The sequence below is a fragment of the Vibrio sp. THAF190c genome, assembly GCF_009363355.1.
Lineage (GTDB): Bacteria > Pseudomonadota > Gammaproteobacteria > Enterobacterales > Vibrionaceae > Vibrio > Vibrio fortis_A.
The window spans coordinates 1,844,603-1,902,088 of record NZ_CP045338.1; the positions used below are offsets into that span (position 1 = coordinate 1,844,603).

58 protein-coding genes and 1 pseudogene (2 of these 59 only partly in view) are annotated in these 57,486 nt (G+C 43.4%); 30 read left to right on the forward strand and 29 right to left on the reverse strand.

The features are described from left to right. From FIV04_RS08180 to purT, 4 genes are all read left to right on the forward strand, one after another. On the forward strand, positions 1-132 hold the 3' end of the coding sequence (locus FIV04_RS08180) for a CidA/LrgA family protein (RefSeq protein ID WP_150872703.1). Its footprint begins 240 nt before the window's first position; 132 of the gene's 372 nt are visible here — the last part of the coding sequence; its start codon lies beyond the left edge, outside the window; the stop codon is at positions 130-132. A gap of 1 nt (position 133) precedes the next feature. Next, positions 134-811, forward strand: coding sequence for a CidB/LrgB family autolysis modulator (locus FIV04_RS08185; protein ID WP_150872704.1), 678 nt, complete (start codon positions 134-136; stop codon positions 809-811). Between the two features lie 315 nt (positions 812-1,126). Beyond that, the gene (cdd, locus tag FIV04_RS08190) at positions 1,127-2,014 is read left to right on the forward strand and encodes a cytidine deaminase (protein ID WP_150872705.1); all 888 of its coding nucleotides are present in this window, start codon (positions 1,127-1,129) and stop codon (positions 2,012-2,014) included. A 169-nt stretch (positions 2,015-2,183) separates the two neighbouring features. Next, entirely contained in the window at positions 2,184-3,359 is a 1,176-nt protein-coding gene (gene purT / locus FIV04_RS08195) for a formate-dependent phosphoribosylglycinamide formyltransferase (RefSeq protein WP_152468828.1), read from the forward strand. A gap of 83 nt (positions 3,360-3,442) precedes the next feature. Here the strand turns inward: purT and FIV04_RS08200 are convergent, their stop codons facing one another. Next, positions 3,443-4,096: a thiopurine S-methyltransferase gene (locus FIV04_RS08200; protein WP_152468829.1), complete on the reverse strand. Its 654-nt coding sequence runs from the start codon at positions 4,094-4,096 to the stop codon at positions 3,443-3,445. Positions 4,097-4,377: 281 nt separating this feature from the next. Between FIV04_RS08200 and FIV04_RS08205 the strand changes: the two genes are divergently transcribed. Together FIV04_RS08205 and FIV04_RS08210 are read left to right on the forward strand one after the other, a co-directional pair. Further along, positions 4,378-5,151 (forward strand): RelA/SpoT domain-containing protein, encoded by a 774-nt coding sequence (locus FIV04_RS08205; protein ID WP_032548842.1) that lies wholly within the window; start codon positions 4,378-4,380, stop codon positions 5,149-5,151. Positions 5,152-5,384: 233 nt separating this feature from the next. After that, positions 5,385-6,374 carry an ABC transporter substrate-binding protein gene (locus tag FIV04_RS08210; RefSeq protein WP_152468830.1) on the forward strand — a complete coding sequence of 330 codons (990 nt, stop codon included), beginning with the start codon at positions 5,385-5,387 and terminating at the stop codon, positions 6,372-6,374. Positions 6,375-6,476: 102 nt separating this feature from the next. Here FIV04_RS08210 and ihfA read toward each other — a convergent pair whose 3' ends face one another. Then, on the reverse strand, positions 6,477-6,773 hold the full coding sequence (gene ihfA, locus FIV04_RS08215; protein WP_004734853.1) for an integration host factor subunit alpha: 297 nt from the start codon (positions 6,771-6,773) through the stop codon (positions 6,477-6,479). 814 nt (positions 6,774-7,587) lie between these two features. On the opposite strand from ihfA, the gene FIV04_RS08220 reads away from it, so the two are divergent. Then, on the forward strand, positions 7,588-9,402 hold the full coding sequence (locus tag FIV04_RS08220; protein ID WP_152468831.1) for a hypothetical protein: 1,815 nt from the start codon (positions 7,588-7,590) through the stop codon (positions 9,400-9,402). A gap of 92 nt (positions 9,403-9,494) precedes the next feature. Here the strand turns inward: FIV04_RS08220 and FIV04_RS08225 are convergent, their stop codons facing one another. From FIV04_RS08225 to FIV04_RS08235, 3 genes are all read right to left on the reverse strand, one after another. Then, positions 9,495-9,914, reverse strand: a complete 420-nt coding sequence (locus FIV04_RS08225) for a hypothetical protein (RefSeq protein WP_152468832.1) — start codon at positions 9,912-9,914, stop codon at positions 9,495-9,497. Positions 9,915-10,133: 219 nt separating this feature from the next. After that, on the reverse strand, positions 10,134-11,546 hold the full coding sequence (locus FIV04_RS08230; RefSeq protein WP_152468833.1) for a HAMP domain-containing sensor histidine kinase: 1,413 nt from the start codon (positions 11,544-11,546) through the stop codon (positions 10,134-10,136). Next, complete coding sequence (locus tag FIV04_RS08235; RefSeq protein ID WP_152468834.1) at positions 11,530-12,204, reverse strand: response regulator transcription factor; 675 nt, start codon at positions 12,202-12,204, stop codon at positions 11,530-11,532. Before FIV04_RS08235 ends, FIV04_RS08230 begins: the two co-directional genes overlap by 17 nt. Positions 12,205-12,414: 210 nt before the next feature. Here FIV04_RS08235 and FIV04_RS08240 point away from each other — a divergent pair, with 210 nt between their 5' ends. After that, on the forward strand, positions 12,415-12,912 hold the full coding sequence (locus FIV04_RS08240) for a heme-binding protein (protein WP_152468835.1): 498 nt from the start codon (positions 12,415-12,417) through the stop codon (positions 12,910-12,912). 102 nt (positions 12,913-13,014) lie between these two features. Here FIV04_RS08240 and FIV04_RS08245 read toward each other — a convergent pair whose 3' ends face one another. The 4 genes from FIV04_RS08245 to FIV04_RS08260 all read right to left on the reverse strand — a co-directional run bounded on the left by FIV04_RS08245 (position 13,015) and on the right by FIV04_RS08260 (position 16,618). After that, positions 13,015-13,857 (reverse strand): metal ABC transporter permease, encoded by an 843-nt coding sequence (locus FIV04_RS08245; RefSeq protein WP_152468836.1) that lies wholly within the window; start codon positions 13,855-13,857, stop codon positions 13,015-13,017. A 1-nt stretch (position 13,858) separates the two neighbouring features. Next, complete coding sequence (locus tag FIV04_RS08250) at positions 13,859-14,779, reverse strand: metal ABC transporter permease (RefSeq protein WP_152469547.1); 921 nt, start codon at positions 14,777-14,779, stop codon at positions 13,859-13,861. Beyond that, a complete protein-coding gene (locus FIV04_RS08255) occupies positions 14,779-15,660 on the reverse strand; it encodes a manganese/iron ABC transporter ATP-binding protein (protein WP_150872718.1) in 882 nt (293 codons plus the stop codon). The genes FIV04_RS08250 and FIV04_RS08255 overlap by 1 nt, the downstream gene beginning before the upstream one ends. 64 nt (positions 15,661-15,724) lie before the next feature. Further along, positions 15,725-16,618: a metal ABC transporter substrate-binding protein gene (locus FIV04_RS08260; RefSeq protein ID WP_152468837.1), complete on the reverse strand. Its 894-nt coding sequence runs from the start codon at positions 16,616-16,618 to the stop codon at positions 15,725-15,727. A gap of 141 nt (positions 16,619-16,759) precedes the next feature. Between FIV04_RS08260 and FIV04_RS08265 the strand changes: the two genes are divergently transcribed. Together FIV04_RS08265 and FIV04_RS08270 are read left to right on the forward strand one after the other, a co-directional pair. Further along, entirely contained in the window at positions 16,760-17,206 is a 447-nt protein-coding gene (locus FIV04_RS08265) for a Fur family transcriptional regulator (RefSeq protein ID WP_152468838.1), read from the forward strand. A 106-nt stretch (positions 17,207-17,312) separates the two neighbouring features. Beyond that, positions 17,313-17,675 carry a hypothetical protein gene (locus tag FIV04_RS08270; protein ID WP_152468839.1) on the forward strand — a complete coding sequence of 121 codons (363 nt, stop codon included), beginning with the start codon at positions 17,313-17,315 and terminating at the stop codon, positions 17,673-17,675. A gap of 147 nt (positions 17,676-17,822) precedes the next feature. Here the strand turns inward: FIV04_RS08270 and FIV04_RS08275 are convergent, their stop codons facing one another. Continuing rightward, the gene (locus FIV04_RS08275) at positions 17,823-19,739 is read right to left on the reverse strand and encodes a methyl-accepting chemotaxis protein (protein ID WP_172974234.1); all 1,917 of its coding nucleotides are present in this window, start codon (positions 19,737-19,739) and stop codon (positions 17,823-17,825) included. Positions 19,740-20,061: 322 nt separating this feature from the next. On the opposite strand from FIV04_RS08275, the gene FIV04_RS08280 reads away from it, so the two are divergent. Next, on the forward strand, positions 20,062-20,499 hold the full coding sequence (locus tag FIV04_RS08280; RefSeq protein WP_152468841.1) for a hypothetical protein: 438 nt from the start codon (positions 20,062-20,064) through the stop codon (positions 20,497-20,499). Between the two features lies 1 nt (position 20,500). Beyond that, positions 20,501-20,677, forward strand: a complete 177-nt coding sequence (locus tag FIV04_RS08285; protein WP_152468842.1) for a DUF1289 domain-containing protein — start codon at positions 20,501-20,503, stop codon at positions 20,675-20,677. Positions 20,678-20,684: 7 nt separating this feature from the next. Here FIV04_RS08285 and rcnR read toward each other — a convergent pair whose 3' ends face one another. Continuing rightward, the gene (gene rcnR, locus FIV04_RS08290) at positions 20,685-20,960 is read right to left on the reverse strand and encodes a Ni(II)/Co(II)-binding transcriptional repressor RcnR (protein WP_152468843.1); all 276 of its coding nucleotides are present in this window, start codon (positions 20,958-20,960) and stop codon (positions 20,685-20,687) included. A 245-nt stretch (positions 20,961-21,205) separates the two neighbouring features. Here rcnR and FIV04_RS08295 point away from each other — a divergent pair, with 245 nt between their 5' ends. Beyond that, positions 21,206-21,709, forward strand: a complete 504-nt coding sequence (locus FIV04_RS08295; RefSeq protein ID WP_152468844.1) for a YcxB family protein — start codon at positions 21,206-21,208, stop codon at positions 21,707-21,709. Positions 21,710-22,077: 368 nt separating this feature from the next. Here FIV04_RS08295 and FIV04_RS08300 read toward each other — a convergent pair whose 3' ends face one another. Further along, positions 22,078-22,758, reverse strand: a complete 681-nt coding sequence (locus FIV04_RS08300; protein WP_152468845.1) for a pirin family protein — start codon at positions 22,756-22,758, stop codon at positions 22,078-22,080. A 117-nt stretch (positions 22,759-22,875) separates the two neighbouring features. Here FIV04_RS08300 and FIV04_RS08305 point away from each other — a divergent pair, with 117 nt between their 5' ends. Together FIV04_RS08305 and FIV04_RS08310 are read left to right on the forward strand one after the other, a co-directional pair. Then, positions 22,876-23,754: a LysR family transcriptional regulator gene (locus FIV04_RS08305; protein ID WP_152468846.1), complete on the forward strand. Its 879-nt coding sequence runs from the start codon at positions 22,876-22,878 to the stop codon at positions 23,752-23,754. Positions 23,755-23,770: 16 nt separating this feature from the next. Next, positions 23,771-24,496 carry a metallophosphoesterase gene (locus FIV04_RS08310; RefSeq protein ID WP_152468847.1) on the forward strand — a complete coding sequence of 242 codons (726 nt, stop codon included), beginning with the start codon at positions 23,771-23,773 and terminating at the stop codon, positions 24,494-24,496. On the opposite strand, the gene FIV04_RS08315 is transcribed toward FIV04_RS08310, so the two are convergent. Continuing rightward, complete coding sequence (locus FIV04_RS08315) at positions 24,487-25,392, reverse strand: LysR family transcriptional regulator (protein WP_152468848.1); 906 nt, start codon at positions 25,390-25,392, stop codon at positions 24,487-24,489. The genes FIV04_RS08310 and FIV04_RS08315 overlap by 10 nt on opposite strands. A 124-nt stretch (positions 25,393-25,516) precedes the next feature. On the opposite strand from FIV04_RS08315, the gene accD reads away from it, so the two are divergent. Continuing rightward, positions 25,517-26,386, forward strand: coding sequence for an acetyl-CoA carboxylase, carboxyltransferase subunit beta (gene accD, locus FIV04_RS08320; RefSeq protein WP_152468849.1), 870 nt, complete (start codon positions 25,517-25,519; stop codon positions 26,384-26,386). A gap of 155 nt (positions 26,387-26,541) precedes the next feature. Beyond that, on the forward strand, positions 26,542-27,216 hold the full coding sequence (locus FIV04_RS08325) for a hypothetical protein (protein ID WP_152468850.1): 675 nt from the start codon (positions 26,542-26,544) through the stop codon (positions 27,214-27,216). Positions 27,217-27,305: 89 nt separating this feature from the next. On the opposite strand, the gene FIV04_RS08330 is transcribed toward FIV04_RS08325, so the two are convergent. After that, a complete protein-coding gene (locus tag FIV04_RS08330; RefSeq protein ID WP_152468851.1) occupies positions 27,306-27,923 on the reverse strand; it encodes a LysE family translocator in 618 nt (205 codons plus the stop codon). A 114-nt stretch (positions 27,924-28,037) separates the two neighbouring features. Between FIV04_RS08330 and FIV04_RS08335 the strand changes: the two genes are divergently transcribed. Then, positions 28,038-29,024: a GlxA family transcriptional regulator gene (locus FIV04_RS08335; protein ID WP_152468852.1), complete on the forward strand. Its 987-nt coding sequence runs from the start codon at positions 28,038-28,040 to the stop codon at positions 29,022-29,024. An 80-nt stretch (positions 29,025-29,104) separates the two neighbouring features. Here FIV04_RS08335 and FIV04_RS08340 read toward each other — a convergent pair whose 3' ends face one another. Next, a complete protein-coding gene (locus FIV04_RS08340; protein WP_152468853.1) occupies positions 29,105-30,916 on the reverse strand; it encodes a PLP-dependent aspartate aminotransferase family protein in 1,812 nt (603 codons plus the stop codon). A gap of 142 nt (positions 30,917-31,058) precedes the next feature. On the opposite strand from FIV04_RS08340, the gene FIV04_RS08345 reads away from it, so the two are divergent. Beyond that, entirely contained in the window at positions 31,059-31,514 is a 456-nt protein-coding gene (locus FIV04_RS08345; RefSeq protein ID WP_152468854.1) for an Lrp/AsnC family transcriptional regulator, read from the forward strand. Between the two features lie 32 nt (positions 31,515-31,546). Here the strand turns inward: FIV04_RS08345 and FIV04_RS08350 are convergent, their stop codons facing one another. The 7 genes from FIV04_RS08350 to merR form a co-directional block, all read right to left on the reverse strand. Further along, the gene (locus FIV04_RS08350; protein WP_152468855.1) at positions 31,547-32,335 is read right to left on the reverse strand and encodes an ion transporter; all 789 of its coding nucleotides are present in this window, start codon (positions 32,333-32,335) and stop codon (positions 31,547-31,549) included. 51 nt (positions 32,336-32,386) lie between these two features. After that, the gene (locus FIV04_RS08355) at positions 32,387-35,392 is read right to left on the reverse strand and encodes a Tn3 family transposase (protein ID WP_152468856.1); all 3,006 of its coding nucleotides are present in this window, start codon (positions 35,390-35,392) and stop codon (positions 32,387-32,389) included. Between the two features lie 88 nt (positions 35,393-35,480). Next, entirely contained in the window at positions 35,481-36,977 is a 1,497-nt protein-coding gene (merA, locus tag FIV04_RS08360; RefSeq protein ID WP_152468857.1) for a mercury(II) reductase, read from the reverse strand. After that, positions 36,970-37,227, reverse strand: a complete 258-nt coding sequence (gene merF, locus FIV04_RS08365; RefSeq protein WP_099166195.1) for a mercury resistance system transport protein MerF — start codon at positions 37,225-37,227, stop codon at positions 36,970-36,972. The genes merA and merF overlap by 8 nt, the downstream gene beginning before the upstream one ends. 6 nt (positions 37,228-37,233) lie before the next feature. Next, positions 37,234-37,509 carry a mercury resistance system periplasmic binding protein MerP gene (gene merP / locus FIV04_RS08370; protein WP_099166196.1) on the reverse strand — a complete coding sequence of 92 codons (276 nt, stop codon included), beginning with the start codon at positions 37,507-37,509 and terminating at the stop codon, positions 37,234-37,236. Positions 37,510-37,533: 24 nt separating this feature from the next. Next, positions 37,534-37,881 carry a mercuric transporter MerT family protein gene (locus FIV04_RS08375; RefSeq protein ID WP_099166197.1) on the reverse strand — a complete coding sequence of 116 codons (348 nt, stop codon included), beginning with the start codon at positions 37,879-37,881 and terminating at the stop codon, positions 37,534-37,536. A 67-nt stretch (positions 37,882-37,948) separates the two neighbouring features. Beyond that, complete coding sequence (gene merR, locus FIV04_RS08380; protein ID WP_099166217.1) at positions 37,949-38,341, reverse strand: Hg(II)-responsive transcriptional regulator; 393 nt, start codon at positions 38,339-38,341, stop codon at positions 37,949-37,951. A gap of 142 nt (positions 38,342-38,483) precedes the next feature. Between merR and FIV04_RS08385 the strand changes: the two genes are divergently transcribed. Both FIV04_RS08385 and FIV04_RS08390 read left to right on the forward strand, forming a co-directional pair. Further along, positions 38,484-39,119: a recombinase family protein gene (locus tag FIV04_RS08385; protein WP_099166198.1), complete on the forward strand. Its 636-nt coding sequence runs from the start codon at positions 38,484-38,486 to the stop codon at positions 39,117-39,119. A 568-nt stretch (positions 39,120-39,687) separates the two neighbouring features. Further along, a complete protein-coding gene (locus tag FIV04_RS08390) occupies positions 39,688-41,460 on the forward strand; it encodes an ABC-F family ATP-binding cassette domain-containing protein (RefSeq protein ID WP_152468858.1) in 1,773 nt (590 codons plus the stop codon). 111 nt (positions 41,461-41,571) lie between these two features. Here FIV04_RS08390 and FIV04_RS08395 read toward each other — a convergent pair whose 3' ends face one another. From FIV04_RS08395 to FIV04_RS08405, 3 genes are all read right to left on the reverse strand, one after another. Next, positions 41,572-41,928 (reverse strand): hypothetical protein, encoded by a 357-nt coding sequence (locus tag FIV04_RS08395; RefSeq protein ID WP_152468859.1) that lies wholly within the window; start codon positions 41,926-41,928, stop codon positions 41,572-41,574. A gap of 34 nt (positions 41,929-41,962) precedes the next feature. After that, positions 41,963-42,835, reverse strand: coding sequence for a patatin-like phospholipase family protein (locus FIV04_RS08400; protein WP_152468860.1), 873 nt, complete (start codon positions 42,833-42,835; stop codon positions 41,963-41,965). Between the two features lie 273 nt (positions 42,836-43,108). Further along, a complete protein-coding gene (locus FIV04_RS08405; protein WP_152468861.1) occupies positions 43,109-43,663 on the reverse strand; it encodes a hypothetical protein in 555 nt (184 codons plus the stop codon). A 631-nt stretch (positions 43,664-44,294) separates the two neighbouring features. Here FIV04_RS08405 and FIV04_RS08410 point away from each other — a divergent pair. Together FIV04_RS08410 and FIV04_RS08415 are read left to right on the forward strand one after the other, a co-directional pair. Next, positions 44,295-45,803: a DUF3360 domain-containing protein gene (locus FIV04_RS08410; protein WP_152468862.1), complete on the forward strand. Its 1,509-nt coding sequence runs from the start codon at positions 44,295-44,297 to the stop codon at positions 45,801-45,803. A 341-nt stretch (positions 45,804-46,144) separates the two neighbouring features. Next, positions 46,145-47,497, forward strand: a complete 1,353-nt coding sequence (locus FIV04_RS08415; protein ID WP_253895330.1) for a linear amide C-N hydrolase — start codon at positions 46,145-46,147, stop codon at positions 47,495-47,497. Between the two features lie 134 nt (positions 47,498-47,631). On the opposite strand, the gene FIV04_RS08420 is transcribed toward FIV04_RS08415, so the two are convergent. Further along, positions 47,632-48,558: a hypothetical protein gene (locus FIV04_RS08420; RefSeq protein WP_152468863.1), complete on the reverse strand. Its 927-nt coding sequence runs from the start codon at positions 48,556-48,558 to the stop codon at positions 47,632-47,634. A 295-nt stretch (positions 48,559-48,853) separates the two neighbouring features. After that, on the reverse strand, positions 48,854-49,192 hold the full coding sequence (locus tag FIV04_RS08425; RefSeq protein WP_152468864.1) for a cytosolic protein: 339 nt from the start codon (positions 49,190-49,192) through the stop codon (positions 48,854-48,856). A 191-nt stretch (positions 49,193-49,383) separates the two neighbouring features. Between FIV04_RS08425 and FIV04_RS08430 the strand changes: the two genes are divergently transcribed. The 3 genes from FIV04_RS08430 (at position 49,384) to FIV04_RS27320 (ending at position 51,298) form a co-directional block, all read left to right on the forward strand. Further along, the gene (locus FIV04_RS08430; protein WP_152468865.1) at positions 49,384-50,622 is read left to right on the forward strand and encodes a ferric reductase-like transmembrane domain-containing protein; all 1,239 of its coding nucleotides are present in this window, start codon (positions 49,384-49,386) and stop codon (positions 50,620-50,622) included. Positions 50,623-50,857: 235 nt separating this feature from the next. Next, positions 50,858-51,115, forward strand: coding sequence for a hypothetical protein (locus FIV04_RS08435; protein ID WP_150872770.1), 258 nt, complete (start codon positions 50,858-50,860; stop codon positions 51,113-51,115). A gap of 60 nt (positions 51,116-51,175) precedes the next feature. Next, positions 51,176-51,298, forward strand: a complete 123-nt coding sequence (locus tag FIV04_RS27320; RefSeq protein ID WP_009846997.1) for a hypothetical protein — start codon at positions 51,176-51,178, stop codon at positions 51,296-51,298. A 124-nt stretch (positions 51,299-51,422) separates the two neighbouring features. Here FIV04_RS27320 and FIV04_RS08440 read toward each other — a convergent pair. Both FIV04_RS08440 and FIV04_RS08445 read right to left on the reverse strand, forming a co-directional pair. Beyond that, positions 51,423-51,675: pseudogene (locus FIV04_RS08440) on the reverse strand (cytosolic protein). Between the two features lie 340 nt (positions 51,676-52,015). After that, complete coding sequence (locus FIV04_RS08445; RefSeq protein WP_152468866.1) at positions 52,016-53,428, reverse strand: hypothetical protein; 1,413 nt, start codon at positions 53,426-53,428, stop codon at positions 52,016-52,018. A gap of 508 nt (positions 53,429-53,936) precedes the next feature. Here FIV04_RS08445 and FIV04_RS08450 point away from each other — a divergent pair. The 4 genes from FIV04_RS08450 to FIV04_RS08465 all read left to right on the forward strand — a co-directional run. Next, on the forward strand, positions 53,937-54,680 hold the full coding sequence (locus tag FIV04_RS08450) for a hypothetical protein (protein WP_152468867.1): 744 nt from the start codon (positions 53,937-53,939) through the stop codon (positions 54,678-54,680). A gap of 483 nt (positions 54,681-55,163) precedes the next feature. Then, positions 55,164-55,598 carry a hypothetical protein gene (locus tag FIV04_RS08455; RefSeq protein WP_253895332.1) on the forward strand — a complete coding sequence of 145 codons (435 nt, stop codon included), beginning with the start codon at positions 55,164-55,166 and terminating at the stop codon, positions 55,596-55,598. Between the two features lie 36 nt (positions 55,599-55,634). Then, complete coding sequence (locus tag FIV04_RS08460) at positions 55,635-56,864, forward strand: helix-turn-helix domain-containing protein (protein ID WP_152468868.1); 1,230 nt, start codon at positions 55,635-55,637, stop codon at positions 56,862-56,864. Then, on the forward strand, positions 56,861-57,486 hold the 5' portion of the coding sequence (locus FIV04_RS08465; RefSeq protein ID WP_152468869.1) for a beta family protein. 481 nt of this gene lie beyond the right edge of the window; 626 of the gene's 1,107 nt are visible here — the first part of the coding sequence; the start codon lies at positions 56,861-56,863; its stop codon lies off the right edge, out of view. The genes FIV04_RS08460 and FIV04_RS08465 overlap by 4 nt, the downstream gene beginning before the upstream one ends.

Consider the following 57,486-nt stretch of genomic DNA (forward strand, 5'->3'; position numbering starts at 1 on the left):
GGTCTCATGGAGCACTTCGACATGCTAGTTGCCAACGCCCTTCCTATCTTAGCTAGCGCGGTTGGTGGCACACTGATCGTCCTTATTTCTCTATCTTGGTTCTTAGACCGAGTGATTGCGAAGGGGAAATAGTATGTGGATTCTTCTGACTATTGTTGTGTTTCTCTTTGCTCGTTGGGTAAGTCAAAAAGTAAACTCGCCATTATGTAACCCTCTATTGATCAGTTTAGCGATCATTATTCCGGTGCTCACATACTGGCGAATCCCATTCGAGGAGTACTATGCAGACAACACCTGGATTACCTTTATGCTGCAACCAGCCGTTGTTGCGCTCGCCTATCCTCTGTATGAGCAGCTACCGCAGATAAGAGCCAATTGGCGCATCATTACCTTTGCTTGTGTCTTAGGGAGTGTAATGTCGATGCTGACCGCTGCATTGATCGCCGCTGCGTTTCATGCAGACCTAGGCTTAATTGCAAGCTTGCTTGGTAAATCGGTGACCACGCCAATCGCGATGGAAGTCTCTAGCCATCTCGGTGGTGAAGCTGCTATAGCGGCCATTTTGGTACTTTTGGTTGGGCTATTTGGTGCAATTTTCGCTTATCCCATCTACAACCTAATCGGCATTAAAAGTCCAATTGCACGCGGACTTACCATGGGAACGGTCTCTCACGCATTAGGAACAGCAACTAGCGCAGAGAAAGATCCACGAGATGCTGCATTTAGCTCATTGGCATTAGTGTTGTGCGGCGTTATTACCTCAATATTGGCACCTTCTGTGTTCTCGCTGGTATTGTGGATATACTCCTAATTGCAAAAATTTAACTCGAAGTAGCTGATAGTCTATCTATGTCATTGCTATTTCCCGAACAAAATCAGAGCGCTTTTCCAACAAATCTTTGGGAAATGCGCTCTTTTTTTCCACTAAACTATTTATTCATGCAATGTGATGCATCCGCCAATTTGTGACATCAATTACACTTTGCTGGCTGCAAACGATTTCATTTGTGACCTCACTCTAATTGTGCAACACAATGTAACAACCTACATACAATGGTGACATTGATCACAGAAAGATTCTGAGTATTGCATAAACTTAAAGCCTAAGGTCAATTAAGGATTCAACATGAACAGTCGTATTACCCTGGCGCTGGAAAGTGCTCCAGCTTCATTGAAAGCACTTTTAAGTGACATCGTATTAGCAGACAACTTTGACGCCACAATCTCTAAAGAGCAGTTTCAAAGCTTGCTGGATGCAAGCGGTCTTTCTGATAAAGAAGTTCGTCTAGCTTTACTGCCAATCGCAGCTGCTTTCTCTTACGCACCGCTTTCTGATTTCTACGTTGGCGCAGTAGTGCGCGGCCTATCTGGTCATATCTACTTCGGCGCGAACATGGAGATTGCCGGTGCACAGCTTGGTCAAACGGTACACGCAGAACAAGCAGCAATCAGCCATGCTTGGATGAAAGGCGAAAAAGGACTTTCTGACATCACCATCAACTACAGCCCTTGTGGTCACTGTCGTCAATTTATGAACGAACTGACGACGGCTAACGAGCTGAAAATTCAGCTACCAGAACGTGAAGAGCGCTCACTACAAGATTATCTTCCAGACTCTTTCGGCCCGTCTGATCTAGGTATCACCGAAGGCCTAATGACAGAGCTTGACCATAAGTACACAACTGAAGAAACGACACCTATTGTTGTTAAAGCTCTAGAGGCAATGAACCGCAGTCATGCGCCATACACCAAAAACTTAAGTGGTGTTTCGCTTCAACTAACGTCTGGTGAAATCTTCTCTGGTGCATACGCTGAAAACGCAGCATTTAATCCGAGTTTACCTCCACTTCAAGTAGCAATGATTCAAGTGATGCTGGCAGGTATTAGCTTCGATCAGATTGAGAGCGCTGCTCTAGTTGAAAACGCACAGGGCAACATTAGCCACTTAGCGGATACCCAATCAACACTGGAAGCAATTAACCCTGATATCCCAGTCACTTACTTAGCAATCTAACTGCATTAAGTTAACATGCGATTTACATAAGCAGCCATCTTTTAGTCGGCTGCTTTTTTTATGCTTAAAATTCACTAAAACCACCACGCAAACGTTTGCTTTTGAGGTTGGAATGAGTATGATCTCCCCGTTCTCAATTACTCGTTCAACATGTTCGGAAGGAATAACTATGTTTGGTACCGCCACTCGTGACAATGCTACTCGTGTACTTCTATTAGGCTCAGGAGAGCTGGGTAAAGAGGTTGCTATTGAGTGTCAACGTTTAGGTTTAGAAGTGATCGCTTGTGATCGCTACCCAGATGCCCCTGCAATGCAAGTTGCTAACCGCAGCCATGTATTAGATATGCTCGATGGCGATGCGCTGGAAGCTATCATAGAGCTCGAAAAACCCGATTACGTAGTACCTGAAATTGAAGCCATTGCGACCAGCAAACTGGTTGAGCTAGAAGAGAGAGGCTTAAACGTCGTTCCTACGGCGAACGCAACCAAGTTAACAATGAATCGTGAAGGGATTCGTCGCCTTGCTGCGGAGGAGCTTGAACTGATGACTTCACCTTATCGCTTTGCCGATACGTTTGAAGATTTCTCAGCCGCCGTCGAATTTGTTGGCATCCCTTGTGTCGTGAAACCAGTAATGAGTTCATCTGGCAAAGGCCAAAGCGTTATTAAGAGCAAAGACGACATTCAGAAGGCATGGGATTACGCTCAGGAAGGCGGCCGCACTGGTGCTGGACGAGTAATCGTAGAAGGCTTTATCGATTTTGATTACGAAATCACTCTGCTTACTGTGCGTGCGGTTGACGGTGTTCACTTCTGTGCGCCAATCGGCCATCGCCAAGAAGACGGTGACTACCGTGAGTCATGGCAGCCACAAATGATGTCAGACAACGCACTCAAGGCTGCCCAATACACAGCAGGTAAAGTGGTTGATGCTCTAGGCGGCTACGGCATCTTTGGTGTGGAGCTGTTCGTAAAAGGCGACCACGTGATCTTCAATGAAGTATCACCTCGCCCGCACGACACGGGTTTGGTTACACTGCTCTCTCAAGACTCTTCTGAGTTCGCTCTGCACGTTCGCGCATTCACTGGTATGCCAATCAAGAACATCACTCAATACGGCCCATGTGCTTCTGCTGTGGTACTTGGTCAGGGCACATCAACGAATATCCGTTTCGAAGGTCTAGAGAACGCACTAAATGCGCCTCAAACTCAGGTTCGCTTGTTTGGTAAACCAGACATCAATGGCCGACGCCGCTTAGGTGTAGCTCTAACACGCCGCGATAGTATTGAATCAGCTATTGAAGACGCAGTAGAAAGTGCTGCTAAGATTAAAGTGATCTACTAATTTAAATCACTGCAGTACAAGTTGTCAGAAAAAAGACGGGCTTCAGTGCCCGTCTTTTCGTTGTTATAAGTAGTTAGTATCTCTTAAAGCTGACATTCAATCAGATAAACTTCTTCTGAGAAACGTGATAGACCTTTCTTGGCGATCTTAGGATGATCATCACCAGCAATATCTTGATTGAGTTGTGTAATCTTGTATCCAGAGAACAGCTGCTCTACTTCATCTCTTGGTACACTGAACGGAGGCCCACTCATCTCTTCTTGATTGTAATCCAGAGTCACTAACAAGATCTTGCCACCAGGTTTTAACAGCTGCTTCAACCTCTCCACATACTGCACTCGCACCTCTTTAGGCAATGCCACTAAAGAAGCACGATCATAAATCGTATCAACCGCTTGAATCGGCGCCGTGAAGTAATCACCAGTGTAGATGCTCAGTTCATCAAATTGGTACAGCTCATGTTGACCATTAATCTGTGTCACCATTGGCGTATAAAAATGTTCCGAGAAAAATGCACGGACAGCGATTTGGCTTAGTTCAACACCCTGAACGTCTTGATGCTTAGATGCCAACCAAACGAGGTCTTCGCTCTTACCACACAGTGGAACAAAAACGCTCTTATCATGGCTAGGTTCTGTGTGCTTCCAAAACTCAATGAGCAGTGGATTCACATCTTCTAGGTGGAAACCAATTTGGTTTGCGGCCCATTTATTGTGCCAAAATTCAGGATTATTCATCTTTCGTTCATCTTGTTCATTTAATAATGCAAGGGTACAGGATAGACAGGTAAGAGCAACCTTGGCAGGGGTCAAAGTTCTTGAAAATGTGGAACTAACGCTTCTTTAATTTGTCTATATGTTCACATACTAAAATAAGAGAAAACGTTAAGGTTGGTTTCTGTTCAAACGGCCCCATATAGTATGTAGAGACACCATAGTTTGAACAACAATTTGCTCTTAGCGTTACTGGTTACCCCTTTTAGTTTCAACGTTTTGTAACCTCGTATATTGGAGTTTGAATGAGTGTATTTCTCCGTACCACGGCACTAATGCTTCTTGTATTGAGCCGCGCGCCTGCATTCGCAGCAACTGTATCAACTAACTCAGCAGAACCTACTCGCACACCAGCACAAAACCAAGTGTCATCGAAAGTATTCCGTCACAGCCTAAGCGGCCTGTACGGTATCAAAGCGTTTGACTCAAATCCAACTCAACCTTATACCGACTTCGACGTGCTTTACAGCAAATCACACCAAGCTCAAGCAGAGCTAGAAACCATCTGTAAAAGTACTGCCCTACTTACCAACTCTGAAGCACTGTTCGCAGGCGTAAAATCACAAGCTCGTGCAGAAGAAAAGATTGCATTGGAACTGAACGGCGACGTTACCCGAATCACCGACCTTGCTCGCGCAACCATCATCGCTAACGATGTAGAGAGCCTAGTAGAAGTGTACGAAGCAGTAAGCCGCGAAGCCGATGTCGTTAAAGTAAAAAATAAGTTTAAGTCTCCAGCTGACTCAGGTTACCGTGACCTTAACTTGCTAGTTCGCCTACCAAAAACGAATATCATCGCTGAAGTTCAGCTTCACCTTAAAGCGATTGCTGATGTGAAAAGTGGTCCAGAGCATGAACTGTATGAAATCATCCAAGGTATTGAGCGTAACGCTCTTGCGCAGAACCGCCCTATCAATGACATTGAAGCAGCACAAATCAACAACCTAAGAAGCCAATCTTTAGAGCTATATCAGCAAGCTTGGCAGCCATATATCACCACTCACATTAAAGCAGCCTAGTCATTTCACACTCACTAATGAAAGGTTGTTAACTCAAACAAAAAGGCGGTCATCACGACCGCCTTTTTAGTGCTTCCAAGTATCTAATCTAGCCTTATCTATTCCTCGACTAGTCTTTGTGATTAGCACGAGAAAAATACGTGCAGTTGATCGCTTTTCTATACTTTCTTCCTTTGTTTTTTTCTGCTTCTATAGAGCATCAACCCGATGACATATAAAAGGAATTAGGTCACATGAAGGTTATGCCATCTGTCATTTTGCTTGCTTCTGCTTTACCTCTCACAAGCTACGCCAATGAATGCGGTGAATTTACCATCGCAGATATGAACTGGAACTCAGCCAGTCTAATTGCTCATATAGACCAATTTATTCTCAACGAGGGATATGCGTGCGACGCTCAGCTAATACCCGGGGATAGCGTCCCTACAGGCACCTCTATGATCGAGAAAGGCCAACCAGATGTTGCTCCAGAACTCTGGACGAACGGCATCAAAGAAGCGTTAGACAAAGGTGTTGCTGAGAAGCGACTACGCTACGCTGGTAAATCTTTAACTAATGGTGGCGAAGAAGGCTTTTGGGTACCGAGCTACCTTGTTGAGCAATACCCCGAGCTAACAACCATAGAGGGAGTTATCAAAAACGCTAAGCTGTTTGAGCATCCAGAAGATGATGAAAAGTTTGCTTTCTATGGCTGCCCTGCCGGGTGGACTTGCCAAATAACTTCAGGACACCTTTTTGATGCACTGAAACTCGAAGACCATAACTTTGAAATGATTGATCCAGGCTCAGGTGCAGCGCTCGCAGGTACAATTGCCAAAGCGTACGAACGTAATAAAGCCTGGTTTGGTTACTACTGGTCACCAACGCCGGTACTCGGTAAGTATGAAATGGTGAAAGTTGATTTTGGAAGTGGGACGGATATAGAAGAGTTTCGTAACTGTACAACTCAACCAGATTGCGAATCTCCAAAAGTAACCATGTTCCCTGCAGCGCCAGTTCACACCGTTACAACCGAGAGTTTTGCAACCAGCCAACCAATCGCGTACCAGTACTTTCAGAAACGTGGGTTTACCAATGAGAAGATGAGTGAGCTTTTGGCTTGGATGGAAGATAATCAGGCAGACGCAGAAGAAGCAATGTATCACTTCTTGGAGACATCACCCGACGTATGGCACAACTGGGTGCCACAAGACGTGGCAGAGAAAGTACAACAAGCGCTGTAAAAAGCTTTATAACATTTGTTAAGGTAAATTACTTAACAAGACTCATTCGCGTTACAGATACCAGAAAGAAAAAGACCACGCTGTGCGTGGTCTATTGCTTGGCTACTTCTCGATTTTAATATTTTCTACGCGGGCTTTTAGTTTTTGACCCGGTCTGAAAGTAACAACACGTCGAGCAGAGATTGGAATGTCTTCACCAGTTTTAGGGTTACGACCCGGACGCTCGTTTTTCTCGCGAAGATCAAAATTACCAAAACCTGACAGTTTTACCTGTTCGCCATTTTCTAGTGCTTTACGAACTTCTTCGAAAAACACTTCAACCGTTTCCTTGGCATCCCGTTTGCTGTATCCGAGTGTCTCAAACAGGTTCTCAGCCAAATCGGCCTTCGTGAGTGCCATAAAACTTTCCTCAAAGCTATGTTAAACCTTGCTACTATCGTCAGTAGCGCCGAAGCATTTACCCTATTCAATCAATGAGATAAGGCTGTTTACAAGGAAAGTGTATGCCAAGCTTCTGATTTTCGCCAACTTTTTTATCTCAACTCTTTAATTATTTATGCAAATCAAGAACATAACACTCTTAATTAAGTGGATATTAAACTGGAAAACATCTAACTAGTGAACAGCAATTAGAAGTAAAAACCAAATAAAATCAGATATTAAGAATATATAACTTAATTGATACTTTTGTACAAAATCGAGACTTTACGCTTACCTCTAATAAAATCAGCCACTTGGTTTAACATTAATCTCAACAGAGATTATATTTCGAACACAGAATTTCATGCCATTTATGACTCAACAGGATTTAATTCGAATACTCATATTGTAGCAATCGATTTCGATGATGCTTGTCAACGCTATAAACGCCCTCTTCCCTGTTGAAAGTCGTGGTTCAAATGTGACAACAGCTTGAATATTTGGCAAGCGACGCCCTGGTCGCATTAGCTCTACTATTTCTCATTGTTTCAACCAAAGTGATCAAAGTTTGATATAGCATCTCTCGACTAACTGATATGAGCCCAAGCCAGACTAAAAGAAGTTGGAAGGAATTAACTGATATTTCAAATGTATAAGTGCGACCGATAACGCATTCATCAAGAATCAAATGTGAAACGTCACGTATTTGATTTCTGTATGCATTGAATGCAATTGCAACCGTATGATTACAATTAACCAGTTTAGTTAAGATCTATAAATTGGAAGTAATTATATGATAAGGAATGGTTTTTATTGTCTCCTCCCAGCTGTTGCATTGGCTACCCTCTCAGGATGTGGCGGTAGCGATGGAGGAAGCTCACCAAGTAGTTCTCTCACGGTACCGCAAACCAGCTTTAATCTCGAATCGACTGCATTCGAAGAGGCTAGCATTGATATCCCGTTTAGCGTTCGACACATTACTGGGGATAACCTTTACTATGGTGTATTCGGCGACAGTGAGGTGATAGAGAGAATCGATATCTACGCAAATGACGATAACACCGGCTATGCGAGCGTGCTTTTTAAGCTAGGATATCAATTGGGAAGTGGTACCAAATCAACCAATATTGAATTCAACATTTGTCACGATTACTACTGCAACGAGCACTATTCTGGTTCACCCAAATCTGTTGTTCTTACTAACGAAGTGACACTGGACCAAAAAATCAGCCTAGCTGAATCCAAAATCGAAGTTACTGCAGATTATAACGATGTAAATATAGGTCATAATGTTGCGGATCTTATCCAATTTTCTGGTTCTGATCCCTACCAACTTCATATAGAAGCACAAGCTGGCAATCCAATGGTAACATCTGTCAATCCTTTCCCAGCACTCACTAGCATCGGGCTTAATATGACATTTGAAACGCCTTCTGTTGTGGGAGGTGGAACATACAGTTCGGCTGTCACCGTCAAAGCCTGTTACGATGCTAACTGTGCTTATCCGATTGAAGGCAGCCCGATTACCGTCCCTGTTGATTACATTATTACAGGGATTACACCGACACCGACACCAAATCCGGACCCAGACACAGGAACACCAACAACGCCACCAACCAACAACGCGAAAGTCGAATTTGATAATCAACTAAGCCACAACACGATTGACGCAGCCTATTCAGACGCACTAAATGTGATAGCCATCGTTTCTGATTCACCAAAAAGCGCGGTCTATTTCTATAGCCTGTCAGACGCCAAGTCTTATGAAATCGACCTCACCAGAACTCCCACTTCTATCGCAGTCGATAATATCAATGGGACGAATCGCTTTATCGTCGGTCACAACATGATGATCACGACTGTAAACTACAATAACGCCACGCCACAAAGTAGCCAAACCAATCAGATATTCAATTCTCATGATGTCTTTGATTTGTCGACTGACGGTAGATACGTGTGGACGTTACCAAGCGAAGACCAGTGGGAAGAGCTACAGATCATCAACCTCAATGACGGTTCAGTCAAACTCGGTGATGTATGGGGTTACTATGAACAGACAAAATTAAAGATTAACCCGACGAGCTCTGCTCTATACAGCCTAACCACGGTAATAAGTCCTGGAAATATTTCTAGAGCAGATCTAACTGATCCGGCTTCGCCTGCATATCCGGTAAGCTCAATTTATCATGGCGACTACCAATTCTGTAGTGACTTTTGGTTCAATCATACTGGCACATCTATCTTTACCCAATGTGGTGTAATGCTAAATGCATCAGACAACGCCAATGAAGACATGCGCTATGGAGGTCAAATTACACTGCCACCAACGCAAGGTTGGCCATATTACTCTGCGATTGAAACATTGGACGAATCACACGATAGCACGAAGATTGCGTACACAATGCAGGGAGAAGACCGTGCAATAAGAGTCTTGTCATCGTCTGATTTGAACTTACAAGAGAGCTTCACCTTAGATGACTCAACCATAGGTAACATTGACTACCTTACTACTCCTAAGTTCCTATTCTATGGCGCAGACGGCAAACTCAACATTGTTGGTACAGCAATAACAAACTCCGAGACTCATACTCTCATTTTCCAACACTAGCTGCCCTTCTAACCTTGTTACAGAAACGGCAAAGGCCTCGCAAATCGCGAGGCCTTCGGTGTCAATTATGCTAAAGCAAATTACTCTTTACGCTACTTGGATAACGTATCTCTAAACAAGTCTTGGTCGAGTTCCAATCTTTTCAAACAAGGACCAATTTGATCAAGCTTATCAAGGTGCGTTGTTACGTGAGATGTTACGAGGCACATAGCGTAAAATTGCGAATAGTCATCCACCTCGTCAAATGTTTTATTAGGGAGCTTCTTCTCAACTTTAGCGACACAGAACTCCTCATTTTCTTGCATGTCATTGATACATTGCTGCTGCGTTATATCAAAGCACGCCAAATACTCTGGTTGTACACAAAATAGATCGTTTCCATTTGCATGCAACTTATCAAGGGCTGCTTCAGCTACAATTTCTTTGATTAGATTCTTTTTCTTCGGTTTTTCCGCCGTTGTAACACAACCACTTAAAAACACAGCCAACGTCACTGCTATATAGAACTTCATTCTTACCTATCTTTTTTGAATTGTTGTCACTTAACCAGTAAGGATATGCACAATCAGCCAAATCAAAGATTTGCCGTTTTGAGCGAATAATTATAAATCGCCTTACTATTCAAGAGATTGTACATAAATGCTCTACCATTGATAAACATTTAATAACTCAAATCAATAAAACGAAGCAGCAAACATAAACTCAACAAATAACATGCGTAATCAGCAAGCCTACAGCGAAATAGTAAATGTACTTCCCTCTCCCACTTTAGAATCGACTGTCAATGTACCATCGAGGTTATCCACCATAGCCATTGCGAGGGAGAGTCCTAGCCCATAACCTTGTACATTACTTCTGCTGCTATCGACTCGGTACAAGCGTTCAAAGACCAAAGCTTGGAACTTAGGCTCAATGCCGATGCCAGTATCTTGAACAGAGATACTCACTGATTCATCGCCCTCTTGTTCAGCACTCAATGTAACACTGCCTTGCTCGGTATATTTAATCGCATTATCAAGCAGGTTAACCAATACCTGCGTCAACTTGTCTGGGTCAGATTGAAGTCTTAAATCACTCGCCACATCGACGCTCAACTCAATCTGCTTGTCTTCGGCGACATCTTCATACCAACTCGCAACATTGCGGATAACTTCAGATACGTTCGTCTCAATTTTCTGCGGTATACGTTTTCCAGTTAGTTCATCATTGAGCTTCATTAAGGCAGAAAGCATGTTGCTCGCTTGCGTTGCGTGTTCTGCACAGTCGGCTAGCGCTTCTTTCATTGAATGCTGATCGCCATCGTTAATTAAGGCGGCTTGGGAGGCTAATGTGATGCGCGTGAGAGGCGTACGAATATCGTGAGCAATAGCATCGACCGTTGTGTTTAAAGTCGTAGTAACATGGTGAAGTCTCGCCACCGAACTCCGGACACTTGAACTGATCACCTCTAACCCTTTTGGCGACTCTGTATGCTGATCTTTGAGCTCCAATTGCCCTTTCTGGAGTTGGTCCAATAGATCACCAAACGTGACAAGCGGGAACATAGCACTTTGTATAATCTTACGGGTGAAGACTGCCGTTACTACCAACAAAGCCATAAGAGCATAGAGTGTCATTAACCATTGATTGAACGCTATGTGGTCTCTTGCACGATTATCCAGTACCAGCCAAAAGTCGTAACCCTCACCTTCCATTTTCAGCGACATGTAGGGATTAAATACAAAACTATCGAGCCACGTTTTTTGGTTATCAATCTGATACTGTAGAAGCGAGCCGGCCAAGTCAACGCCATTAGAGTTCGACAACCTATTAGCGATATTCATGTCCCCAGCCACAAGTACTACTTCATTTGGCTTGTGATTATTCACGGCATAGGCCGCAATATTGTTCTCTATAAGACGATGAGGATTCGCCTCCAACACATGAATCAGTCGCTCAGGCGAATCGTAGGTCAAGATTCGTTGATACTCAGCCGACATCGAGGTCATTATCTTCTTTTCAGTTCGATAAAGATCGAAGAAGAATATTGCCCCAACGATCAACTCCACCAGCAACAAGCAGAGCAACAGCGTTGCCATAAGGCGCAACAGCAAATGATTTTTAGCTTTCGCCAGAGCTTGTTCGATATTACGACTTGAGGACATAACCGACGCCTCTCAATGTATGAATCAACGGTGTTGAAAACCCTTTATCCACTTTGCTTCGCAAGCGACAGACCAGAACATCAACAACGTTAGTTTGTGGGTCGAATTGATGTCCCCATACGTGTTCTAAGATGGCGGTTTTAGACATCACCGCTTCTGGGTTCTCAAGAAGTAGCTTCATCAACATAAACTCACGCTGATTGATAGTAATCGTTTGTTGGTCACGACATAGAGTGTGTTTGATGAGATCAAGACTAAGAGGACCATACTCGAGCGATAAAGCCTGAGTGGCTGGTTGCTTTCCACGACGAGTCAGCGTTTGACAACGAGCTAAGAGCTCAGGGAAAGCAAATGGCTTTACTAAGTAGTCATCAGCTCCAGATTGTAACCCCTGAACACGCTCTTCCACCGAATGCTTTGCACTTAGAATAATTACTGGCGTTGCGTAGCCTTGTCCTCTCAGCTCTGCCAATACCTCAAAGCCATCTTTCTTCGGCAACATAATATCGAGAATAATGACATCGAATTCTTCAGTCATCGCTTCATGCAGACCGTCAATGCCGTCTGTTGCGTGCGTTACGCTAATCCCTTGTTGCTGAAAGCCATTCACCAAAAATTTGGCAATATGAAGATCATCTTCAATCAATAGTATTTTCATTAACGTCCATTTATTCGTAAGCCTTGTTCTCAATACACTCTATCAACATCCTTTCTCGAATATAACCAAGATTACAACTTTGTAATGTTTCGGAAAGACTGCAGCAATTATGACTTCGTTAGTATGACCTTGTTGAATCAAAACACCTTGTTGTTGAAACACAGGTCTCTGAAACAAAACCAATCAAAAATATGTCTTAACGGAGTAAACATGAAAACAATGACACGTACTTTTATCGCAGCAGCTTTCGCTTCATTTGGCTTCTCTAACTTTGCATTGGCTGCGGAAACTCAAACCGTATCGGTTACACAAATCTCTTCCAAAGCCGCATTTCAGCTAGCTCAAGAAGCGGTAAATCAATGTGAGACAGATGGTTACAAGGTTTCAGCTACCGTTGTTGATCTATCTGGAAACGTCATAGCTCAGTTACGCTCTGACGGCGCGGGTATCCACACATTAGACAGCTCTCGTAAAAAAGCCTTCACCGTTGCAAGCATGAAGCAGCCGTCAGGGAACTTGATGAAACTCATCGCTGACAAACCTATCATGCAGCCTCTACAAAACATGGATGACAATCTACTGTTCTTGGCGGGTGGCGTTCCAGTACAACTGAATAACTCTATGATTGGTGCTATTGGTGTTGGCGGCGCGCCGGGTGGACATTTAGATGTGGCTTGTGCTGACAAAGCGATTAAGAAATTCTTTTAATCACTGCTTGCCCGTATCTCTATATACACAAATAAACGAATAAACAAAAAGCGCTCCAATGTGAGCGCTTTTCAGGTATTCAGACGTGTAATCTCAATCAAATCATGCCGTCGTTGTGTGCAACTTTTGCGACTGCTTCTTAGTAATAGAGATACGTCTTACAAGGGCAATAACAAACACGAGGCTTTGAATCAGAACGATTGTTGGGGCTGGTGCACTATCAATATGGAAACTCAAATACGCGCCCAACACCATCGTTGTGAGGTTCACCACACACGCAATCCACAGCATGGTTGAAAAACGCTTCACTAACAGAAATGCTATTGCGCCGGGTGCGATAAGCAAACTAATTGCCAAGATAAGACCGATTGCGCTCAGTGTGGCTACAATGGTCAGCGAGAGGAACGTCAGCAAGGTGTAATGCAACACGGGTACATTCAGTCCACTAACTTTAGCTTGAACCTCGTCAAAAGAGTGCAACAGAAAATCTTTCCAGAACAATACGATACCGAGAACAACCACCGCTGAGATGATCGCTGCAGTACTTAGCTCTTGCGTATCTACGCCAAGCATATTGCCAAATAGGATGTGATCTAAGTGTGCGTGAGTATCTAACGCTACATAAAGCACAATCCCTAATGCAAACATGCCAGAGAACACAACGCCCATCACCGTGTCTTGTTTCACTCGGGAATTTTCTGCTAAGAAGCCGGTCAAAAAACTACACAACATCCCCGCCAAAAACGCGCCTAGCAATAACGGTAAACCCATAACATACGCCAAAACAATGCCCGGCAGTACGGCGTGACTCACGGCATCCCCCATAAGCGCCCACCCTTTCATCACCAGAAAGCAAGACAACAACGCAGTGGGCAAAGCGACAATCAAACAGATTAGAAAAGCGTTCTGCATGAAGGGAAATTGGAATGGCAACAACAAATCCATACTAATACTCCTTTGCCAAAGATGTGTGCTCAAGGGAAGAACCAGAAGAGCCGAGCTCGTCAGCAATTGGCCTCTTTGCTAGTGCTTTTTTCGCCCTTAAACGTGCAGCCAGATAACCATGCTTGGGAGCAAAGAAAAACGCCAAAAGGAAGATAATGGTTTGCAGGCAGATGATAATGCCACCTGTCGCCCCATCTAGGAAAAAACTAATATAAGCGCCAGTAAAACTTGTTGTACTACCAATAATGACTGACACCAAAATCAGTCGAGGGAAACGGTCGCACAACAGGTATGCCGTTGCACCCGGCGTCACCACCATAGCAATAACCAACAGCGCTCCTACCGTTTGCATCGCCGCAACAATCGATGCAGATAAAAGAGTTAAGAAAATCGCCTTTAGGACACCCGGATTAAGACCTATGGATCGCGCATGGTTTTCATCGAAGAACGTCACCATAAGATCTTTCCACTTCGCCAATAAAACCACCAGCGTGACAACACCAATCACGACTAACTGAAGCGTATCTTCAGGTGTGATAGCGAGAATGTTACCCATGGTGATGGTTTGAACGCTGACAGAGATGGGGTTGATTGAAATAAGGAAAAGACCCAATGCGAAAAATGAAGTGAAGACCAAGCCGATGATCACATCGATTTTCAAGCCGGAACGTTCAGACAGGAACAGCATAGTACCTGCGGCTATTCCACCAGAGATAAAGGCCCCGAAAGCAAATGGAAGACCAATCATATAAGCCGATGCGACACCCGGCACAACGGCATGCCCCAGAGCGTCACCGATTAAGGACCACCCTTTAAGCATGAGATACGCAGATAGGAACGCGCACACGCCACCTACCAAGGCAGACACCCACATGGCGTTATTCATATAGCCGTAACTGAATGGCTGTAACAACAGTTCCATCATAATTGAGGCTCCGTCTTTTTCGCTGTCAACGCCTTGCCATCATACTGAATGAATGGTCGCTCATCGTCAGTCAGAATGGTCAGTTCTCTGGTATCCTCATCGTGATGAAGTGCATTACCACCCAACTTAAAGTGTCTTAGAGAACCACCAAACACGCGCTGCAGGTTTTCCTCGGTGTAGGTCGTTTCAATCGGACCAGAGGCTAGAACTGTCTTGTTGACCATGATGGTTCTATCGCAAAACTCAGGCACAGAACCAAGATTGTGCGTCGACACCAACATTACATGGCCTTCATCGCGAAGCGATTTAAGAAGATCAATAATTTGATGTTCAGTCTTTACATCAACACCGGTAAAGGGTTCATCCAACAGAATCACTTTTGCTTCTTGTGCCAGTGCTCTAGCCAAGAACACACGCTTCTTTTGTCCTCCAGACAGTTCACCAATTTGACGCTTTCGAAACTCCAGCATATTGACGCGTTCAAGAGCTAGGTCGACGGCCAAATGATCCACATCTTTAGGCCTGCGAAGCCAATTCATGTGACCGTAACGCCCCATCATCACCACTTCTTCAACCAACACTGGAAAGCTCCAATCGATCTCCTCCGACTGAGGCACATAAGACACCATGTTACTTTTAAGCGCTTTTTTAACGCTCTCACCCAATATTTGGATTTGTCCTTTAGACATAGGAACAAAGCCCATGATTGCCTTAAAAAGAGTCGACTTTCCTGCTCCATTCACACCAACCAATGCCGTCACTGACCCTTGCGGTACGGTAAAGTCCGCATCATAAAGGGCTGTGTAACCATTACGATAGGTAACCGTTACATCACTGACTGAAATGCCAAGGCGTTCCTCACTTTTAACATCATTCATAGCTGGTGCTTTGCTCCCAATATCCGGTTGAAATCATTGTGTCTAATGTCATTGAACATATGTCTTAGTTCGTCGCAGTAAGGCCATTTGCTACAGTAGTTGAGGTCACTTTTAACAGATCTAGATAAGTAGGAACCGGACCATCAGCAGTTGATAGCGAATCGACAAACAGCTCACCGCCATACTGGGCGCCGGTATCTCTTGCCACTTGTTTTGCTGGCGAGGTATTGACGGTTGATTCACAAAATACGACTGGGATATGGTTTTGTTTTACGCCATCGATAACTGAACGTACCTGCTGTGGAGTGCCGACTTGATCAGCGTTCATTGGCCATAAGTACAATTCTCTCAAACCAAAATCTTTAGCAAGGTAACTAAACGCCCCTTCGCATGTGACTAGCCAGCGATTACCGTCAGGGATCTGAGCGATCTGGTCTTTTAAAGGTTCGATGGTTGCTCTGAGTTTGGCTTTGTAAGCAGCTGCGTTCTTTACATAAATCGCTGCGTTGTTTGGGTCGTGCTCAGCAAACGCTTCAACAATGTTATCAATATAGATAAGTGCGTTATCTAGCCCCATCCACGCATGCGGGTTCGGTTTACCTTCATAAGAACCGGAAGCGATAGGAATCGGGTTGATTCCCTTGGTCAACGTTACCGCCGGTACGTCTTTCATATTTGATAGAAACTGCTCAAACCAAAGTTCTAGGTTCATACCATTCCACAAAATAAGATCAGCATCAGATGCGCGAACAATGTCTTTTGGCGTTGGCTCGTAACCATGAATCTCAGCGCCAGGCTTAGTAACAGAAACCACCTCAGCGGCATCCCCTGCTACGTTTGAAGCCATATCAGCCAACACGGTAAAGGTAGTTACTACCTTCATTTTATCTTCCGCTGCATTTGCTAATGGCGACATTGCCAGTAACAGTGACGAGGCAACCAACGCTAGCTTTTTCATACCTTTCTCCTTGATGGTGAGAATCTCTAATACTGTGTTAACATATCCGTGATTTTTTGCGAATGGTTCGCATTTGCAATACATAGTAATGCGAACAATTCTCATTATCAACATTAAATTGTGTAATTAGGAAGGCTATTTATGACAGTGGATGAAATAGAGGTAGATAACGCCGACGTCATAGAGGAACTCGAAGGAATATTGAGGTCTCAAGGCGTTCGTGTGACACGGCAACGAATGGCTATTTTGGCCGTTTTGGCTCGCACACACGATCACCCAACCGTTGAAGAGCTGCACGAAAGAGCCAAGAAGTTCAACGTCAATGTCTCTTTAGCAACGGTTTATCGCACTGTCGCCGTACTTGAAGAACGCGGGGCCATCATTCGTAATGAATTTGAAGGTACTAATGCTCGTTATGAAATAGCCAATAGACCCCATCACGACCATTTGATTGATGTAGACAGCGGGCAAGTCATTGAGTTTTATTCAGAAGAAATAGAAGCGCTACAAGAAAAAATCGCTAAAGAGCTCGGTTATGACATCGTCTACCACCGCCTAGAACTATACGTAAAAAAGCGAGACGCTTGATTATCACAACACATCTCCCCTACCTGTTTCGAATAACCATAAGGATTTGAAACGAGGGAAGTTATTCCCCTGCAATAAAGCAAGTAACAACAAGACGGAAAACAGAATGGAAAAGTTCGAATGGCAAATTGAAACCAAAATTGGATTTAGGCCATTGCTCATGCTCTACAGAGCCTTGTTTAAGCCCAAAGGCTACAAGCAGTTAACTACCCATGCCATTGAATTCAACTCGACCGATGGTTTCCTTTATTACCGCGTGGAAGAGCTAGGCAGTAGTTGGGCCGTAAAACCAGAAGATGTTGCTTGCCTTGCGATGGAGAGTGCTTTGGGTAACTCTTCGCAATCACGAGATTACACAGGTTACTTGGCGGAGCTTCGAACCAAAAACAACGACCAGCATCGCTTTCAATGTGATCTCTCCGAAGCAGAATTTCAGCGAATGGAAAGAGAGATTTTAGCGCTACGTTAAGTGAAGGCTTAACCAGATCTAATGTGTACTACTCCAAACTCTTTTCTCCACTAATCTAAAACCTTCAGATATAAAAAAGCCATCACAAGAATGATTCAGTGATGGCTTTTACTTTTATTCCGACTAGTGGTGTATTTCAGCTACTAGTTAACGGTTAGACTCTTCAACTTTGAATTTGCTCATCAAATCATCGAGTCGGTTATTCACCTCTACAAGCTTGGCTGCACCTTCGTCCATCTCAATACCTGCTGCTTTCAACGCCACAACAATGTCGTTGATCTGATTAGTATTGCGGCCAATTTCATGGGTCACGCCACTCTGCTCTTCCGCAGACGTCGCGATTTGCATACTTGCATCGTTAATCTCGGTGATGTGTACAGATACCTCTGCCACACTGGCCTCTAAACCATTGGTGCTCTCTTCGGTATCATTACAGCGAGCTTTGGTACTCTCCATAGCTTCAACCATGGTTTTGCTGCCAACCAAGAGTTCATTCAGCGCTTTTTCAATCTCTTCGGTACTGGTTTTCGTGCGGCCAGCAAGGTTTCTCACTTCATCTGCCACCACGGCAAAGCCTCTACCCTGCTCACCAGCCCGAGCCGCTTCAATCGCCGCATTGAGTGCCAACAAGTTGGTTTGTTCCGCAATATCGCTGATGACCGTCAGGATAGAATAGATGCTCTCTGACTTAAGGTTCATTTCCTGAACGCGTTCCATCGCCTTATCGATGTCTGATCTCAGCTCAACCATACTCTCTTTAGAGCGCTCAATCGTTTCCATCGAGGCATAACCCAGAGACTCTGCCTTTTGGGTCAATTGAGCCGTTTGCGAAGCACTTTGCGCTACAGCTTCGGCTGTGGAGTTCATCTCAACAATCGCAGTGGCTACTTGTTCAGTCTCTGCAGCGTGCTCAGTCAATCTTTCCGCACTCACTCGTGACTGCTCAGATAGATTAGCCGTTCTGCTTTTCAGCTCTGATGAAAGTAACTTAACCTCAAGCACCATATCTTGCAGTTGAGAAACGAAGCCATTGATTCCTTTGGCAATACGACCCAAGTCATCGTTCGAGGTTTCTGGCAATCTCTTAGTCAAATCGCCATTACCTTGAGCTAGCCCTTCAACCAAATCACGCAGCGCCAACACAGGGCGGTATAGGTAATTAAAGACAAGCGTTAGGGTCAAAACGGTAAACAAGATCACCAGTAAGACACTGACAATTTTCTCTTGGCGTAAGTCGTATAGCTCGGCAAAAGCAACGGACTCATCAACACGAATCGCGAAATACCATGTTTTGTCTGCGACTTTAAACGCATTAGAGAACAGAAGCTTACCAGTTCCATCCAGCTCATATTCTTGAAGAGCAGAGGGTTGATTCACGGCATTCAGTGCAACGCTACCAAACCCTTGTAACTCAGACGCTTTAACACCATTTTTAATTTCTGGAGAAGATGAAGCCAAAACCGTGGTGTTCTGATCCATCATGATCGCCACTGCACCTGGGATCTCCGATACCTGTTTAACAACTTGGTTTAAGTAATCTAGCGTCAAATCTGAAGACAAAGTTCCATCAAACGCTTTCTGTACGAAGCTAATCCAGATAACACCATCACTCGCGATGTAAGGTTCAGTCACTGATACACCTGACTGTCTTTGGGCAAGCAGGTACCACTCTCTTTTCGTCACATCGCCATCATATTTGTGATTCGGCCATGTATCCGCACTTTGGTTCCAATAACCATCACCATTATCTAGAGAGATCACCACACTACCAATGTCCATCGCTTTGGCTAGTATTTGAGTTTGCTCGACATAATTTGTTGGGAAAGGTTTATTGTTGTAGTGATTGGCAATACTTGAAACGCTATTTGCCTTTTGAGCGAAGTACTGCTCAACAGTGAGGGATTGTTGCTTGGTGTAATCAGTAAAATACCGCTCTACATCCTTTATTACGAACTCTTCTGTCTGTTTATACCCATAAAGCTCGCTTGCCATTAATAACACCGTCATTAACAAAGCAACGGAACCTAATAAAATACCCTTGAAACCAAGACTTCCTTTTCTCATATACATCTCCCGACTTTGAGTACTGACGTGATTACTGCGGATCCTACAAATCATTCACAGAACCAATACTAAAACCCCTTATAACACAGTAATTACAAATAAAACTATCAGTAAAAATGTGAAGATTTGATGACAGCGTCGAATAAAGAGATCTAGACCACGAATCCATGCCCATTTTATTAAACCGGGACAGAAAATCTGTGTTGTATGTTCGCTTCAAGCCTTTGGCAATCAATAACCACATATACTAGGGGGTAGTATTTTATACTCAGGGGGAGTATAGTTTTTTAATTGTCATATACCACGGAAGAAGAGTTTCTGAATGAAAGATGTTAAAGGTGTATTCCGCAATCTGGAAAAGATGATGAGAAAGGCAAACTGGTTTGACGATGGATGGGAAATTTACAACCGTGGAGAATACCTGCAGTTATACAAGGAGACCTGGTTCAATCAAAGCCAAGGCGGTATTCATTTCGAAACCTTTATCGAAGGTCCCCAAATTAAACAAAAGTCTTTTCCTATCTGTATGCATGCCGAAGAGGACTGCCCTGCCCAAGCAGAGTTTATCCGCCAATTTAAAGAGATAGAGAAAAGTCGAATTGAGAGCTGGAAAGGATACAAAATTCAAGACAACAGCTACGGCATTTGTCAGCGAACGCTGCCACTCAACTTCAAAAACCTAGAACAGCGTTTATTTGAAGAGTTCAATCGACTGCGCGCTCTAGAGGCCAGCGTCGAAAAAGTACTAGATAGGCTTTAACATGAAAAAACAGAAAAGCCCTTGTATCGATATGTGCGATTTTTCCCACAGTAAAGGCTGGTGTCTAGGTTGTGGAAGAACGCGTGAAGAGTGTAAAGCTTGGAAATCAATGAAGCCCTACGCCATCAACGTATTGAAAAAAGAGTTGGTAAGAAGAAAGTCGCAAATGAGCCGATGACCACTCATTACTTTATGTAGGAGTCCAACACTTTAAGAACCACTTCCATATCTTGTTCGCGCTGCTTTTTGTTATCTTCTAGTACAACATGCTCTAGAAGGTGGCCTTTGATCACTTCTCTCATCAAACCATTAACCGCCCCACGAATTGCTGCTATTTGTTGTAACACGTCTTGGCATTGCTGATCTTCGTTGTCCAACATCTTCTTCAGGCCATTCACCTGACCTTGTATTTTGCTAACTCGGGCTTTGAGTTTTTTCTGATCTTTAGCGGTATGGGACATAAGGTACTCGAAGTAATTAGAAACAAGGGTTTACCCGTTAATGTAGCACTTAAATTATACTGGGGGGTAGTTTTGATTTGTGATGCTTCAGTGTGCGGCCCCATATGTAAAGCTCAGCCGTTAGTATCAATTTACAAAACAGACTTAAAATAACTAAAGAAAGGCGCCAAGAAGCGATACAATGCCGGCGCTGCAAAACAGTGGCGTAATATCCCTATTTACAAAGAACCTTAAAGTAACGATACATGTCTAAAGAACCCGGTTTCACTACAGAATACACCCTCGACAAAACTTTCTTCGCAGAATGTTATGACCAAACGAGCGTACCTGTTCAGTTCCCTAAAGCCTATTTAAAGGCGTTTCTGTTCCTTATTTTTGGCTGGGTTCTACTTGAGTTTGAGCTGTTACCGAGTGGCTACGTTGGCTGGTTGTTCATTGTATTGAGTGTGATTGAAGCGTTCAGCGTTTACTGTAAAAGAACTTGGTGGTTATGGCGTCAGAGAATCAGTTCTGGTTCGGGCAGCAAGGTAGTTTTTAAGGGTGACTTGGACGGCGTGAGTTACAAAAACTACAAAGCCACCAACACGATTAAATGGGGCCAAATCGACGAGCTTGAGCAGACTGACCTAGGCTTGATTATTCATATTGGTAAACAGCGCCAATACGTGAGTAAGTCGTGCTTAAATGATGAAGCCATTGCCTTCATGATGGAGCAGCACGCTGCTGCCAAAGAGACAGCTTCCAAATAGAGTAAATCACCAAAATGCCTGCTAACTTAGCAGGCATTTTTTCTTTCAGTTTCAGTAACTGGTGTGCTGTCAGTGCGATTTAGAAAAGTATACAGCATTTATGTGTTGATGAACTCGTAGCGCCAGTGGAAGAAACAAATACGATACCAAAGGGACAATTATCGCCACTGAAATGACTGTCACAACCACATGGCTATCCGATATATTTTCAGCAACCCACATGGGAATAAAATAAACCAAAGGCAACAAAATAGTAAACGTATATACCGCCACCCAATGCCTTGAAGGTGGCGTCGAATTCTCAACGCCTTTCATTGTGTATCCCTCACTGATTAATTGTTGTTTGCTTTTCAGATAAATGAGATTAGTTAAAAATCTTCGGTAAAAATCAGAATCAACTGACTCTCTTCACGCGCAGTAAAACTCAAGTCTTCAGCTCTAATTAACGTCCCTGCATTTACTTCAACACCATTGATTTGCGCACGCCCTGTACTCAAATAAACCAGAGCTTCACCTTGATGAGTAGTTTGATAACCCTCTTCGGCCTGCACCATCTCAATAACCGTGTGGCTATCAAACGTCTCCGATTGCGATTTACTTCCGCCATAAATACGTGTGCATTGATTCGCTTCAGGCGCATAAAATTTGTAACCTGCAGGCTCCCCTGCTACCTCAGGAAGAACCCATAGCTGAATCAATTGATTTGGCACACTGTCTGGGTTTACCTCGTTGTGGGCAAAGCCTTCACCGCCCGCACGTTGAACTTGCGCTTCGCCTGCCACCAGCCCTTTACCGTGCTCTAATGAACCTTCATGACTGACGCGGCCTTTGGCCATCACACTGATCACATCAATTTCGCGGTGTGGATGCATGCCCGTTTCACCGTATGGTAGAAAGTTGGCGTCTGCCAGATATACAAAGTTTCCAATACCATTCGAGGTCTTTGGATTTTTGCGAGCGCCAAACACGCGGTAGTCGGTCACAACTTGCTTTTCTTTCAAGCCTGCAAAGCCGCCTTGGGGTAATTGATCAAGAGTTAACATTTCCATCGTCGCTTCCTTAGTAATTTTGTTAGCTGATGGAAGTAGAATAGTTTGGTATCTGATATTGATATATAAGTCGATTGACACAATACTATTCAATATTTGATAACAATAAATGGATTTATGCTTAATTGTGATTTGAATGATTTGATGGTGTTCGCCACTGTCGTCGAACAAGGTAGCTTCACCGGAGCAGCCGAATCTTACAACACACCAAAATCAAACATCAGTCGTAAGATAACCCGCCTTGAAAACCACCTAGGCGTTAGATTATTGGAGCGTTCTACCCGCTCTCTTCACTTAACTGAGGTGGGTCAGCGCTATTACGAATATTGTCGCCGTATCAAAGATGAACTAAATGCTGCCGATAGCGCCGTTGAGTCTATGTTGGAGAAACCTCAAGGAAGATTACGAATTTGTACGTCTCTCGGTGTTGGTCAGTCTCTTCTCTCCGAGCACTTAGCCAATTTCTGCCTTCAGAACCCGGATGTTGAACTCGATTTAACGCTGACCAACCGACGCGTCGATCTTATCGAAGAAGGGTTTGATCTAGCCTTTCGCGTCGGAGAGCTAGCAGATTCTAGCTTGGTGGCGAAACGCTTATGCTCAATCAACTTAAAGCTCTATGCTGCTCCTAATCATGGATTCGAAAAGCTATCGCACCCAAGTGAGCTTCCAGAGCAACCGCTCATGCTGATGAGCGCCAAAGAACGTAGCGCCGACTGGCATTTGATTTCTGATGATAATGAACACCATATTTCCTTTAAGCCCAGCGTGAGGTGTGATGACTTCTCAATGCTAAAGCGCATGGCAATTCAAGGATTGGGGATCACAGAACTGCCCGATTACATGGCTGAAGAGTTTGTAGAAAATGGTAAACTAATTAATATCTTACCGGATTGGACATTCAAACCAGTCGATCTGTATGCGCTCTATCCTAGCCATAGAGGCGCAACACCTAAGGTAAGAGCGCTTCTCGATTACCTCACTCAAGAATTGTAATAACCGGACTCCAACAATGAACATCGTCTATCAAATCAGTGACTGTCACCTCTCTGACGAATCCAGCTATGAAAACCTACGTCTAGCACTGGAATATGCCAATAGCGACGCTAGCTGTAATACGATTTTCCTGACAGGTGATATTTGCTGTAACCCAAAATCCGGAGATTACACGGCCTTAGAGACCTTCATCAAACAGCACGTTAGTAACAAGTCGATTTACGCGATTGCAGGAAACCATGACGACTCTTCGTTAATGCGCGCAGAGCTTAAAGGTTCGACGATCTGTGTGACTGATAAAGCTACCGTTTGTGGGAGAGAGCTTGTGTTTCTCGATTCAAGCTACAAACCGTTGGATAAGCAACATCCGCTGGGTTCAGGGCGTATCGATAACCGCGGTATGGCGCAACTTAAAAAGCACCTTAGAAAGTCCAACGATCCCATTGTGGTTATCCATCATCCTGTTATTCCCGTTGGCTCCGATTGGATGAAAGCTATTCGCCTCGAGAACGACACTGAAGTGATGAAGGCTCTTCAAAAGTATCGCGTGCGCGACGTGATTTGTGGTCACGGACATGATGGTATTACGACTACACAGTCAGGCGTCACTCAGTACATGGCGCCAGCAACAGCCTATGGGTTCGACCACTCACTCGATGAATACAACCGCAGTGAGAAAATTGGATTAAGCAAAATCTCGCTCTCTGCCAATTCTATCGACTGCCAAGCCATCTATTTGTAGTCATTAGCAATAGCTTCACTTTGTAGGTGCTCGATAAACGCAGGAACCTTCTTGGCTATATGCTTTCTTGATGCGTAAAAAGCATATAGCACCAAGTCTTCAGGCTGGTATTCCAATTCAACAACCTCTAAGTTACCTGCGTTAATCTGCTCTCGACACAGTTCGCTTGGAAGTACCGCAAAGCCCAAGCCCGCTAATGCGCCAGCCTTCGCCAATTGCCCACTATTCACTTTAAATGCCGACTTTACCCGCAGTGTCACCGGTTGGTCTTTGTCATCCTTAAACACCCAAGGCGTGCCGTTGAGTACAGTAAAACTAGTGATACAAGGTACGTGCTTCAGGTCGGTAATTTGAGTTGGTTTAGCACAGGTTTGTAGGAGCTTAGGAGATACAACCACAACACTCGGCCAGCGTTTGATCTCGCGGGCAACCCAGTTATTGTCTTCAAGCTTTCCTCGATGAAAACTCAAAATCACATCGAAGCCATCCAAGAAATCCTCTTTTGGGCTGATGCTGGTATCACAACACAGCGAAATCGACGGATGCTTGGTACAAAAGGACACGACTGCTTGGGCAAGCTCCGGAGAATCTGGCATCAAAATATTGAGCTGCCCCATTACCTCATGTGAATGTTGCGCCACTTCTTCAAGTGCATCACTGAGTTTGTCCAACAATGGTTGAGTACGTAAATAGAGTTGCTCTCCGACTTCGGTTGGAGCAATACGACGAGTGGTTCGTTCGAATAATCGAGTATCCAGTTGCTCTTCCAGTAACGCGATGTGGCGACTGACGTTTGAAGTCGGTAAACACAAAAACTCCGCAGCGCGTTTAAAGCTATTGTTCTCATATACGCAATGAAAGCTTTTAAGCCACTGTTGATCGATTTTGTCTAACACCTTGTTATTTCACCCCTTAATAATCCCATAAAGTTGGATTATAAAACCAATATTCAACACTTTATTACCAAAAGCTGGCTCATACAATGTTCATCATTCAAATTATTAAGAACGAGGTTTGTTCATGAGTTGGCTAGAAAAACTATTAAATAAGAAGAACTTAATCAGTACCCACAAAGCTTCAATTCCTGAAGGTGTTTGGACCAAGTGCCCTAGTTGCGACCAGGTCTTGTATCGCGCCGCACTAACAGAAAATTTAGAGGTGTGTCCTAAGTGTAATCACCACATGCGAATGTCAGCACGAAATCGATTAGAGAGCTTTTTAGACAAAGGTGAACAAACGGAGCTAGGCAAACAATTTCTGCCACAAGATCTACTCAATTTCAAAGACAAAAAGCGCTACACAGAACGTCTAACACTTGCTCACAAGAACACTGGCGAAAGTGACGCATTGGTTGCAATGCAAGGTGAGTTATTAGGGCTACCTGTTGTCGCGTGCGCTTTTGAGTTTTCGTTTATGGCGGGCTCTATGGGTTCAGTGGTTGGTGCGCGTTTTGTGGAAGCGGTCGACGCAGCCATTGAAGCCAATTGTGGCTTAGTCTGCTTTTCCGCGTGTGGAGGCGCGCGCATGCAAGAATCACTGATGGCATTAATGCAAATGGCCAAGACCAGCGCCGCGCTAAAACGTCTGTCTGACGCAAAGCTTCCCTACATTTCGGTGCTCACCGACCAAACCTTCGGCGGTGTGTCAGCGAGCTTAGCGATGCTTGGTGACATCAACATCGGTGAGCCCAAAGCTCGAATTGGCTTCGCAGGCCGCAGAGTGATCGAACAAACCGTTCGCGAAAAGCTACCCGAAGATTTTCAACAGAGTGAATTTCTATTAGAGCATGGCGCACTCGACCTTATCATCGAAAGGCATGACATGCGAGAACGTGTTGCGAGGCTTATGGCGATGATGACGAATAGGCAAATTGAAGGTGATTTGCTCTAGTACTTGATATGAAAAAAAGAGCTATTAGATAAAATTCATAATTTCATAGCTTGGCCCAATATGACACCTACTGCATTTCACAAATGTATGTGTTGTATTTTGAAATCGCTTTAGTAATTATACGTTTAAGCCCTCTCATGGTTGTCGAAATCATAATGAAATACCTTATTGCGCTAGTTCTCATTTGTACCTCTTTCTCTTCCGTTACAAAAGAAAACACTTCTTGGGACTTTGCAACACTCGATACCGTGGGCAGTGTACTCAATTACTATAATGACTTAGCATCCCTTGTCGATCCTACGCTAAGAATGAGCCCAAATGATACCAAAGTGACTCGTACTCAAGATTATATTGAGAACTTGCCGATTGAAGAATTGCTCCTACTGGAACAATCTTTAAATTCTATGGATCTGCCTGAAGACTCGGCTGGTACAGTTATGAATATTAAAACTGTGGATGAACTACTATATGTGATGGATGATACAAATGCTGATTTTTGGACATATGAATATGATTACCCTAACCAGTGCCACAACATAAAGTTCGATACTGTCACTGCTGCAGATGGTATCGAGTACTTGATGACGTTAGAACTATACACCCTCGACGAAAAACGCAACGAATGTTTAGATAGTCTTCTTTACGTGCAGGTCATGCTTTTGCACTCGATAACTTGGCAAAAAGAAAAACAACTAGGAAAAGAGACCTTAAAAGAAATCTACGACCATGTTGAAAAAGAGGGTAATTATAAAAATACCATTGAAGGCTTGTTTGTCTCCCTGCACTACAACAAAGATAAAACACAAGTATTCACACTTATGGGCGACTAGTTAAGAGGGTGCTTCAAGTAACCTGAGAGCTCATAAACAATCTATTGAGCAATTCCTATTACCACCTAATACGCAACGTTGTTCCCTCATTAAGACAAGCTCTTCACTATCGCCATCACGCCCATTGCTAAGAAAAGAGCTCCGCAGCACCGGTTGAATATGTGGCCATTTTTTAGGAGCAGCGCTTTGACCTTATCGGCGACTCTCGCGACACCAAACTCAACCGCAAATTCAATGCACAGAAAAGTCACTGTAATCACTACAAACTGAGGGAAAAAGGCTTTGTTCGGATCGATGAACTGAGCCAAAAACGCGGTAAAAAATAGCAGCACCTTTGGGTTAGATAGCGCGGCAAAGTACCCTTGTTTAAAGAGTTGTCGTGGTAATAGTGCGACTACTTCCGTCTTGCCTTCAACGTGAACGCTTGGTGCATAAAACAGCTTCAGGCCTAAGAAGCCGAGGTAAAGAGCACCTAGCCATTGAAGAACAATCATCAGCTCTGGCTCAGCCTCTAGCAAGGTGCCTAACCCAAGCATGGCTATTGTGATTAATAAGAAGAAGCCACAAACGCCACCATAGATCGTCCATAGTGTCTTCTTATAACCAAATTGGGCGCCATGGCTGAGTGCCAATAAAGAGTTGGGGCCGGGAATACACGCTAACCCAAAAGCAGACAAAATAAACAAACACCACACTTCAAACGTCATAACTAACCTTCAACAAGATAACCGAATCTGTCGCTAGTATGCGTCGAAGAGTAATTTGATAACGGTAATATATGGACTTAAAATAGCACCATCTAGACATTTAAGGCTGCTGGTATGGATCACTCCAAAAACGTCCGGTTTCTATTAATCCCGTTAGACAACTTCAATATGTTCCCCTTTGGAGCGTTTTTAGACAAACTACGCTTCTCCGCCGATGACGCAGATCTTAGTCAGCAACGTTACTGTTCGTGGCAGATCATGTCTCATACTCAAGGAGTCGTAACGTCTAGCAGCAATATTCCAGTCATGGTTGAGCACACTCCAGATACCACCGAGTTGAAGGACGTTGATTACGTTGTCCTGTTTGGTAGCCGAACAGCTCACGACTCACAGCAACAAGCTCCCTTATATCGTGCATTTTTTAGAAAAGTTGTATCGGCTGGAATCAAGATCGTGAGCATCGATAACGCCTGTTTTACGCTTGCAGAGTTAGGGTTGCTAAACAATCATCAGGTCGTGGTCCACTGGCGACATCATCATGAATTTAAAGCGAACTATCCCAAGGTGATAGTGCGTGATGAGCAGTTGTATCACTTCGACAAAAAACTCATCAGCTGTACCGGTGGCAGCGCGACCATCGACCTTCTTATCGCTATCTTACAAGATCACGTAGGCCAGATTAGAGCTGAAAAAGGGTTAGCAGATATGCTGGTCGACGAAGGCCGTGGTAATCATCATCGTTTAAAATCATCTCAACATAGCACTTACCAAAATCGTCATGTCAACCGTGCTGTTTCATTGATGCAGGAGCATTTAGCACTGAGCACGACGGTAGATGACATTGGTGCCTTGATTGGCGTTAGCCGTCGCCAGCTAGACCGACTTTTCCAACAACAATTCGATATGTCTGTTCATCAATACTGGCAAGAGTTGCGCCTTCAACACCTACATTGGCGACTCATACACTCAAGCCATAGCTTGATACAGCTGGCGGATGAAATTGGTGTAAAAGATACCAGTTACCTGTGCAAAATATTCAGAAAGAGATTTGGGATGACGCCCAACCAATGCCGTCGCAATTCATTAAATCCAAGCCAATAAAAACACCCTGCCGGCTCTTGCCCTGACAGGGTGAGACTTGTGTTATGTAATAGCCTACTCGCTCAGATTACCAACCAAATCTACTGACTCAACTGTCCGAACTTCGGCAAGCTCTTCACGAACCTCTGGTGCACATCCATATAAGTTTGCATATAGATCTCATCGATACGCTCATTACTTGGGAAGCACGATGAGAAATCAACATGCTTGCGATCAATAGATAATTTAGCCGCTTCAATAATATGTGCAATGAACATACGAGGGTCTTCTAAACCAATCGAGATACGCATAGTCGTAGGTTTAATGCCTGCTTCATTGAGCGCCTCATCGCTCAACTCTGAGTGGGTGGTCAATGCCGGACACAAAGCGACCGTGTTGGTTTGCCCGAGGCTCACTTGCATGCCGATTGCAGGCTCTAGCATATCGAAGAATTGCTTAAATCCATCTCGATTGATTGGTGCGCGATTGCCGTTCCCTTCCATATCGATAGTAAACAGCGCTGCTGGCAGCCCTAAGTACATGTTGTTTTGGCAGTGCTCATAGTTATCACTGTCTGGCAAAGCAGGACACGACACATTAATGTCTGGATGCGCCTCAAAGATCTTCGCCAGAGTCAGGGTATTAATGGTTTTCTGCACCACACGCATCTCATAAGTTTTCATGCCGTTGAGCACTTCAAACGCTTTGTCTGCATCTAAGAATGCACCTTTAATGTAATACACATTCCAAAATAGAGTTTCGTTCCATGGAATCATCGCCTCATCACCATTGGACTTAATGAAAGTGACCTCTTCCCCTTTTGGTACAAACATTGTCTCGTTGCGTCCAATCACTACACCAGCGGTTGTGGTACCTGAACCTGCCAGTTCTTTAGTGTAGGAGTGAATCACGTAATCCGGTCTTTCCATCATATCATCACGCTTGAGTACTGGGTGAAGCAGTGGCGTACCTACCGTCGAGTCGACAATCACATCCCAACCACGAGAATGAGCCGCCTTACTGATGTTGGCGACATCTAACACGTAACCATGTGGGTTACACGGTGACTCAAGGTAGACATAGATCTTCTTACCTTTTGCGAGGCGATCGGCATACTTTTGTGCAACCTCATCAAGACGCGCTGCAAACTCATCACCAGAGTATCCATCTACCCACTCTACCGCGACATTCAAGTTCGAAGGCTTACCAAACCAGTCTTCCAACAACTGATAAGACCCGCCGTAGATGTTACGCGAGGCCAATACAATATCTTCATGCCCTAGTAAGTGACTCAACAAGCCATCAATGGCCGCCATCCCCGAGTTAAAGTTCCATGCAAGATACTCGTTGGCTCTCGATCCTGCCTCAAGATCAACCATGTGGTTTGCCAGTGATATTGAGGTTGGGTTAAGCAGTCGAGAGTAGATATCGTGCAGTGGCTCTTTGCCATTGAACGCATCTTCAATCCACTCGGTACAGGCAAACAAATAAGTCGCCGTTCGTGTAATAACAGGGCTTGCAGAAAAAATAGCCGCTACGTTATCGAAAATAGGATACGCGCCTTTTGAGGCAAAATTACCATTGTTAGTCGCAATGGATTGGTAAGTCGCGCGCATTGGGTTTTGCAGGTTGTCGAGGATCTTAGCGATCTGGAATGACAAGAAACGTTTGGCGTTAAACCAAGCGATTCGATCACTCTTATCCAGCTCTGAAAGGCCATCAACGGTCAATGCCCAGAGGTCATGTGTTTTGGTATTGGCCTTGTACAGCGTCGTCGCCAATTCCACCAGCGTGGTGCCGTAATCGCTATTTGGGTCGATACCGAAGTGTTTTGCTTGCTCAATAGCAAGGGCTTCTGCTTGTTCGTGTTTGGTTGTTTTACGCAGTGGGCTCAATTGAGTTGAAGTATTCATAGTTCCTAAATCATTCCATCCTTGTTGTTCCTCCTTTAATTTTAGTGTTGCAAAGATGTTAAATATTGCTATTTGCGAAGTAAGACATACACTTTGAGCAATATTATTGCTGAATTTAGTTTCTAATTAATGGAATATGCCAATGGATGAGATCGACAAGAAGATACTGGCTGAACTGCAAAGCAACGCTCGACTCACCAACCAAGAGTTAGCCGACCGCGTCGCGCTTTCCCCCTCCCCTTGTTTACGCCGAGTTCGAGCATTAGAGAAACAAGGGATCATTCGTGGCTATCACGCCAGTGTCGAGCAAGAGGCATGTGGGTTACCCGTGAATGTGTTTGTATTGGTGAAGCTTGAAAAGCCAACTGAAGAGAACATGCGAGACTTCGAGCAGCACATTGAAGCGATTGATGAAGTACTTGAGTGCTTTTTAATGACGGGGAATCACGACTACCTACTACATGTGGTGAGTGAATCGCTCAAAAGCTACGAGCAGTTCATCCGCAAACAATTAACCCGCCTACCCAATATCGCTTCTATTGAATCCAGCTTCGCCTTTGGTCAGGTAAAAACAAAGACCAAGTTGCCAGTGAGGTGAGTTGGTTTGTAAGATTTAAAGACACTACCGTGTTAATTTTTCTCCTTCATCAGATGTTTCAACTCCTCCAGCTGCACGCTCTGTTTTTCGACTATGCCGACAAGGTTTTCTATTTGTTTCTCAAGATCTAAGTTATTGTCCATCACCATTTCATCGATAAATATAGCGTTTGCCAGTGACAGGGCAAAGAAGCTGCCAAAGATAATCACGGCTATTACAAAGGCTCGGATCAGGTAATAGTCAAGAGTGTTAGTAGGAACAAGCGACGGTACCTCATTCCAACCTTCGACTGTAAACAGTGAGAAAACGGTATAGCTGGATACAATTGGATCTGCAAAATGAGTGGGAATACTAGTTTTAAATAACAGATACCCTAATATAGAAAAGAACACCAACAGTATAAGCAACATGAGAAAAACTCCACGCGAAGCTCTCAGTGCTCGGCGGAGCCCCATTAGGATGTGGTCAATATTAGGAATCAATCTTAGAATTCGGAACATCCGTAACAGACGAATGACTCTAAGAGCTGTCAGTGACTGAAGACCAGGGGCGAAAATATGCCCCAAAACACTAATAGCAACAATGCTAGCATCTACAATGTTGAAAACACTCCGCCAGTATTCTCTCCCGGAGTTACCAACCCGAGCGCATAAATCGAGGAAAAATAAACCATCTATCGAAATTTGAACTATCGACACCAAAGCTGCGTTTTCAAGACTCGTTTCAACAACAAAGAGTACACATTGTACCAATATCAGAAAGGATAGAGTTACATCCCCTACCCTTCTGAATGGTAGTTTATTAGTAACTGAAGAAACCATTAGATTGATACAATACCCGGGGTATGAAGCCCAACGGTACGAAAACGTACGCTAAGCAAAATCCTCTTGGTCAGTTGGCTGTTTTAATGGCCTAAGTTCCCCGTTTATCACTTGTTCGGCCAACGTAAATGAGTAATGACCTAACATGTTCACGTGTTTATAGCTGAGGGGAGATAGACGCGCCATATCTTCATCTTTCAGATCTGCTCCCTGAATTTCTAAATGGGTTATAGCTGCTTGCATGTAAATTGTATTCCATAACACGACGGCATTGGTTACCAGTCCTAGTGATCCTAATTGATCTTCTTGCCCTTCACGGTAACGTTTCCGTATCTCACCTCTTTGACCGTGACAAATTGCTCTCGCAACGGCATGGCGACTTTCGCCGCGATTAAGCTGTGTCAGTATCCGTCTGCGATAATCTTCGTCATCAATGTAATTGAGCAGATATAACGTTTTGTTGATGCGACCAGCCTCTATGATGGCTTGAGCTAAGCTAGATGGACGGTCACTTTTGAGCAGAGAACGAATAAGCTCTGATGCTTGTACTGTCCCCAGTTTAAGAGAGCCAGCTATACGCATCATATCGTCCCAGTGTTGTTCTATTTTGTGGGTATTAACACAGCTTCTGGCAAGCTCTTCAAGAGCGCCATAATTTGCTTCTTTGTCCACTCGCCAGAATACGGATTCTCCTGCATCAGCTAATCTTGGTGAAAACTGATACCCCAACAACCAAAAAAGCCCAAACACCAGATCGCTTGATCCTGCGGTATCTGTCATAATTTCTACTGGATTGAGACCCGTCTGTTGTTCCAATAGACCTTCAAGAACAAAAATGGAATCACGTAAGGTCCCGGGAATGACTATTCCGTGAAAGCCTGAAAACTGATCCGAGACAAAGTTATACCAAGTTATTCCGCGACTAGAGCCGAAGTATTTTCTGTTCGCACCGGAATTGATTGTGCGGGTTGGAGTGACAAACCTCATTCCATCTGCTGAAGCCACTTCTCCGCCTCCCCATTGATGGGCGAGTGAGAGTGACGATTGATAGTCAACCAACTTAGCGTTAGCTTTAACGAGAGTTTCAGCTCGAAGATAATTTTGTTTAACCCAACTGAGTCTATGTCTTGTCAAAGCGGGAACGTGAGATTTTATTAGCGGTTCCAAACCGATATTACACGCTTCGGCCAGTAGCACTGCGCAAATGCTGACTGTAATGTCGTTGGCTCGAGCGTTGGATTCACTTATATGTGTGAACTCATCGGCAAACCCTGTGTGAGCATTAATCTCAAGTAATAGCTCCGTCAAATCAACACGGGGAAGCAATGCTTCAATTTGCTTCGAAAGATGCTGTAAACTCGGTGGGTTATCCAGCTTGTCTATGTGTGTAATAGTTAACGTTGGGCGTTTACCCGAATCATCGATTTTTACAGCTTGGTTGTCATCAAAGTGTTCCGAGACTTGTCGATAGGTTGCATCAAGTTGTTGAGTTAAAGCGGTAATAGCTTCTTTGGGATTAATGGGATGCCCTAATGAGCGGCACACCTGAATGCGATTTATTTGCCACTCGTGACCTTGCAGTAGCTTAGCTCTTGGATCTCCCCAGCGATCGCTATTTGCTACAAAAATGTCACGACGACGCAAGCTATCTTGTAACTTATCTAAAAAGCATAGGGTATAACCACGTTTATTAACTCGCCCCTCTTTGTCCATTACAAGGCGCTTCCAAGGATTAGACACAATATCCATGGGTGCACCGTCGAGAATTTGTTTACGAGAGTCGAGTAATTGACTCAAATAATCATGAGCCTCTAATGTCATAACGCCAGCAGGTGCAGCTTCAAAGTCGATATCTTTGAATAACGAAGGTAAAAATCGTCTTACACGACCATACTGTTCAACCATTTCTTCGTGAAAGTTATCATCGTAGGGGCGAGCCAACTCTTTGATGGTGGTGATGGACTTTTCTAAGCTTTCACGGGAAAGTTTCTGGAAAATAGCAGATCGTAGATCCTCATCTTCCACGGTATCATTGAGTAACAGGACACAAACATTGGCCAGTGTAAGTGCGGATTTGTCCAGGTCTTTAAGCGTTCGTAATCGCTTTTTCTGACCTAACTTTTTTGCCTCACCTGCGATTTGAGTGATGAGCATATCCAATACGTCTAGCGCTTCATCGAGTGCAATGATTTCATACGCTTTGACGAACGCCACTAAGATAGCTTTCCGCTTATTGGTTGGCATACGCGCGATTTTATAAGCCGAAATCATCCCAGCGTAACGGGCAATATGCTTAAATCGAATCGGAGGGATCCCTGTGAAATCGAGGGACTGTATCCCAAAGGATTTAAGCGCTTTATAACGACCTACCGACTCGTTAAACGCAGGACTACTTATGTTGACTGGCCCTTTTCGATATCGGTCAAAATGTGTCGTTCTTGATGTATCTGAGAGCTGGAGTAAGCAGTCTAACTGCTCACCTTGCTCACAGTCAGGTAATGCTGCTAAGCGCTCCCATAGACGGTTTTCGGAACGCTCTCTTATTTGGGAGATTAGCCGAGTTAAGGTAGACGCTCCAGGTAAAAGAATTTTGTGTTGGATTAACCATCCCGTTGCCAGGTCAAAAAGCAAACTAGGACGTTCATTACTTATCCAGCTCCGCGTGTACAAAAGACGGATAAGCCTAAATGACCAAGGCCAAGAAAACTCGCGATAGTGATATTGGGTGCGAATAAGGCTAGCATGCTCCCTTCGGGTCGTTTCCCGATGAGCATAATCATTGAGGATCGCAATATTCGTGATACCAAGTTGTCTTGCTACAAACCGTTGCGTATTTTTCGGTACTTGCGTTAAGTCGGTCAAAAAAGTGCCAAGAAAACGTGCACAACCTAATTGTAGGGCAACCCCAAAGCGATTATGTTCACCACGCCGCATTCTGATAAATACTAAATCTGCTTCATCTAAGTGGAAATATCTAGCGAGTTGGACATCATTCGGTTCACCTTGAAACTGCCCGTAACTACTTTTTTGTTCATTGGTTAAGAAATCTACGGGCATTTCAATCCTTATCTGTATAGGCCAAACGAAAAGTACAAACCTTCGTCAGCCAAATCACTAAAATTTCCGTATAAATAATAACCGTGTCTTAGCCTGCACAACAAGAGAGTGATTTCACATCCTTGCTAAAGGTCTGAGCACATAATTTTAACCCTTCAACCATAGTGAGATAAGGGAACAACTGTTCAGCCAAGTCTTTAACCGTCATTTGATTGCGAATGGCTAACGCGGCGCTCTGGATGATCTCTCCTCCTTCGTGGGCGAGAAGCTGTGCACCAATGAGTCGCTCTGTATCGGCATCGATGACTAGCTTGATAAAACCGTCCGTTTCAAAATTTGCCAATGCCCTTGGAACGTTTTCCATCTCCAAAACTCGAAAATCGGTAATGATCCCTTGAGCTGTGGCTTGTGCCTCAGTCAGTCCTACGATTGCCACTTGCGGATCGGTAAATATCACTGACGGCATGGCGGATAAATCCAGGTTAACATTACCGCCTGTCATATTAATGCCTGCACGGCTGCCAGCCGCGGCGGCTACATAAACAAATTGCGGCATGTTACTGCAATCACCCGCTGCATAAATGTGGGAGACAGAAGTTTCCATTCGCGAATTCACTTTAATGCAGCCATTCTTATCTGTTTCAACACCTGCTAAATCAAGGTTGAGTTTGGCAGTATTAGCGTGACGTCCAGTGCTCACCAGTAATTTATCACTGCTTAATTGACCATTGTTGGTTTTCAGCTTGAACTGTTTTCCATCGAAACGTATCTCACTAGCCTGGGTATGAGTCAGCACACGGATACCTTCTTTTTCAAATGACTTAGCTAACTGTTCACCCAATAAGGGATCTTCTTTGTATAGCAGGGTATGTCTTGCCAATAGAGTCACTTCAGCACCCAACCGTCGGTATGCTTGGGCAACTTCTAGTGCCACTACTGATGAGCCGATGACAATTAAATGCTCAGGTGTTTGCTCTGCGAACAGAGCTTCGTTTGATGTCCAGAAAGGTGTATCTGCCAACCCGTCGATTGGAGGAATAGTAGGTGTAGAGCCTGTTGCTATAAGGAATCGGTCAGCAATCACTTCCACCTCTTGACCATCAGGTTTGCTTACCACCAATGTCCGTGCATCTTTAAAGCTTGCATACCCCTTTATGAGGCTCAGTGCGGGGTTGTTATCCAAAATATTCTGGTATTTAGCAGCCCTTAACTCATTAACACGAGACGTTTGTTGTTTTGCCAACAAGGAACGACTAAGTAATGGAGCATGATCTTCCAACCCAGCAAAAGGGTTGCTGCGTTGTTGTTGGGCTAATTGTGCCGCTCGAATCAGTATTTTTGATGGCACACACCCTACGTTCACGCAGCAGCCGCCAATAACCTCATTGGCCTCTATAATCGTCACCCTAGCACCGCCTTCAGCAGCTTTAATTGCGCAGGCAAAAGCGGCCGAGCCACTACCAATAATGGCAACGTGAAGTTGATCACTTCCACTACACTTAGCTTCACCACCACTGCAACAGGATGATTTGGCTTGATTTACTGTCACTTCTTCAGCGTCAAAGGCAGATTGCTCATTATTCATTTATTCTATCCTGTTGGTTAGGAGGGCAACAATCGGACTTCTGTTGTTCCCCTTTATTTCGGTATAAGGCGTAAGCGGTCAGGCCAACAAAGAATGCCAACGCAGGAAGCAACGCATAATCCAGATAACCCAGTAACCCAGATAAACCAATCGCTCCCAGCAATATGACCAGTACAGGGGTAAAACAGCACAATGCGGCAATAACCGTTCCTGCTATACTCAACCTCAATGACTTGCGCTGTCTATTCATGGCAATCTACTCTTTCACTAGCGAGGGATAACCTGCATTAGTAGTGGCGTCGATTAAGGCTTTTGTATTGGTCATCTCATCGTCAAAGGTGACTTTTGCCAGTCGTTCCTCGAACTTCACCTCAACATCGATGACGCCATTCACCTTCTCCAGTGACTTAGTCACTGTGATGGGGCAAACAGGGCAATTCATGGTTGGCACTTCCAGGGTGATAGTCTGTGGTTTGGCAATGACACCGAAAGTAGTCAGGAGCAGTCCTGTCGTAAGTAACAGCTTTTTCATTTTAATCACCTTTTCCTTTTCTATTTAAACTATCCATAAGACCCAGTAATTACTGGTCACTAAAATCAGCGCCACTAGTGCTGCCAGCCAAAACATTACTTTTCGGCGCTTTTGCACCTGGGGGACAGCACAAGCTTCCCCTGGCTGGCATTCTGATTGAGGACGATAGAGCTTCCAGCCTGCCCAGCCAAATAAGCTAACGACAGCCAGAATAAAGAAGGGGCGATAAGGTTCAAATAAAGTTAGGTTTCCGACCCAGGAGCCACTGATACCGAGCAATAGTAATACCAAGGGGCCTGCGCAGCATAAACCTGCGCCGATAGAGGCTACCACGCCCCCGATGAGGGGAAGGTTACTCGCCTTATTTTCCATGACTTACTCCATATTTTCTCTATCTATGAAGTAAGTCTAATCTCCGTACCTACATACGGAGTCAAATTTATTTTTTATCTTTTGGTAGAAGTGTTTCGACAATGGGGCAAGATGATTCAGAGGGATTGCACTTACATTGTGTTACTAGGTTATCAAGTACGCTTTCAAGACGGCATAGATCCGCTATCTTTCCCCTGACACTGACCAGTTTATTTTCAGCTATTTCTTGTACCGATATACAATTGTCATCTCCTAACTTAAGCAGGTTGGCAATTTCCTCCAGTGTGAAACCCAGCTCTTGTGCACGTTTGATGAACAGAACTCGTTCTAAGGTTGTCTCAGGATAGTCCCGATATCCTTGTTCAGGTTTTAACGGCTGTGTGATCAACCCCCGACGCTCGTAATAGCGAATGGTTTCAACATTGACATTTGCACTTGTGGCTAAGTCACTAATCTTCATACTAGCTCCGGCGAACTTCATTTATACGCCCTTTGAGTATACCCTACGATCACAGATAAAAGGTGGCAGTTTTTATATATTTGTCATAACCTATATGACACACCAAATAAGATCATAACTTAAATGTCACTTAGGGCAGATTATGTACATCTTTGGCTATCTTAGAGCATCAACAAGCGACCAAAATGCAAAACGCGCACAGAGCACCTTACAGAAATTTGTGCAGGATAAAGGATTTCGTATAGCTGGATGGTACATTGAAAATGAATCAGGTGCTTCGTTACAAAGACCCGAGCTTCTTCGTTTACTTGATGATGCAGCGAAAGGCGATGCAATCATCATTGAACAGATAGACAGGCTTTCTCGTCTGGATGAGAAAAGCTGGTTCACATTAAAAGAAATGCTGCACGAGAAAGAACTCAAAGTGATTAGCTTGGATCTGCCAACCAGTCATATCGCGTTCTCTCCCCAAATTACCGATGAATTTACCGGATCGATGATCAAAGCAATAAATAGCATGATGATGGATATGCTAGCTGCTATCGCAAGAAAAGATTACCAAGATCGCCGCCGCCGTCAGGCTGAAGGAATAAAGAAAGCCAAACAGGAAGGGAAATATCGAGGACGGCAAGCCGATTCGGAGCTGCACGAAAAAATCTATCAGCTACGAGTTATCAATAAGCTGAGTATCAGTGATACCGCGAAACTCACCAATGTTTCAGATCGTACAGTCATTCGCGTTGCTAAGAAGTTGGCAAGTGAGCGTTCTGCGGAATAAGAAGCTTAGCGTACGTTTTCGTTCCATTGGGCTTCATACCCGGTCATCCAGACGACATGGTCGCAAGTGTAAGCTTTAACAATTCCATCGTAAAAATGCCGTATTCGGATAACGATGAACTTGCGAAAATCACGAATATTCATGTTTTTGAAGATCGACTTTTAACTCTGCCAACCAGTGTTTGTATCCCAACACAACAACAAAACTAAGTGACTACGTTGGTGTTATAACAGCGCTCAGGCCCAGCCACGCAGGGCTTCCTTTAAACTAAGAGGCCATTCGGGCGCCCCATCATAGACTTTGAAAGATCAGCTGATAGAATGACCATATCCATCCACTAGACGAAATAAAAGGAGGTAACCATGAACCAGTGTGCATTATTTTTTGCATACATTTTTGCTTACGAAGTTCGCTCAAGTTTTACCAGCAACGTGCTGCGATAACCTAGCTTGAGCGAAGTAGCAAAACAGACAGATTAACTAGAGTCTCTTCCCTCTAGCTTACGAGGTTATTGTCAGCGAACAACTGACGATAGGCGTCATTACGCCTGAAAAACTTGAGTAAGCCAATGAGCACACTATTATCTACCCAATTAGTTACATTCAACACACCTTCAACATCTCTGTTTGAAGCTATCTCTTTCACCCTTAAACAAGGTGACCGCATCGGCCTTGTCGGCTACAACGGCAGCGGAAAAAGTACCCTACTGCAACTACTCTGCGGTAACAAAGAACCTCACTCTGGTGCTATTACCATATCGAGTCACTGCTTAATCGAACAAGTCGAGCAGCATTTGCCAACGAACCTAGAGCACCTTTCTATGCTTGAAGCCGTGGTTGCAAAGCTTCCCAAAGATGAACAGTTACAAGACCAGTGGCGCGCAGAGCTGATCCTTTCTGATATGGGCTTTTCACCCAATGATTGGAGCCTAACTGCAGGTTCTCTGAGTGGTGGTCAACACACACGCCTATTACTCGCAAGGGCGCTGATCTCAGAGCCAGATCTGCTTTTGCTCGATGAACCGAGTAACCATCTCGACCTCCCTACCTTACTGTGGTTAGAACGCTTTCTAATCAACTGGAGAGGTAGCTTTGTTCTCGTGTCACATGACAGAAAGCTATTGGACAAGGTCACTAACTGCACTTGGATACTAAGAGACAAACGCCTCAACTACTTCCAACTGCCCTTCTCAAAAGCACTGGATGAGCTCGCAAGAGCTGACGAAGCAGCAAAACAGAGAAATATGGCAGAGCAGAAAGAGATTGATCGTGTTGAGAAAAGCGCTAAACGATTAGCGAACTGGGGACGAGTTTATGACAACGAAGATCTGGCAAGAAAAGCCAAAACCATGGAGAAAAGAGTCGAACGATTAAAAGAAACGCAAACCGAACTGACCTCGGGAGCACCTTGGCAGCTCTCCTTAAAAGGTGAAGCGCTTAAGGCAAACCGACTGCTCGCTATCGACAAACTCGATGTGAAGCCCGCGTTTGATGCACCTCTATTACTTCAGGTGATTGAGCAACAGATCAAAAGTGGCGATCGAGTTGCGATTATTGGTAGCAATGGTAGTGGCAAGTCATCAATGTTGAAAATACTGTGGCAGAGCTATACGCAGAGCATAACTAACATGGAGAATATTCAGTTCCATCCACGTTGCCGACTCGGTTTTTACGACCAAAGCTTAAAGCAACTGAATGACAGTGACGCCTTAATTGACTCCCTTGAAGGGTTAACTGACCTCTGTGAGGAGAGACGTAAAATCGCGTTAATCAGTGCTGGTTTCGAGTACAACAGACACTCTCAAAAAGTAAGCGAATTGAGTGGTGGCGAACGTTCTCGGTTATTGATGCTAGGGTTATCACTGGCAGAGTATCACCTACTCATGCTCGATGAGCCTACAAACCACCTTGATATTGATGGCAAAGATCAACTCAGCGATACGCTTAATCAGTTTGAAGGTGGAGTGTTACTTGTAACGCACGACCGAGAACTGATTGAAAAAAGCTGTAATCGCTATTGGTTAATTAAAGATGGTGAGCTAACGGAGTGGCATGATCTTGAAAAGTTGTATGGTGAAATTGATTCAGAAACGAAAGCCCATGACCGCGAGTTCTCAGGTGTTGAGTTATTGGAGAGTGAATCAACTGACAGTAGTGCCTCACCAACCCCTGACCAAGCAGTAGATAGTCTTGATTCTGAAGAAGCAATATTGGAAAGGCTGTATCAACTAGAAACCTTAATTGAAGATGACAAACAACGTAAGCCTAAGCATCAGAAACCAAAGATGCAGCAACAATGGCAACAAGAGTTAGAACAGATTACTGACCAACTTAACCTGTAATAACTTGGAGTGAACAGCGTAATACTAACCACTGAGCATTCGTAACACACTCCACTCAAAACCAAGGCCTCGTTCACGTGAGGCCTTAATTTTATCCAAAATGACGACAAGCTAAAAACTACTAAACGACTGAGGAAGGCACTGTACTTCATCCCAGTCTGATAGCTCAATATTAATCAATGATTTGCGCTTCTCATTACACAATGATGCGATGTTGATGATAGGAAGTTGACTACGAAACTGGGCGGTGAGGATGACCTTTTTACCTTCATGAAGACCGCTTCGACACTGCGCCAAAATCGCCTCAGTATCTAGCTGGTGTGCGTTCTCGATAATCTGAATACCAGCGTTTTTTTGATAGTAACTGGTTAGCCAAGATATCGCCTGCTCTTCCAAACTAGTGAGCACGATGACATCTTTTGTTGCCATCAGATCGTTGAGTTCAAGTTGTTTGAGTTCCGTTTCCATAAATACTCTCTTCGTCGAATCAGTAACCATCAAATTAAAGTCGGTTGCCCAGTGTCGCCTGTGCCAAATGATAGCCTCTGTCTATCATCTCCTTTGAGCGCTCAAACTCCAATGTACCACACGCATTACGTGGGACTTCAAGGGTAATATCGGCAGGATAAGCGGCGAGTTTCTGGCGAGCGATAGTCGATTGCATCGCATCAAACGCTTGGTTGGCAATGTCGTAAGCTGCAAAGTTAAAGCTCATTTTACTTTTGACGTTATTACCTAGGTTATCGATAAAGTGGGCAACCTTATCGTGCAGATTACTCTCTTTGGTAGGCAGGGAAACTGGTGTCACTTCTTGTTTAAGCAGTTCAGGTTCGCCACCTAAATTCACAGCTATTGTGACATCGGTGTTGTCGCCAAAAGTTGGAGCAATGGGCACAGGATTAAGCACTCCCCCATCAATCAACTCTTCACCATTAATGACATGAGGTGTGAAGAACAGCGGAAGAGAGATAGAGGCGCGAATGGCATCGAACAGAGAACCGGACTTCAGCCAAATCTCTTTCTCCTCAGCAACATTAGCAGCAACGGCGGTATAAGGAATAGGCAGATCTTCGATAGCAATCTCACCTATTAGTTGACGCAGAGAGTCTATGATCTTGTCCCCTTTGAACATACCACTCGATTGCCATGAAAAGTCCAATAACATGGTCATATCCGATTGGTCGATACTGGTGATCCACTCTTCAAATTCATCCAACTTGCCCGCAGCGTAAACACCGCCAATAAGCGCGCCAATAGAACAGCCAGAGATAGATTTTATCTGATAGCCATGTTCGATTAGCCAGCGGATAACACCAACATGAGCTAAGCCTCTAGCTCCGCCACTACCAAGTACCAATGAGATTGTTTTTGTCATCGTACTAATCCTTTAATTCATCAGCTCTTCAAAGCGTTAGGCACAAATTATATCACTTCAAATAACCGCACGCAGTGTAATGGTTTGAAAACTGCTCCACCTCTGTACATTTTAATATGTAGGCGGCGAAGCGAGTCATTCCAGCAAGCCTAGGCGCGACTAGGAATCTGGTTTCTAAGTGCGCTGATCTAAAAAGGTCGCTCACTTAAAAAGCGAGCGACCTCTTGTTGATCATTCTATTTCTGTGTTCATTCTGTTAATAAAAACAGGGAGCTACAGCACACGTAAGCACTCTTCAGGCGACAAGCTCAACAGTGTATTAGCGAAGTTAATCTTCTCATCACGCCATCTCAATGCTGCTTCTCGGCCGTCTTGTGAATGTCGATCTGCTTCAAAGTAGCTTTTGCTTGGTAACCCGTTGGCTGGCGTCATCACCATAGATTGCTCGTTCAAGCGAATCGTAAACAAGAACTGACCACGTTGCCCAGTTTGCGCAGCTGGGTGGTGCAATGTGGTATCACAACAATAACGTCTATCACGCAGTGCGCGGCATGTGTACTCAAAGGCATCTTGAGCACCACGTCCAGGGAACGCGGTATAAATACTGATGCCATCACGTTGCAAAGACTGGTCACCCGCCGCGAGTTGCACCGCGTGTTGGATCATCCTAAAGCCCAGAACCACGCCACCAATGCTGTTCAATCCACTGTATTGAATTGCGCCTTCTAAGCTCAGGTGAAGTTTGTCTTCCCCTTCATAAAGAAAGAGATCAGGCGATGCCCAATCGCTCTTTGGAATAAGCAGTTGAGTAATATCCGAGTGTTCCATGTTGGTCTCCGCAACAATGAGTGTGTTTGAGACCACAAAATAACGTAATGAGAATTATTATCAATAAATTTAACTCAAAAATGTTACTATCAGACAGATTTACGTTTCGGCTTGGCAGAACTTAAAACAACGAGTGCCGTTCTTCCTTTCGAGTTACCAAAAGTTTCCTCCTAGCGTATACCTTGGTCTCAAGCGTATCGTTTACTTTTCAGACAGCTTAATCGTCAAACCACACCCAAGATTGCCAGAAAGCCCTCGTCAATGGACTTTATCGGATGCTTTAGCGCCAAGCATTTCTTGTTAGATATTCGTTTATTACCCATCAAGTTCATCGTCTACAAACAAGCTGCCCCACCCGATTTACAGGCTTTCATTCTAGTGCCTTCATCCTACGACTAATGTCTAACCGACTGACTCTATTTGTTTTTTTTGGTTTGGTATAAGGTACTAGCAACTGAATGTTAATGACTTTTTAAATATAAGTTGATGCATTGTTTGCATCACTAAATGAGTCATGACGTTCTGTGTAGAAGAAAAAGATATCGCTAGCTACTCCGCTGAATCTTCGTATCGTGAGTAAATTACGTTTGTTGGAACAACGCACCTTAGAGTGTGAAAGAAAGGAATCAAAATGAGCAGTACTTTAGAGTCCGTAAATATCCCAAGAGAGGAGCCTCAGACCCATGAGGACGAACTCTCCTATGAACAACAACACAAACCAAGCTCAGAGTTTGAATCCCGAGAACAGTATCTAGAGCACGAATTACAAATCATGTCGCCTAAGCGCTGGCGTCCAAACTTACCGTTTAAAGATTATCGATTTGAGATAGAAGACACCATCCCAGCCATGGCCGCGACTATTGGTAAAGTGGTTATGGTGGGCGCAATTGCAGCAACCTTTGCTGGAGCGCTTGGGCTAAACGAAGGCTTCATCCTAGAAAACGTTCGTTATGAGCTCCTTATCGCTTCTGTTTTCATCATCCTTTTCTCTGGTTTTCTATTACCGACAGCTAACCTCGCAGGTACACACGGCCCACTTATTCCATTAATCCCAATTGTGGTTGCCGCTGGCGGTCACCCAATGGCCTTTGGCTTGTTGATTGGCGCGTTTGGCTTGCTGTTAGCCATCAGTAAAGGTGGCAGTATGTTGGCCAACCTCACCAGTAAAGGCGTGTGTGGCGGATTGCTGCTCTACCTTGGCTTTGTGGGAACCGCTTCTCAAGTGAAAAAGCTGTTCGCTTGGGCAGAAGGGATCGGCATGAGCCACATCGCTTTTGTGGTGATCTTCTGCACCATTATTCTGTACGCACTGCTAGAACACTTCCGTAAGCGTTGGTTAGCCGTGCCTCTTAGCTGCTTGTTGGGTGGTACGATTGCATTTGCTATGGGCGCTCCATTCGCTTTCCAAACTGAGCCGGGTCTACCGAACATGAACCCTATGTATTGGTGGGGAGAAGATACAGGTTGGATGCTTGGCCTACCGACGATTGAACACTTCATGGTAGTTCTTCCGTTCGCAATTCTAGCCGTAGCGATGTGGTCACCAGATTTCTTAGGGCATCAAGTATTCCAAAAGATCAGCTACCCAGAGCGCACTGAAAAAGTACACATGAACATTGATGACACCATGACCACAGCGTCTATTCGTCAAACGTTCGGCTCGCTGCTTGGCGGTACTAACTTTACGTCTTCATGGGGTACTTACATCGTACCTGCGGCGATTGCTAAACGCCCTATTCCGGCGGGTGCTTTGCTAACGGCTCTGTTCTGTATCATCGCTGCGATCTGGGGCTACCCGATGGATTTAGCTATCTGGCAACCTGTACTTTGTGTGGCTCTGATTGTTGGTGTATTCGTTCCACTGCTTGAGGCAGGCATGGAGATGACGCGTGAAGGCAAAACTACTCAATCAGCAGCGATTGTTGTGTTCTCATCAGCGCTTGTGAACCCAGCATTTGGTTGGTCTATCACTATGCTACTAGACAACTTGGGCTTAGTCGGCTGTAAAGAACGTAGTGGTGAACTGAGTAAGATGAGCCGTTGGGTACTACCGGGCATTATGTTTGTTGTACTAACAAGTGTGATGGCATTGGTTGGCCTTCTACCGGGTATTCCAGCAATCATCCCGAGTTTTCGTTAACCTCTAAACAAGAGTTATCGAATGTTCGCCCCTTTCTGTCATTAAGTTTTGTTACGTTATGAGGAGCTTTTATAAGGCGTATTTCCGCTCAAACTTTAATGTCTATCTACAAGGAGGTGTACCTCAAATTTGCACCACACCAAAGAAGCAGAGCTTGAAATCTAAATATGCATAGTGTTTTATATTGGAGCGTAATCTTCAAGGCCTCAATGACCTCATTACTGATGAAGCTTATTTCAGCAGGGAAAATACGCGGCATAAGCTGGATCAATAACTTAAGGGAATTAACTTATGTATGCGACCGTTGAGGCCTACTTCTCTACTTATCAAGGACAGTCAATATGTGCACTAATTTTTCCATTACAGGGATGACATTGGACCCAAACAAAAACATCCCCGTAGTTGGTCGTTCAATGGAGTTAGGACCCAGTCTTAAATCAGAGTTATTTTTCCGCAGCGTAGGATATGAGTACACTCAAGGTGCTGCGAAGGAGTTGACACCATACAGTTTTGCGAGTGATGAATTTGTTGTACGACCAGACATTACCCTAGTTAACACCAAGTTATACACATGGAAAGGCAAGTACGACTTTGTTGCTTTAAATGGGTTTGCTACCTCAATCGAAGAGAGCATTGGTGTATCGCAGATGTTGGCCGATATCGCGAGCAATGGTATGAATAAAGAAGGATTGACGTCTGGGACGATGGTTTTAGTGCAATCTGAATATCAAGAACCACTGAAACAAGATGGAAAATTAAAAAACAGCAAAGGGGTGGTTTATTATCCGAGTATTACTACGTGGATCCTGTCTAACTGTGCGACTTGCCAAGATGTTATTGATGGTCTCCAGTACGATAAATTGGTCGTCAATAAGCATGGGTCTGACTTAAAAGAAAGCGATATCCCAGATGAAGATAAAATCCTAGTTGCCAATCCTTTTTCTAAAGTACCAAGTGCAATGCACTTTCATTTTCACGTACAAGACGCTTTGGGCAATAGCATCGTATTGGAGTACGTAGACGGAAAGCTCACGATTACCGACCTTAACCCAATCGGTGTGTTAACTAACGACCCGTTGATTGCTTGGCAGCAAGAGAATGTCCTGTACAACTATGTTGATGTGGTGCCGTTTAACTTCCAAGACAATGACGGTCACGCAGCAACCCCTAATGTTGAAACCTATGATAATGCGGCAAGTCGATTTAAGTGCAGCTCTCACGCTCAAGGTACAGGCTTTTCTAAAGTCCCTGGTAGTTCGACGCCTTTAGATCGTTTTGTAAGAGCGTCCATGATGGCCAACTTCTCTTTCCCTGTGTATCAGTTAACTGATGATGAGGATATTTTGGTTGCCAACTTGGATTCTATGCAACATAGAAAAGAAGCGCTGAGCAGAGATATTAGAGTAGGTAAAGAAGACGCGACGACATTAGCCTTCCATATTTTAAATACCGTGGATATTCCGCAGGGAACGAGTAGAGACTCCACTGGTGAACTGGTTCATGACTATACACAGTGGGCAACCGTATCGGACTTGGTCAATAAAAAGTACTCAGTGAGAATGTACGAATCACCACAAATATTCAGCTTAGACCTAAATAAATTAGACTTTAAAAAGCTAGAAAAAGAAAAACCATACAAGTTAAATATTGATAATAAGTCCATTGATATTACAAATAAGGTAAACGAACAATAGCGCTACACTTAAACTTAAGTGAAATAGGTTGTTTGCCCCTTTCTATTATAAAGCTTTGCTCGAAACACAAAAGGCCTCGCACGTGCGAGGCCTTATTGTATCTGCTGTTCAACCAGCAATTAGTTAGAGCTGACTTAACTCGAGAGCCATTCATCCAATACTGCAATAAATTCAGGGTGGATAAGATAGCCTATTGACGCGTGCGGGTTACTTTTCCCGTTGCGGATGTTGAGATTATAAATTGGGTAGATATCTTTCATTCCACCGGGTACTAAACCCAGTTCAAGCATCTCTTTATAGTCGTTTTTGATTTCACTATCGTGAGAGATAAAATCATCTTCCGCCGATATGTTTATCCATTTTTGAATGTTCAAGGGATACTTCTTATCACCTTTTAGGCGGCTGCCTTTAAGCCTATCTTTCACGTTTTCATCACCTAGCGGTGAGCCGAGCGTAACCAATAAGTCTACCTTCTTATCAGCGCCATAATCATGTCTGTACTCACCGTAGTGAGATAACTTCCATAACACGTCATAACTGATCATCGAACCAAGGCTGTGCGATACAATCATCACGTCATCTTGATTATCAAGCGCTTCCTTCAGTTCGACCATTAATCTATGCCGAACATCGCTACCAAAATAGGAATCTTCATTCCAATAGTGATCCATATCTGGCGCGACCTTAGTAATGAGCGTCTCGGCTATCCCTAATCTTCCAAATAACGCTGAAAAAGTATCTGCCAAGGCCTCTTTAAGAAAGCCGATTTTAGATACCTCATCATACGTTACCTTGTCGAACTGATGAGTTTGGTACTCTTTTAACTGCGCCAATGCCTGTTGTCGACTTGCAGGGTCTTCAGTTGGCTTTTTTAGCAATGAGTTTGAAAGCTCGCCGTAGTAGACAAACCGTTTTTCAACATTTCTAAAAGCTTGTAATCCGTTTGAGCCTCCACAGTCTCGCTGTAAGCCATGTTCTATCGCATCGTACCAGAGCGCTTGAAGTGGTGCTTTGTCGGGCTTTTGATCGCGACCGTGAATGAATATGATTTTCTTAGCCATAGTAGGACGTCCTAAATACATAGTTAAAGTTATTGTTTCAATAACAAGCACCCGCAAGGTTTGCTCAGCTCTTACCAATAAGAATGCTGCTGATTCCCCACCTAGTCGATGATTGATAAATCTTTTGTATAACTATGAGACAGCCGTTTTAGGCGATTATTGGGTGAAAGATTCCGTCACGACTCGCAAATTGGTAATGAATGTGCCGAGTAAAACCTTCCACACACAAAAAAGCCCCGCAAACGCGAGGCCTTAGTTTTCTATCAAGGGTTACAACTACCCTACTTCGCTGGCTTTACTTCATTCGAGTAATGAAGGTTTGCTCGTCATCGACAAAGGCCACGTAGTCGCCGTGGTAAATGAACACGCGACCACGTCCTTCAACAATACACGCTAACTGCGGGTTCAAGTCTTCTTCAAGGTCTTTACTTTGATAGGTGCCGGTATCAGTGATAACGCCGCGAAGTGTGGGCAAAAAACCATAGCTGCGCTTGGCTTGGTCAATAAGGCTCAATTCGCTATTGATAGAGAAGTACGATGGGATTGGGCCAGCATCTTCGATAAACATCGGTTTCAGTTCTTCAAAGGCGGTAATTACCAGCCAGTCGATGCCGTTTACATGATGGATAAACATAGTGGTTCTCGATATTTCTAATGCGGGGATTCTATCACTATCGAGAGAAGAGCGTGGGAGAAATTAGATGATCAAAAACAAGACCTGACCTCGCTGTCATTTCTCTTTGAAACATAACTGTTTTATTCAGCTCGTATTCACACTTGAAATGACATTCTGATTAAAGAATCCATTGATAAGCGACGAACAATATGAAGCTCTCTCCCCGATTAAAAACCCTAATATCGATCACTTTAAGCAGTGTAATTGTCTGGTTCCTTTTACCTGCTGACCTTGAGTTGGCCCGCAAGATCCCAGCGTTCTTTGCCACAGTCTCGATGATCGCTATGGCGGGAGCGATGTTATTGAGCTGCAGACCAAAATGGATAGAGTCACTAGTGGGAGGGATGGACCGTGCGTACATCTGGCATAAATGGTTAGGTATTTTCGGCCTTGTTGGTGCTTCGTTTCATTGGTTGTTGGTACCCGGCCCCGCTGGGAATGGTATCGATCCTTCATTCGCTGAATTTGGAGAAGAACTGGGTCAATGGGCAATGTATGGATTGCTGCTTCTTGGTAGCGTAAGCATGGTTAAAACACTGCCTTATCGTCTTTGGTATTACACGCACAAACTCATGGGGCCAATATTCCTGATTGCGGTTTACCATACGTTTTTCTCGGATATTCCTTTCGTCATCGAGAGTGTCACTGGCATCTCTTTGGTCATCGTATCGCTTGTAGGTAGCTTAAGCTGGATATACAAGACCTTCATCAAGCCAACCACCTATCAAGACTACACTGTTACTCATGTAGAGAAGCTTGACGGTGCCCTTGAGATTACACTCAATACCGATGGCAAAGGCATTCACTATCATGCGGGGCAATTCGCCTACCTCGATTTTGGATACGATAAAGTAGAACACTTTCACCCTTTTACCATCGCCTCAGCACCACATGAAAAAGAGCTGAAATTCGTTATACGCTGCTTAGGCCGTCACACAAGTGAACTGTACTCAAGAGTAAAAACTGGAGACAAAGTTAAAATTGATGGTGCATACGGTCGATTACATGCTGAAAAGGATAGTACTAAACCGCAAATTTGGATTGCTGGTGGCGTCGGGATCACTCCTTTCCTCTCTTGGCTTCAAACTGTGAAGCCATCGCACCAACCTATTCACCTGTTTTATGTCGGCAAAGGTAAGTTTTATTCGCAAATCATTAAAAAGTTATCAGATTCAGTAGCGAGCAAAAACGTAACACTACATACACAAGCCGATTTTGATGGACGTTTGAATGCACAAGTGATCACTGAGCTTGTCGAGACGCCGGTGAAAAATCATCAGTTTTTCGCATGTGGTCCCGAAGAAATGATGAAGGACTTAAAAGAACAACTGATCTCTGACGGGGTGTGTCCAACACAATGGCACAATGAAAATTTCTCTATGAGATAAGGCTATGCCAACAACCATAGATAAATATCGTCCCCACCCGTTCCTTTGAGGATGCCCTGCCCTCCTTAACCGTTAGAAAAAGGCCTCGTACAAGCGAGGCCTGAGTCTTCAACGTAGTAAATACCTTTAGCTTTTTCGTGCCTCCTATTCGATTCAGAGTTCATCACCCCAAAAATTTTCTTGCTAAAAAGGTAGAAAAGTTTATAGTATTTTTTAGGCAAACTTGAGAATCGATATGTCATTACAGAAAAAACAACCCAAGGTATCACTGAACATTAAAATCCGATCAGACTTAGATTTTCGTCTTAAACGAGCGAGAAAAGCAGCGCGTGAGCAAGGCTTAATGTTCAACGTATCTCAAGAAGTTGAAAAGTTTCTTGAGAAGGAAGTAAAGAAAGTGGAACGCCAGTTATCAATAGATGAGGAGATTAAGAACAACCTCGAGGATCTTGGTGGGCTTAATATAGACAAAATGATGAAATCAATGGATTAGTCATAATACTAAGACATTGATTAAATTGAATTTACACAATGACAAAGCGTGGAGATGATTATGGGCACAATAATTGGACTGTTAATTTTGGCTGGTATCAGTGTATTCCTACAGCGTCAAACGGGGCTTCATTTGCATGAGTGGATTGCAAAAAAATATAAAGAATCTCAAGACAAAAAGTAATGTGCTCTCACAGGGTGGCAGACTCCATCGATTGTACTTAAAAGACTAAGGCCTCTCACACACGAGGCCTTAGTTTTATCTATAGAGTGATTACAACCGCCCTACTTCACAGGCTTTAATCCATTCAGGTAATGAAAGTTTGCTCATTATCGACAAAAGCTACGTAGTCGCCGCGGTAAATGAATACACAGCTACGCCCTTTAACAATACACGCTTACTGTGGATTCAAATCTTCCTCAAGATCATTACTTTGGCCAATTCGCTGTTGATAGAGAAGTACGATGGGATTGGACAGCATCTTCGATAAACATCGGCTTCAGTTCTTCAAAGGCAGTAATCACCAGCCAGTCGACGCCATTTACATGATGGATAAACATAGTGGTTCTCGATATTTCTAATGCGGGGATTCTATCACTATCGAGCAGTGAGCGTAGGAAAAATAAATACTTGGAGGTTTAGTCATCCAAGTGTTACGAACACCAAAAGTATGATGTCTAAAGTAAGGTGTTCATCGTGTCTCTCGAGCTACCGTGGAAGTAGCCTACTTTTTACAATCAATAGGAAATTTATGCGCCTAGAAAGAATACAAACCAACTGCTATTTTTCAAATCATAAAAGATACAACGACAAAGACAGTTGTGCAGAGTTAATTACAAGGTCGATTCTGACTAATTATTCTATAGTTAAATAGATTTCATAATATTACATTATTAACTACTATCTGAACTCATTTAGCCCAGCATCATATATCATATTACCTAAAACTCCTCTATTTTCCATTTCCTTGATCTTAAACCTGAGATCATTAATTCTTCCTTTATAATTAGTGTTTATATTAATTAACTTCTCTTTTGGGTTGGCCGATCGTAAAGCAGCTCTGACTTTACTCTTTCTAGCTCGACCTTGATGATGAATATCTGCGATGAGAGCACAAATGGTGTCTGAATAGCCATCCAAGTCGTACCAACGTGAATAACGTTCCAACTTAGCCTGCAGTATCTCGCAAGCAACTTCAACTTGCAGGTCTCGCATCTCTTGATCATGATTTGACCAATGGATAACGCGTGCTGCCTGTAACACTTCTTGCATGTCATGCTCTTTGCGCTTTGCATTGAGGAAGTCCATAAATCGCTGTAGTTGTCGTCGTCCAGCGGGCCCTGAATTAGTTTCTACCTCAAGATTTGTTAGCCCTCCGTTTTCATTTACACGATGAAGGTGTCCATTGTGAAGCCCTAACTCTGGAAAGTAATCTGATGAATTTGAAAGCTCCATTAGTCTACGAAAGAAAATAACCAGGTTATCGTTCGCTGTATGAGCAGCCAATTGGAAAAAACCGAACGTAAATTTTGCACTATCGTAAGTGTTAATTAGGTTAAAGTTATTTTTACTTTCACAGTACCCTGTTAACTCGAGTAATTGCGCCCAATGATCATATTGTTCAATATAGTCCTCTGCGCGATAAGTTGGTCCGTAGTAATCATTAGGATTCATGAAAAGGCCAACATATTTACCTTTTTTCGTTTCGCTACCAACATAAAAGCGCTGGGAAGTATCACCACCAACGGAGGCATACCAACGTCGACCTTCTTTTACTAAGTCAAACGCTAATCCTCTAGAAACTAAATTAGCTGATGGCTTGATTTCAAGTTCCAGATCCTCACCAGGAAACGAGCCGAAAAAAAGCCCTTGTTCACCTTGATAGATTTCATTAAATTCTGAGAGAAATTGTTGAGGTGAGCATTTTACTACTTGATTCAATGAATTTGAGTAGTGGTATACAGAACCATTTGCAAAAATCCCGATGTGTTTTTGTGGTACATTCCTCATTCGTTTATTTACAAGGTCAACATTTTCAGTCCGAGTAACAAAAACGAGTACTTCCCTCTCTATAATAGCCTCACTCCATAATCCGACCTTGGGAGATTGGGAAAATATTTCATGAACTCGTACGTTGGCAGGAGTACCAAAACCTCCTTTGAAGTCTATACAATTGAAAGAGAAACTTAACCCAGCCATATGACTTACATAATGCGCGCAATGATTTGCACTTGTGTCATGAAATTTCCCATCACAAATCTGAGATATATTTTTTCCCAAGCTTTCTTCGAGTCTGTTAAGCAGTTCTGGCATAGTCAAATCCAAGCTAGTTGAAAAGAGTTCATTTATGTCATTACCAAAAAATGAACATAATTGCATATGATATTAGCACTTAATCAAAAGATTTTTTTATGTGCAAACTCTATCCATACCATATAGAGACTCTGTTCTTTGAACGATAGTTGTTCAATAAGACTCAATGTTACTCGTTATAATCCAAGTCTCTAACCTGAAAATTCAGTCCCTTAGCTGATAATTTTGGCTATAAAACAACTTTGGTGATAGTTAAGCTTCTGAGCTAAATTCGAGTTATAAAGAAACGTATGACATAGTAATTTTGTGAATCAGATCTCGTTAAAATTACAGTCTATCGCCTAATTTTTTCGACGACACTAGTTTCTTGTCGAGTCTCTCAATTTAAAAATTCTGTCTATCTTTTATACGTAAGTTTTTCAGTCTTGACTACTATTTACAATGGGCATCAATAAAGCCCTAGGTTAGGTAATAGATTAACTACTATATAGAAGGTAGGGAGCACCTTATGAATAGATTTCTAGTATTGTTAATATCTTTTGTCTTAAGTGCTTGCGGTGTGAGTCAAAAAGTCCAGGAAACCACTGAAAATAACGAGGTCAATCAATTTTTAGACAGTACAAACTTAGTCAAGGCTAGTGACAGATATTGGATAAAGGACATACCAGAAACAAGCACAGCAGTAGGCAGTGTATATCAAAAACGTGAAAAGCTAATTGGTGGTGTTACATATACAGCGTTTACATTGGTAAGTGAAAACTTATTCAATAATTATGATGAAGAAAGCTTAATAAAGGAAAAATTGACATATAGCAAGGATTACAAGTTTAAGCGTGAAGTCGATTCGAATCTTGCTGCAATGGCTGTATTTAGCGGATCTCATAGAGATGTGTCAGAGGTTAATAAGAAGGTTGATCTTTCAGAAGTATGGAAATTGATATCATCTGAACTAGAAGCAGATCCTAAATTTTGTAAAGCAGGTTATTTTTATGTTACGCGAGCATATTTAGGTACATCATCGGATTATGGATTAAAAGAAGTATCCTCTGTTGCAACGTTCGCTGGCATTGAAGTCGGTGCAGATGTTAGTTCTTATGGGTATTCATCCCTTCATACACTAAAGGAAGGTTCATTGGCTCTAATGCTGCAGCCCACGGTTCAGTTGAGCAGTTGTGGGAACAGTAACATAGTTGACAAGGATAGAGCTGATATTGAATCTGAACTATTGAGTGAAGGGTACATTAAATTATAGTGTATACAAAATCATAATTTACTTTTCCATGTAAATGTAAGAATTCTCTTCCAACCACGAGTATATAAAGGGCGGATCGAATACTTTAACAAGCAACGATCTATGATTCGAAACTCAGAATCGACAAATAGTAAAAAGGCCTCACAATGCGAGGCCTTTTGTTTTTCTATCAGAAGATATTAGTCACGAGATGCCACGCGGCATTTATACGATATTGAAGCCATAGCATTGGTACTATCAAGCGTTATGAACACAGAAAACCCTCTCTCAATCAATATAGCCACTATAAAGTATAGAGCTGTAAACAGTTCAAGAATCCATTTATCTTTTGTTAGCTTATATTGGCAGTAACGAGAGCAACAATCAGACGCATATCCACTGTTTTAATGTGGATACATCTCATTATTGAAAGAGATATTTTCAGTTTTCCTATCAACTTATGATATAAGCCATGCTTATATTTAACTAATTTCATTTCAAATAATGTCTATTCGCTTTGTTGACTACCCTCTTGCGCCATGGCCTGTGCTTGAGGAAGGTATACATAAACTAGGTCTTGAAGAGTTTCGTAAGATTTTTGTATTCAATCCCCATAGACGAAAACAATATGAAGGGCTTTTGGATGCTATAAAAGCTCTAAAACACGCTGGATGCACTAAGGTTTATATTGATGGTAGTTATGTCACAAGAAAGCCTCTCCCCGGCGATTACGATGCATGCTGGGATGCTATTGGAGTTGACCGAGCAAAACTAGACACAGTTTTCTTGGATTTCAGCAACGGCCGACAATCGCAAAAGGTTAAGTATGAAGGAGAGTTTTTTCCAGCTCAGTGCTTTGCAGACTCTCAACAGACACCTTATACCGAGTTCTTTCAGCGAGAAAAGCATTCTGGTGAAAAAAGGGGATTGTTTTATTAGAACTTGACGGAAACTTAGGAAGTTAAGGGGTATAACATGATACTTAACGACATAGAACTAGGCCTATCTCAAGAAGCTCGCGAAAAACTTATCGACACATTAAAAACACTCAAAAATGATTCTTCATGGTTAGCTGACATTCAAAGAGACTCTATCGCTCATCAGATTTCTGAGCTAAATGAAGCCATAGATTATTATATAAGCTTATCTAAGGGACAGTTCCAAGAAGTTGATGAGTTAACAATCGACAAGCTTCCAAAATACCTTGTGAGTTCAAGAATTACTAAAGGAGTTAGCCAAGATAAGTTAGCTGAGCACCTAAAAATCCCGACTAAACAACTCCAAGCCCTAGAGTCCGAGCAATATAAAGGTGCTAGTCTCTCTAGAATATTAAAAATCTCACAGTTCCTTGGCCTAAACCGGTTTAGTGTCTTAGATGATTCAGGGAACATCATTTTCAATTCACGTGAAGAATCCGACTTCCAATGGGGCTCCTTACCTGTAAAAGAAATGCAAAAACGAGGTTGGATTAAGAAAGGGGAAAACTCTATTGAATTAGCTAAGCAGTTCATTCAAGGTGCTTTTGGCTTGGGCTTACAACCTGCTTTACATCGTAAAACGAGTTTCAAAGGAAAATCAGCACACGCGATATCTTTAATAGCGTGGCAAGCAAGTATCCTATCTAATGCAGAGAAGTTAATAAAGTCGCACCAAATATCTCAGTTTGAATTTAATGACTCTTGGATACCCGAGTTAGTTTCTCTAAGCACACATGAGAATGGACCCGTTTTGGCTCGAGACTTCCTTAAATCTAAAGGGGTTATTCTAATTTATGAACCTCACTTAGAAGGTACATATTTAGACGGAGCTGCAATGCTCTCTGAAAGCGGTAATCCTATTATCGGAATGACAATACGACATGACAGAATTGATAATTTTTGGTTCGTACTTCTACATGAACTTGGACACGTTTTTTTACACCTTTCTCAATTAGGTACTGAGTTTATTGATGAAAATGTAGGCGAAAGTAGTAATTCTCTTGAAGACCAAGCCGATGCGTTTGCATTGAACAACTTGATAGCTCCTGAAGCATGGAAGTTGTCTGTATCTAGGGTCATCGCGACCGAAGCTGCTATTGTGGGAGATGCAAAAAGATTAGGGGTAAACCCTGCAATAATTGCAGGTAGATTAAGAAAAGAAAAAAATGACTACAGTAAATTTAATAATCTTATTGGTTACGGAAAAGTAAGAGGTCAATTCGAATGAGCGTTGAGTTAAGTTCCTATAAAAAGTATCTTCCCATCATAAAGTGGAGACAAGGTGAGTACCAAGCCCTGCTCCGCCTAAAGCAAGACATAAAACGAAACCTATACCCTCTATTTGTAATCCCTCCTATTGAATTTGATTTCGAGGAACAAAAGCTTAAGAAGTCTGCGGAAGAACATGTAGAAAAGCTAGCCAACAGATATAAAACTAAATGGGGGACTGCTTCATCTCTTATAGATATAGACTCTAGCTTACATTTAGATCACGTTAAAGACGGTAGAACAATTCCTGAGTTTGTATTCGATGAGCTCAGATCAGTCAAAGGGGTGTTTTCTCCTGTGATTCAAATGGACTATGACGCAAGCTATATTAATGCAGTCAAAAAAGACTGGCTTGCTGGTGGCAACGGTGCGGGTATAAGAATTTCATTAGATGAATTAGCAGACCCTTCCAATCACACCAAAATTTTGACTCTATTGGCAACTTTGACATGTCCGATTTCTTCCACTGATTTGATTATCGACTTCAGAAAGGGAGCAAACTACGAACCAAACGAAGATGTTATATTAATGCTGTCTACGCTTTTAGGATTACTACCCAAGATCAATGAGTTTAGATCGAT

Bases quoted from the DNA above. Each gene is read 5' to 3' on its own strand.
- FIV04_RS08185 (WP_150872704.1), top strand. From the start codon at position 134: ATGTGGATTCTTCTGACTATTGTTGTGTTTCTCTTTGCTCGTTGGGTA.
- cdd (WP_150872705.1), top strand. From the start codon at position 1,127: ATGAACAGTCGTATTACCCTGGCGCTGGAAAGTGCTCCAGCTTCATTG.
- purT (WP_152468828.1), top strand. From the start codon at position 2,184: ATGTTTGGTACCGCCACTCGTGACAATGCTACTCGTGTACTTCTATTA.
- FIV04_RS08200 (WP_152468829.1), bottom strand. From the start codon at position 4,096: ATGAATAATCCTGAATTTTGGCACAATAAATGGGCCGCAAACCAAATT.
- FIV04_RS08205 (WP_032548842.1), top strand. From the start codon at position 4,378: ATGAGTGTATTTCTCCGTACCACGGCACTAATGCTTCTTGTATTGAGC.
- FIV04_RS08210 (WP_152468830.1), top strand. From the start codon at position 5,385: ATGAAGGTTATGCCATCTGTCATTTTGCTTGCTTCTGCTTTACCTCTC.
- ihfA (WP_004734853.1), bottom strand. From the start codon at position 6,773: ATGGCACTCACGAAGGCCGATTTGGCTGAGAACCTGTTTGAGACACTC.
- FIV04_RS08220 (WP_152468831.1), top strand. From the start codon at position 7,588: ATGATAAGGAATGGTTTTTATTGTCTCCTCCCAGCTGTTGCATTGGCT.
- FIV04_RS08225 (WP_152468832.1), bottom strand. From the start codon at position 9,914: ATGAAGTTCTATATAGCAGTGACGTTGGCTGTGTTTTTAAGTGGTTGT.
- FIV04_RS08230 (WP_152468833.1), bottom strand. From the start codon at position 11,546: ATGTCCTCAAGTCGTAATATCGAACAAGCTCTGGCGAAAGCTAAAAAT.
- FIV04_RS08235 (WP_152468834.1), bottom strand. From the start codon at position 12,204: ATGAAAATACTATTGATTGAAGATGATCTTCATATTGCCAAATTTTTG.
- FIV04_RS08240 (WP_152468835.1), top strand. From the start codon at position 12,415: ATGAAAACAATGACACGTACTTTTATCGCAGCAGCTTTCGCTTCATTT.
- FIV04_RS08245 (WP_152468836.1), bottom strand. From the start codon at position 13,857: ATGGATTTGTTGTTGCCATTCCAATTTCCCTTCATGCAGAACGCTTTT.
- FIV04_RS08250 (WP_152469547.1), bottom strand. From the start codon at position 14,779: ATGGAACTGTTGTTACAGCCATTCAGTTACGGCTATATGAATAACGCC.
- FIV04_RS08255 (WP_150872718.1), bottom strand. From the start codon at position 15,660: ATGAATGATGTTAAAAGTGAGGAACGCCTTGGCATTTCAGTCAGTGAT.
- FIV04_RS08260 (WP_152468837.1), bottom strand. From the start codon at position 16,618: ATGAAAAAGCTAGCGTTGGTTGCCTCGTCACTGTTACTGGCAATGTCG.
- FIV04_RS08265 (WP_152468838.1), top strand. From the start codon at position 16,760: ATGACAGTGGATGAAATAGAGGTAGATAACGCCGACGTCATAGAGGAA.
- FIV04_RS08270 (WP_152468839.1), top strand. From the start codon at position 17,313: ATGGAAAAGTTCGAATGGCAAATTGAAACCAAAATTGGATTTAGGCCA.
- FIV04_RS08275 (WP_172974234.1), bottom strand. From the start codon at position 19,739: ATGAGAAAAGGAAGTCTTGGTTTCAAGGGTATTTTATTAGGTTCCGTT.
- FIV04_RS08280 (WP_152468841.1), top strand. From the start codon at position 20,062: ATGAAAGATGTTAAAGGTGTATTCCGCAATCTGGAAAAGATGATGAGA.
- FIV04_RS08285 (WP_152468842.1), top strand. From the start codon at position 20,501: ATGAAAAAACAGAAAAGCCCTTGTATCGATATGTGCGATTTTTCCCAC.
- rcnR (WP_152468843.1), bottom strand. From the start codon at position 20,960: ATGTCCCATACCGCTAAAGATCAGAAAAAACTCAAAGCCCGAGTTAGC.
- FIV04_RS08295 (WP_152468844.1), top strand. From the start codon at position 21,206: ATGTCTAAAGAACCCGGTTTCACTACAGAATACACCCTCGACAAAACT.
- FIV04_RS08300 (WP_152468845.1), bottom strand. From the start codon at position 22,758: ATGGAAATGTTAACTCTTGATCAATTACCCCAAGGCGGCTTTGCAGGC.
- FIV04_RS08305 (WP_152468846.1), top strand. From the start codon at position 22,876: ATGCTTAATTGTGATTTGAATGATTTGATGGTGTTCGCCACTGTCGTC.
- FIV04_RS08310 (WP_152468847.1), top strand. From the start codon at position 23,771: ATGAACATCGTCTATCAAATCAGTGACTGTCACCTCTCTGACGAATCC.
- accD (WP_152468849.1), top strand. From the start codon at position 25,517: ATGAGTTGGCTAGAAAAACTATTAAATAAGAAGAACTTAATCAGTACC.
- FIV04_RS08325 (WP_152468850.1), top strand. From the start codon at position 26,542: ATGAAATACCTTATTGCGCTAGTTCTCATTTGTACCTCTTTCTCTTCC.
- FIV04_RS08330 (WP_152468851.1), bottom strand. From the start codon at position 27,923: ATGACGTTTGAAGTGTGGTGTTTGTTTATTTTGTCTGCTTTTGGGTTA.
- FIV04_RS08335 (WP_152468852.1), top strand. From the start codon at position 28,038: ATGGATCACTCCAAAAACGTCCGGTTTCTATTAATCCCGTTAGACAAC.
- FIV04_RS08340 (WP_152468853.1), bottom strand. From the start codon at position 30,916: ATGAATACTTCAACTCAATTGAGCCCACTGCGTAAAACAACCAAACAC.
- FIV04_RS08345 (WP_152468854.1), top strand. From the start codon at position 31,059: ATGGATGAGATCGACAAGAAGATACTGGCTGAACTGCAAAGCAACGCT.
- FIV04_RS08350 (WP_152468855.1), bottom strand. From the start codon at position 32,335: ATGGTTTCTTCAGTTACTAATAAACTACCATTCAGAAGGGTAGGGGAT.
- FIV04_RS08355 (WP_152468856.1), bottom strand. From the start codon at position 35,392: ATGCCCGTAGATTTCTTAACCAATGAACAAAAAAGTAGTTACGGGCAG.
- merA (WP_152468857.1), bottom strand. From the start codon at position 36,977: ATGAATAATGAGCAATCTGCCTTTGACGCTGAAGAAGTGACAGTAAAT.
- merF (WP_099166195.1), bottom strand. From the start codon at position 37,227: ATGAATAGACAGCGCAAGTCATTGAGGTTGAGTATAGCAGGAACGGTT.
- merP (WP_099166196.1), bottom strand. From the start codon at position 37,509: ATGAAAAAGCTGTTACTTACGACAGGACTGCTCCTGACTACTTTCGGT.
- FIV04_RS08375 (WP_099166197.1), bottom strand. From the start codon at position 37,881: ATGGAAAATAAGGCGAGTAACCTTCCCCTCATCGGGGGCGTGGTAGCC.
- merR (WP_099166217.1), bottom strand. From the start codon at position 38,341: ATGAAGATTAGTGACTTAGCCACAAGTGCAAATGTCAATGTTGAAACC.
- FIV04_RS08385 (WP_099166198.1), top strand. From the start codon at position 38,484: ATGTACATCTTTGGCTATCTTAGAGCATCAACAAGCGACCAAAATGCA.
- FIV04_RS08390 (WP_152468858.1), top strand. From the start codon at position 39,688: ATGAGCACACTATTATCTACCCAATTAGTTACATTCAACACACCTTCA.
- FIV04_RS08395 (WP_152468859.1), bottom strand. From the start codon at position 41,928: ATGGAAACGGAACTCAAACAACTTGAACTCAACGATCTGATGGCAACA.
- FIV04_RS08400 (WP_152468860.1), bottom strand. From the start codon at position 42,835: ATGACAAAAACAATCTCATTGGTACTTGGTAGTGGCGGAGCTAGAGGC.
- FIV04_RS08405 (WP_152468861.1), bottom strand. From the start codon at position 43,663: ATGGAACACTCGGATATTACTCAACTGCTTATTCCAAAGAGCGATTGG.
- FIV04_RS08410 (WP_152468862.1), top strand. From the start codon at position 44,295: ATGAGCAGTACTTTAGAGTCCGTAAATATCCCAAGAGAGGAGCCTCAG.
- FIV04_RS08415 (WP_253895330.1), top strand. From the start codon at position 46,145: ATGTGCACTAATTTTTCCATTACAGGGATGACATTGGACCCAAACAAA.
- FIV04_RS08420 (WP_152468863.1), bottom strand. From the start codon at position 48,558: ATGGCTAAGAAAATCATATTCATTCACGGTCGCGATCAAAAGCCCGAC.
- FIV04_RS08425 (WP_152468864.1), bottom strand. From the start codon at position 49,192: ATGTTTATCCATCATGTAAACGGCATCGACTGGCTGGTAATTACCGCC.
- FIV04_RS08430 (WP_152468865.1), top strand. From the start codon at position 49,384: ATGAAGCTCTCTCCCCGATTAAAAACCCTAATATCGATCACTTTAAGC.
- FIV04_RS08435 (WP_150872770.1), top strand. From the start codon at position 50,858: ATGTCATTACAGAAAAAACAACCCAAGGTATCACTGAACATTAAAATC.
- FIV04_RS27320 (WP_009846997.1), top strand. From the start codon at position 51,176: ATGGGCACAATAATTGGACTGTTAATTTTGGCTGGTATCAGTGTATTC.
- FIV04_RS08445 (WP_152468866.1), bottom strand. From the start codon at position 53,428: ATGCCAGAACTGCTTAACAGACTCGAAGAAAGCTTGGGAAAAAATATA.
- FIV04_RS08450 (WP_152468867.1), top strand. From the start codon at position 53,937: ATGAATAGATTTCTAGTATTGTTAATATCTTTTGTCTTAAGTGCTTGC.
- FIV04_RS08455 (WP_253895332.1), top strand. From the start codon at position 55,164: ATGTCTATTCGCTTTGTTGACTACCCTCTTGCGCCATGGCCTGTGCTT.
- FIV04_RS08460 (WP_152468868.1), top strand. From the start codon at position 55,635: ATGATACTTAACGACATAGAACTAGGCCTATCTCAAGAAGCTCGCGAA.